The following is a 57,671-nucleotide window of genomic DNA, read 5'->3' on the forward strand; positions in this document are numbered from 1 at the left end:
TGACAAATATTTTTGCGTAAAAATCAATTCCCCCAGAATTTCAACTTGACCCGATATTATTTCTCTGTGAAACCCTTATCTCATTGCGAAATTACCACCTCTCATTATTCATCCTAAAGCTCTATTAAATAAGGACAGCAAAACCTAAGTGAGTGGATTACCCTAACAACATAATCTATAAACACATACTAACAATCTTTAGCCAAATAGACCTTAAACTATTCACAATAGTCTAAGTCATTAACCCTTAAACATCAAACCATAAGGCATCATTTCTCTATCACAATATTAAAATCGGTTAAGAACAAAAAAAGGGATGCGAATTGCATCCCTTTTTTCTATTGATATAAATCAATACTATTTTTTAATCACCTTAATTGTATGCTTAGCAAGATCAGTAGTTACTTCTAAGAAATAAACACCATTGTCTAACTGAGAAACATTAATTTGACCTTCAGTTCCTAAAGTTGTATAAACATCAACTACTTGACCTAAATAATTACTTACAATAACTTGCTCAATTTGAGCATCAGCTTTAACAAAAACAACATCATTAGTTGGGTTAGGATAAACCATAACAGCATCTGTTGCATTTAAATCATTAGTCGCAGTAATAATATCAAGAGTAACATCAATTTCTGTATAATTAGTAACAGGATCATTAGCAGCAACTACTAAAGAACCAGTATACTGTCCATTTGGCAAGCCATCAGGGCTCATAAATACACCAACAGTTTCGCTTCCGCCACCAGGAATCATACCAAAATCAACAGGAACATCCATCCAATTTGGGAAAGGATCACCAACTGTATTAGCTCTTACAGCCCAGTTATAATCTAAAGAGAATTCACTCCATCCAGGACCAGTAGAAGACCAGTTTACACCCGGAGTTTTTGGACCAGCATCACATCCCATTGCGTAAACAGCAGCAGGTTGGAAATATTCTACACCAATATAAATTGGGTTACCATCTAATACGATTTCATCAGTAATCATTGCTTCACTCCACTCACCAATAGCAGCATTGAAAGAAGCTGAATAAATAACTTCACCAGGACCTGGAACAGTAGTTTCACCAGCAGCCCAAACTTTCACAAACATATCTAAAGCTTGATCAGCCATAAAAACCTCAATAGATTCCAAAGTAGTACCAATATAATCCTCTTGTAAAGAAGGCTCTAATAAAACAGCAATTTTACGAGATACAGCTCCGTCAGAACCAATATTTTGAGTAACATCATCGGCACAATAACCAACATTATGCATTGCAGAACCTGCAGATGCTTCTACATCGTAAGTAGGATAAACATCATACTCTAAATTTTCTTGTCCAACATTTGCTATGCTAAAAGTTTCAGTTACAGCAGTTCCATCAGCGATTTCAACAATAATCTCATCAGTATCAACCTCTACAGTAGCAGGTGTTAATGCATTTGATAAAGAAATAAAAGTAAAGTTATCAAAATAATACATTGGAGTTTCACCATTCTCAGCACCGGCATACATATTAGCACAACCTAATTGGTTTTCACCAGCTGTACCATCAGTTGCAAGACTCCACTGCCACTCAATAATATCTGTATCATCCCAAGACATTACAGCAACATCTTCATTTAAGTCAATATAAAAGAATACATTGAACCAAGTATCTTGAGCATAAGTAACATTAGTTAATTCTTGACCACCAGCAGTAATTTTTGAAGAACCATCAGCATACAAGAAAACCTCAACAGCCCACTCAGAAGCAAATACATGCTGTAGGTTATAATAACCAGCCATACCAGCAGGTACATAAAAATCATAACTTACACCATAAACACCAGATGTTTTATCACCGAAAGGGAAAACAGCATCATTAGTTCCACTTACCATAACAGAGTTAGGAGCAGTTTCAAATTGAGCATCAGAAATAACAGCATCTTCCGCTGTACCAGGTGCATTAGTCCAAGTTGTCCATTCTTCATCAACAACAGCTAAATAATCACCAGAAGTATGCATGTCAAAACCTGATTCATAAACTACTTCAACAGCTTCATTAAACATGAAGTTATCAAAATAATACTCAGGATCTTCCGTATAACCTGTAAGAACACCAGCATACATATTAGCACAACCTAATTGGTTTTCACCAGCTGTACCATCAGTAGCTAAGCTCCACTGCCATGTAATAATTTCTTCATCATCCCAATACATAGTTGCCAAATCTTCATTTAAGTTAATATCAAATGAAACATTGAACCATGTATTAGCTTCGTAAGTCAAATTAGTTAATTCTTGACCACCTGCAGAAATCTGACTACTTAAATCTCCATTTAAGTATACCTCAACAGCCCACTCAGAAGCAAAAACATGCTGCAAATTATAATAACCAGCTTTTCCAGCAGGTACATACATATCAAAACTAACTTCATAAGCACCAGATGTTTTATCACCAAATGGATAAACAGCATCTGTAGTACCCATAACAACAACTGAATTAGGTGCAGTTACAGAAAAAGCATCAGATATCATAGCATCTTCTGCTGTACCTGGAGCATTTGTCCAAGTTGTCCAATCTGTATCCACCTCAGCTAAATAATCTCCAGAAGTGAATCCATCAAAGTCTTGTTCGTAGCCTTGAGCGAATAAGCCAAACCCTACAAACATTGATAAAATTAAAAGTAAATTTTTTCTCATAATTGATTGTTTTTAAAAAAATGATTAGGTAAACACAAATGTATAAATTCTATATGGAAAATCAAATATTTTACACTGCAATTCAAGCTTAGTCAAGCGCCATCCTAAAAGCCACATAACACACTGATAACATACAAGATATGACAGATACTTTCTTATACAAAAAGAATAATAACAAATTATTTAAGCTTTTCTTTAGCGTTTCCTAAGTAAATATACCCTAATCTACGTGAAACAACGTATTGATGGATTCAATATCTTTCAGAATTAAATCAGCACCTAGGCCAGATTCAGATGAGGTGAGAAACATGGGAGGCAAAACTTCCCAAGCTTCAGAAAGTTTAGATTTATATTTGGCAATATTATCTTCTAGCTTTCTTTTCTTTGACTTATCAGCCTTAGTAAATATGATAGAAAAAGCGAGCTGGTTTTCGGCCAATTGCTCCATAAACTCCATATCGATTGCCAATGGCTGATGGCGAGAATCAATTAAAACATAAATATTCATTAGATTCTTACGCCCAAGTAAATACTCGCTAATCATGGCTTCCATTTTCTTCCTAACGGCTATAGGCATTTTAGCAAATCCATAACCAGGCAAATCCACTAAATACCAATTCTCATTAACTAGAAAATGATTAATTAGCTGAGTCTTTCCAGGCGTGGAAGATGTTTTGGCTAGCTTTGACTTATTACAAAGCTTATTAATTAATGAGGATTTCCCCACATTTGATCTTCCAATAAAAGCATATTCTGGTTTTTGGTCAGGAGGGCAATGTGACACTCCTGTACTACTTTTTAAAAACTCAGCGCTATTAACGATCATATTCGATTTCTCCTCATTGCTTTTATATTATGTGAAATTTTTGCAATATAACTTTGCAAGTAACGCTTCTTCTTCTTTTCATACAAATCATCCACTGTTATCATCATCCCTGTTTCTTCAACATACCCGAACTCATCATTCACTGCAGTACCAAAAGTTCTCATGGTTGGAGATAAATTTAAATAGGCATTAAATAGTGGCGGAATATTTTCTTTTCTACTCCTAAGATTCTTAACTAATATTTTATAGTTTTCTTCAAAAGTATTACCAATAAATATAGCCTCCAATTCCTCTTCACTGGCCTCTAAAGCTAATGGCGCATGAGCCACTAAAAGTTTGTCTTTATCTGGAAAGAAATTATAGAAGAAATACAAAAGAATATCTCTGGCTTCCTTATCATAATCTGTATACATGGTCATTTTTCCGAACAGATACTTTACACCTGGAGTACCAACAACCATGGCTCCTATCCCATCCCAAAGATTATCCAAAGAGTATAATCCCTTTTTAAGATTAAATGTTGGTTGATAATTAGGCTGAACAAAAGAACGCCCGAGTTCTATACTATGAGGCAAAAAATCATCAATAAATTGCTGTGAGAACCTGTATAAATGAGAAGTTGCGCTTTTTACATCGGTGCCATTCACCTCGATATCTCTTCCATGGATAAAACGATATCCACCAACAATTTCTTTGTCTTCAGGATTCCAAACTATCAATTGCTGGAAAGGTTTTTCTAATGTATCATACTCGTCAACATCTAATTCACAACCCGTTCCCCCACCAGCATCTCTAAAAGTAATCTCTCTTAACCTACCTACCTCACGCATTAAGTGTGGAGAATCATGGGCAGTAAATACATAAATTTGATTCCCTCCATTATTCGTATCTGCTAGATATTTATCCGCAGTTAATTCAGCATCAATTAAGGCTCTATCAACCTTAGGTATTATGGTTTTCATTTTTATCTTTTTTTATTTTGCATGCTATAAACCACCTCTTTTACTTCTTTTGCCCATTCAATATCGGACTTAGATCTATCAAATTTTTGATAAGAAATTGCGGAGCCAAAATTAATATTTATTTCTTTCCCTCTCTGCTTGACCATTTCATCTACCAAATACAACATTTCGATATTGATTTTAATCCCTAACCTCGTTCTCCACTTGGCTAAGCCATAAAACCAGTTACTGTTTCTACCTGAAATAAATGTAGGAATAATATCTCTTTTATAGGATCTAGCTTTACGAATAAATGTCTTTTTCCATTCTAAATCCACAATACCTCCACTCTGCTTCCGGCTAACTAATCCAGCTGGAAAAAACAAAGTAATCACATCACTTTCGAAAGCATGGTCAATGATACGGGCATTCTCCATATTACTCCCATGTTTATTAATGGGAACAAATAGCTCCTTCAAATTTGGAAGATTCATTAAGATATCATTGACAGGAAACTGTATATCCTGACGTAATTGTCCAATCACATACATCAATGCAATACCATCCATCCCTCCCAAAGGATGATTCGATGCTATAATCACTCTATCTTCTTTGCCAATATTTTCTAGACCTTGCCAAGTTACCGTTATCCCAAAATCATCAAGAATAGCTTTTACAAAATCTAAACCATACAGCTCTTTATTTCTATGTAGAAAACTATTAATAAAGTCTTGATGAATAATCCTTTTCAAATAAGATATGACAAAAGAAGGTAACCATTTTAACAATTTCTCATTCTTACTGGCCATCACTTTCTCCACATCAATCACCTTATCTATTTTACTAGACTCTTCTATCATCCTATACGAATTTATGGATTTCTTATATACCTGAATTCTGCAAATTTACTCATTTCTTAGAATCTAATCTAATTTATATTATTCCAACAAAATTCCACTTTTCTCACCCTCCATATTTTCGATCACTCATCAGGACAAGTGGGAAGGATTTCATTTTCCAAAAAAAAAGTAATTTCACATCTAACCATTCATCCACCTCACCTTCCTATAAAGCTGAATACATATAACTTACACACAATAACAACCATATAAATACTTTCATAAATAAAAACACTACCAATAATTAACAATTCGAAAAAGTTATAAACACACCCACTTTTTACCACCACAGCTAAAACACCCTATCTTATTGATATTTAGGTTTTTATATCACTTTGAAAAATATATTAGAAATTTTACCGTAACATTTTATCAACAAGAACGTAAAATGTGGGATAATGTGGTAAAATAACTGTATTTTTACACTCAATTTTAGCAAGTAATAATGATAAATCTGATAGGGTCATACGAGGTTAAAGCAGACACAAAAGGTCGTGTGATGATTCCTGCAGGTTTAAAAAAACAAGTTCAACCTATTCTGAATGAAGGTTTTATTTTAAAAAGAAGCATATTTCAAAACTGCCTGGAGCTTTACCCCATGAGTGAATGGAATAAAGAAGCAGAAGGCCTATCAAAATTGAATCGCTTTGTAAAAGAAAATAATGATTTCATCAGGGCTTTTATGGCTGGCGTTCGTTCGGTAGAAGTAGATTCTACTGGGAGAATTCAAATCCCTAAGGATTTGGTTAAATATGCCAACATCAAAAAGAACCTGGTTATCTCTTCTTCTGTGAACAGAATGGAAATCTGGGACAAAGACACTTACGAAGGTGTTTTAAGCAGCCCAGACATGGACTTTGGTTCGCTTGCTGAAAAGGTGATGGGGAATATTCCTCATGACAATGAGTAAGTAAAAAATTATGTACCATTTGCCCGTTTTATTGAATGAATGTATTGAAGGACTAAACATTAACCCCAATGGGATTTATGTGGACGTAACTTTTGGTGGCGGTGGTCACAGTAAAAAGATTTTAGAACATTTAGAGGACGGCCACTTATATGCATTCGACCAAGATGAAGATGCAAAAAGAAACATCCCAAACGATTCTAGGTTCACCCTTATTCATGAAAACTTCCGCTTTTTAAAGAACTTCCTTCGCCTTCACCGAGTAAAAAAAATTGATGGATTATTAGCTGACCTAGGCGTTTCTAGCCATCAGTTCGATACTCCTGAGAGAGGTTTTAGCACTCGCTTCGATGGTCCTATCGACGGCCGAATGGACCAAAGGGGCAGCATTACTGGAAGTCATATCCTAAACACTTACGAATTACACGACCTCACCAATATGTTCCGCCTTTATGGGGAATTAAAGAATGCCTATAAAATCAGCCATCACATTATTGCCGTAAGAGAAACCAATCCTTTCGAAAGCATTCAGGGTTTAAAAGACAGTCTACTGCCTCTCGCACCGAAATTTCGTGAAAACAAATTCTATGCACAAGTATTCCAAGCCTTAAGAATAGAAGTCAACCAAGAATTGGAAGCTTTTAAAGACATGCTTAATCAATGCACTCAGATAATGAACCCAGACGGAAGACTAGTCATCCTCAGCTATCACTCTTTAGAGGATCGTATCGCGAAGAACTTCATTAAAACAGGAAATGTACAGGGCGATTTAGAAAAAGACTTCTATGGAAAAATTCTTAACGAATGGACCGCAGTAAACAGAAAACCCATCATGGCTGATGAAGAAGAAATTGAAATTAACTCCAGGGCTAGAAGCGCCAGACTGAGAGTTGCTAAAAAGATAGACAAGTAGAATAAATGAATAAGATAAAAGAAAACATAAAAGAGGTCAATCCTAAGGTGGAGAAAAAGAATAATTTCTTCTTCCGTTATGTACGTCCATTGCTTGATGGAAGCATTTTTTCCCGCGAAAAAGCAGAGAAGAATTTCCCATTCATCTTTTATGTCATCCTACTCATCATTCTATTTATCAGCAATACATTCAGAGCACAAGATACTCAGAGGCACATAAATCACACAAAAGAAGAAGTAAAAGCCATGCGTATAAAATCCATCTACATGAAATCACTATTGATGGAAAGCACCCGACCTACAAAAATGGCGGAACTAGTTAAGGGAATGGGCTTGGAAGAATCTGAAGTACCCCCACGCAAAATAATAATTGAAGATTAATAATGACAACAGAGAAGGCCATAAAATCAATTCACTTGAAGAGTATTATCACATACCTCTTTATGGTTTTATTTGCCCTTGCGATCATGGCTAAAATTCTTTACATCCAATTCAAAGAAGGTGATGAACTAAGGAAAATGGGAGTCAACAGAAGTATTGAAGAAAGAGAAATCAGTGCACTTAGAGGTAATATTTATAGCACCAATCAAAGCCTTCTAGCGGTTACCATACCAAAATACGAGATCAGGGTGGATTTAATTTCCAATAAGAGCGACCACTTTTTCAATGCCAATATAGATTCTCTAGCTTACGGATTTAGCAAAATCTTTAAGGACAGAACCAAAACCCAATACAAGAAACTTTTTACTCGAGCTCGAGCTCAGAAGAACTACTATCTGCGTGTTAAAAGAAACGTTACTTACAAACAATTACTCGAAATTCAAAAACTGCCCATCCTCCGATTAGGAAGAAACAAAGGTGGCTTAATCATTATCAAATCCAACAAACGCGAGCTGCCCTATAACGAGTTAGCCAAACGAACTATTGGTATTTATAATTATGAAGCAGGTAAATACGAGGTAGGATTAGAAGGTGCTTTTAATGAAACACTAGAAGGAACCCATGGCAAAAGATTAATGCAAAAAATTGCCGGTGGAACTTGGATGCCTATTGATCCTGCTAACGAAATCAAGCCCAAAAACGGAAACGATCTTTACACCACTATCGATATTGACATTCAAGATGTTACTGAAGACGCCTTAAGAAAGCAACTCATCCTTCACAAAGCAGAGCACGGTTGCGCCATAGTAATGGAAGTGGAAACTGGTGAAATCAGAGCCATTGCAAACTTAGGAAAAGATAAGAACGGGCATTATACTGAAGACTATAATTATGCTATTGGAGAAGCAGAAGAGCCAGGTTCTACATTCAAATTAGCATCTATTTTAGTGGCTTTGGAAGATGGCGTTATCAACCTCAACGACAGTGTAGAAACAGGAAACGGGAGCACTACTTTTTATGGCAAAACCATACGCGATGCTCATAAAATTGGCAACGGTACTATTTCGGTAAGAGATGTAATTGAACAGTCTTCTAATGTTGGAATCGCCAAAATTATTTGGGAACACTATTCTACAGATCCACAAAAATTTATCGACGGGCTTTACAAAACTGGAATCCACCAAAAATTAGGATTGCCAATCAAAGGGGAAGCAAGTCCTTATATAAAGAATACAGAGGATAAATCATGGTCCGGAATCTCATTACCTTGGATTGCCTACGGGTATGAGCTCAACATTACACCTCTTCAAACCCTAACCTTTTATAATGCCATAGCAAATGATGGAAAAATGGTTAAGCCCTTATTTATAAAGGAAATCAGAAACACTAACGAAGTCATTGAAACCTATGAACCTATTGTTCTGAATGAAAAAATTGCTTCTGAGGCTACCATAGAGAAATTACAGGACATGCTTGAAGGCGTGGTCTTAAGAGGAACAGCTAAAAACATCAAAAGCAAACACTATAGCATTGCCGGCAAAACAGGAACAGCTCAATTAGCTCAAAATAATAAGGGCTATAATAGAACAAACTATAAAGCTTCTTTCGCTGGCTATTTCCCCACAGAAAACCCCAAATACTCATGTATCATTGTCATCAATAATCCAAGTAATGGCTTTTATTATGGTAGCTCAGTAGCTGCACCTGTATTTAAAAATATTGCAGATAGAATCTATTCTAGTCATGTAGAAATAGCCTTTTCCGAAGAAGAGAAATCAAGTAAAATCAACCCAGCAAATTACTATAAAGCCGGTGCTACCGAAGACATTCAAATGATTCTGAAAGAAATGAATGCCGCAGCTAAAATTGATGAAGCCAGTAAAATAGTTATAGGATTACCTGCTGCTGATTCTGCATACTATGCCACTCGGACAATTTCTGACCACAAAATTCCAAAACTTATTGGAATGACAGCAAGAGACGCTGTTTACCTCTGCGAAGACTTGGGCTTAAAAGTAAAGATTGTAGGAAGCGGGTTTGTGAAAACACAATCGATTATAGCGGGAACACCAGCAACAAAAGGAAGAACCATCACTTTAAATCTCTCAAACAGCTAATGAAAAGAATAATAGACATATTAAAGAATGTAGACCTTATTGAATCTATTGGAGACTTGGAAACGAGAGTTTCTTCACTTGAGTTCGATTCTAGAAAAGTCATAACAGACAGTCTTTTTATTGCTACTAAAGGAACTCAGGTAGATGGCCACAACTATATTTTTAAAGCTATCGAACTAGGCGCCATTGCGATAGTATGTGAAGAAATTCCAGAAGAGAAATCTGAGGATGTTATTTATATAAAGGTTGAGAATAGCCAAAAAGCATTAGGATTACTGGCTTCTAAATGGTTCAACGAGCCATCGAGTCAGTTGAAGTTGATTGGAGTTACTGGTACAAACGGCAAAACAACCATCGCCACCCTCCTCCATAAATTATTTAGCCAATTGGGATATTACTGTGGCTTGCTATCCACTATTGAAAACAAAATTGGTGAACAAATCATTCCTTCCACCCACACCACTCCAGATGCCATTGCCTTAAATGCACTTTTAGCAGAAATGGTAGAAAAAGGATGTGGATACTGCTTCATGGAAGTCAGTAGTCATGCATTAGACCAAGGAAGAACAGCAGGTTTAGATTTTGATGGCGCTATCTTCACCAATTTGAGTCACGACCATTTAGATTACCACATTGACTTTGCTTCTTATATAAAAGCCAAGAAATCATTCTTCGACCATCTTAAAAAATCTGCTTTTGCCATTACGAATGAAGACGATAGAAACGGGATGGTGATACTTCAGAATTGTAAAGCAATAAAAAAAACATATAGCCTTAGAACCCTAGGTGATTTTAATGCCAGAATCATAGAAAATCAAATTAATGGTCTAAATCTAATCATAGACGGACAAGATGTTTGGTTTAGATTAACAGGTGAATTCAATGCTTATAACCTATTGGCCATTTATGGAACAGCCATAATGTTAGACCAAGATAAAGATGAAGTTCTAAGCCAAATGAGCACTATTTCTTCTGCCAATGGCCGCTTCGATTTGATGATTTCTCCAAGCGGGATTACTGCAATCGTTGATTACGCGCATACTCCCGATGCTTTAGAAAATGTTTTAAAAACCATCCAAGATATCAATACTGACAATGGAAAAGTATTCACAGTAGTTGGAGCAGGTGGAAACAGAGACAAGACAAAAAGACCAGAAATGGCCAAAATAGGTGCTCAATACAGCCAACAACTCATTCTCACTTCTGACAATCCAAGATTTGAAAATCCAGAGGACATCATCATGGATATGAAAGCCGGCTTAAATCCATCAGAATTAAGAAAAACCCTAGCCATCACCAATCGCGAAGAAGCCATTAAAACCGCTTTTGCCATGGCACAAACAAAAGACATCATCCTGATTGCTGGGAAAGGTCATGAGACCTATCAGGAAACCAATGGAAAACGCCAGCATTTTGACGATAAAGAAGTGATTAACAATCTATTTAAGCAAGCATAACATGTTATATTATTTATTTGAATACCTAAGAGAAGAGTTTAATATGCCGGGAGCAAATTTGTTCCAGTATATTTCTTTCCGTGCTGCTATGGCAGTGATTACTTCTCTTTTAATTTCTATGGTATTCGGGAAAAGTCTCATCGAATTACTCCGTAAAAAACAAGTAGGAGAAAGCATCCGTGATTTAGGTTTAGAAGGACAAAATGAGAAAAAAGGAACACCAACCATGGGAGGGTTAATCATCATTGGTTCTATTCTTATTCCAGTTTTGCTTTTTACAAAAATTAATAATATTTATATCATTCTATTAATCTTCACCACCGTATGGATGGGAATGATAGGATTCTTAGATGATTATATCAAAGTTTTCAGAAAGAACAAGAAGGGATTACGCGGAATCTTCAAGGTTATTGGTCAAGTTACTCTAGGAATCGTAGTTGGAGCTACCATGTATTTCCATCCTGGTATCACCATCAAGGAAAAAGCATTAGAACTACAAAATAACAGTGCAACTCAAACTGAATTAACCACTGACAAAACCAGCAATACACAAGTTACTTTCAATAACGAACCTGTTCGTTCTACACAAACTACCATTCCATTTTTTAAGAATAATACTTTCGATTACGCCTCTTTGGTTACTTGGATTAGCCCAAGCTTAGACAAATGGTCGTGGATAGTATATATCGCATTAGTAGTTCTCATTATTACTGCTGTTAGTAATGGAGCCAATTTAACAGATGGAATTGATGGTTTAGCCACTGGAACCTCAGCAATTATTGGCGCCACATTAGGAGCATTTGCGTGGCTGAGTGGTAATATCATTTTCGCCAATTACCTGAACATTATGTTTATTCCTGGTATTGGTGAACTCACCATTTTTATGAGTGCATTTGTAGGTGCTACCATTGGTTTCTTATGGTATAACTCCTATCCTGCACAAGTATTTATGGGCGATACCGGAAGCCTCACCTTAGGAGCTATTATCGCTGTATTCGCCATCCTTATTCGTAAAGAATTACTCATCCCCATTCTCTGTGGAATCTTCTTGATGGAAAGCCTATCAGTGATTATGCAGGTGACATGGTTTAAACATACTAAAAGAAAATATGGTGAAGGCCGACGCATCTTCAAGATGTCTCCTATTCACCACCATTACCAGGTTCTAGGATATTCAGAACCAAAAATCGTATTGCGCTTTTTCATCATTGGGATTATGCTGGCCATCATCACCATTATCACTCTAAAATTGAGATAAATGAAAAAGCTAGTTGTTCTAGGTGGAGGCGAAAGCGGAACTGGAGCGGCTATCCTCGGTTTGCAAAAAGGCTATCAAGTATGGCTGAGTGACAAAGGCAAAATTGAAGAGAAATACAAAAAAGTTCTTATAGATAATGAAATTGAGATTGAAGAGGGTCAACATTCAGAAAACATCATTCTACAAGCAGATGTAGTGGTAAAAAGTCCCGGAATTCCAGATTCGATAAAGCTTATTGAGAAAATTAAATCGAAAGGAATTCCAGTGATATCTGAAATTGAATTTGCAGCCCAATATACCGATGCCAAATTAATTTGCATCACTGGTAGTAATGGAAAAACTACCACGACAAGCCTTCTATACTTCATCCTGAAAAATGCAGGATTGAATGTAGGACTTGGAGGCAATATTGGGAAAAGCTTTGCCTGGTCAGTGGCTGAAGATGATTTCGATACTTATGTGTTAGAAATCAGCAGTTTTCAACTGGATGGCATGTTCGAATTCAAAGCCGACATCGCCATCATCACCAATATCACACCAGATCATTTGGACAGATATGACGATTGCTTTCAAAACTATGTGGATTCAAAAATGCGCATCATTCAAAACATGGACTCCTCAGACTATCTCATTTATAATGCTGATGACGCTGTAATTACAGCCGAATTAAACAAAAAGAAATCAAACATTCAGCTCCTTCCCTTTTCTCTTTACGAGAAATTTGAAAACGGTGCTTGGATGTCGGGAGATAACGTAATAATTAAAAATCAAAAGGACGAACTAATCATGACACTAAGAAGTTTAGCACTACAGGGTAAGCATAACACTTACAATTCAATGGCAGCCGGAATCGCTTCCAAATTAATGAACATTAGAAATAAAAATCTAAAAGAATCTTTAGAGGAGTTCCAAACTCTTCCACATCGCATGGAAAGCGTAGCAACTATAGGCGGAGTTCAGTATATCAACGATTCCAAATCGACCAATGTTAACTCTACCTATTTTGCCTTAGATAGCGTAAACAGACCTATCATTTGGATTGCAGGTGGAAAGGACAAAGGAAACGACTATGAATCTATCAAAAACCTAGTGAATTCAAAGGTTAAAGCTATTGTTTGCCTAGGCTTAGACAATATCAGTATTCATGAGAATTTCGGAAAATTCACTTCTACTATCATCGATACCTATTCTGCACAAGAGGCTGTTGAAACAGCACAAAGATTAGCAGAAGCAGGTGATGCTGTTTTATTATCTCCAGCTTGCGCAAGTTTCGATCTTTTCGAAAACTTCGAAGACAGAGGTGATAAATTTAAGAAAGCTGTTAACGAATTATAAAACTCAAATCCATTGAGAAAGTTTTTTACACATAAAGGAGACAAAACCATTTGGGTGATATACCTGATACTATCTTTAGCATCGATAGTACTCATCTATAGTGCCTCGAGCTATATTGCGGTAAAAATGCGGGATGGGAACTTCTTGTATTTCCTATTCAAGCAAATAGCAATAATTGGTGCCGGATATATCACCATGCTACTCTTCTCCAAAATCAGGTATCAAAACTTTCAGTGGCTGAGCAAACTTTTCATATTTGTTGTCATACCCATACTTTTATTTACTGCTATTTTGGGAACCAATATTAATAATGCGAGCCGATGGCTTACAATACCGATCATAGGTATCAGCTTCCAGAGCTCCGACTTTGCTAAAATCGTCCTTTTGGCTTTTCTAGCCCGAAATATCAGTAAACTCAATGGTCAACAAAATAACGGAACCAGTATTTACTATACCGCTGGAGCTATCTTCCTGCCAGCATTAGTCGTTACTGTGCTCATATTGAAGTCCAACCTAAGTACCGCTCTTTTGGTTTTTACTTCCGCCTTTTTCATGATGTGGTTAGGACAAGTAAAAACCAGATATCTGGTAGGCTTAGCTGGCATAGGAATACTATTTGTAATGCTGGCCTTTGTGGTAGCAAAAACAAATCCTAATCTACTTCCTCGTTTTGATACCTGGGTGAGTAGGATAGAGAATTTTGGCGGCGATGATAAAGATGCCAACTACCAAGTATTACAAGCAAAAATCGCCATCGCTTCTAATCCAATCATTGGCAAATTACCCGGTAAAAGTAGCCAAAGAGCATTTCTCCCATCCGCTCATGCCGATTTTATCTATGCCATAATCATAGAAGAATACGGAACCATTATTGGTTTTATTGGCATCTTAATATACCTAGCATTGCTTTGGCGCGCTATGGTTATCGCTAAAAATAGTGAAACGAAATTTGGAGCCCTCTTGGCCATGGGGCTCATGTTTAGTATCGTTTTTCAAGCCTTAATAAATATAGGTGTGGCCACCAACCTACTACCCGTTACAGGACAACCTCTTCCTCTGATTAGTTCAGGAGGAACCAGTTTTGTGTTTACGAGCATGGCTTTGGGAATTATTCAAAGCATAAGTGTTGGTTTAAAGAAAGAAAAAGAACCCATTGAAGTCGTACAATAATATGAGTAGCAACGAAAACATAAGAGTCATGATTAGTGGCGGTGGTACTGGAGGCCATATCTTCCCAGCTATTGCTATTGCGAAGGCTATTCAAAGAAAGATGCCCTTGGCCGAGTTTCTATTTGTAGGGGCACAAGGAAAGATGGAAATGGAAAAAATTCCAGAGGCGGGTTTTAAGATTGAAGGTCTTTGGATAAGTGGATTTCAGAGGAGTCTTAGTTTGAAGAATTTGAGTTTCCCTTTTAAACTTGTCAGCAGTTTAATGAAAGCCAAAACCATTATCAAGAATTTCAAACCACAAGTAGTTATTGGTGTGGGAGGGTTTGCCAGCGGGCCCACGTTAAGGGTAGCATCAAATATGGGAATTCCTTGCCTCATTCAAGAACAAAATTCCTACCCTGGTGTTACAAATAAACTACTGGCCAATAAAGTAAAAAGTATCTGTGTGGCTTATGAAGGAATGGATAAATTCTTCCCTAAGGAAAAGATTAAACTCACAGGAAACCCCATTAGAAAACAAGTAACAGAAGGCAATAAGAATGAAGCTTTAGAATTTTTCAAGCTTGACAAAGCAAAGAAAACCATTTTGGTAGTTGGAGGAAGTCTAGGTGCACAATCTGTAAATTTAGCCATAGCTGGTGAAATAGAAAACTGGGCAAAACTAGATGCACAAGTCATTTGGCAAACGGGCAAAACCACCTTTGAAGAATCAAAAACTGCTTTAGAGAATTCAGCTGCAAAGAATATACATATCTATGACTTCATTAGAAGAATGGATTTAGCTTATGCTGCAGCTGATTTAATTATCTCCAGAGCTGGAGCCATTGCAATATCAGAAATTTCCGCTGTTGGAAAACCTGTCATATTCGTGCCTTTTCCTTTTGCTGCCGAGAATCACCAAACGAAGAACGCACAAAAACTCGTCGACCATCAAGCTGCTAAACTGATAGCAGATAACAAAGTATCGGAGGAATTATTCCAAACTACAGCAGATTGCTTAGCAAACGAAGGCCTCCTCAAGAGCATGGAAAAAGAAATTAAAAAATTAGGCGTTTTAAATGCTGACGACATCATTGCTGATGAAGTCATTAAATTGATATCATGAATTTAGAAAAAGTAAATAAGGTATATTTTTTAGGCATTGGCGGCATAGGCATGAGCGCTATAGCCCGCTATTTCATGCAAAAGAATATTCCTGTTTATGGATATGATAAAACAGCCTCTCCACTCACCCAAAAACTTGTAGAGGAGGGTGCAGAAATTATATATCAAGATGATATTGAGTTACTGCCTATTGGATTAACCAAGGAGAATGACATTCTTTATATATTCACTCCAGCCATTCCCCAAAACAATGTCATCTTTCAATATTTCAAGAAAGAAAACATCAGACTGTATAAAAGGTCAGAAATTTTAGGTTTACTCAGTCAACAATACAAATGCATTGGCATTGCAGGGACACATGGAAAGACAACCGTATCCAGTATGACGGCACATCTGTTACATTCCAGTAGCATAGGTTGTCAAGCCTTCTTAGGTGGCATACTTAAAGACCATGAAAGTAATTTATTAACTCATGAGACAAGTCAATGGATGGTAGTTGAAGCCGACGAATACGATCGTTCTTTCCTGCAACTACATCCACATATTGGCCTGATTACCGCTATGGATGCCGACCATTTAGATATTTATAGTAACCATAGCCAATTACAGAATACATTCAAAGAATACGCAAAGCAGGTAGATAACGACGGACAAGTCATTATTCACTATCAGCTTAAAGAACATTTTTCAGATTTTACAAATACAAAAACCTACTCTTTGGATAATCCATCCTCAGATATTTACGCATCCAACATTCAATTAAAACAAGGCTTATATCATTTTGATCTCGTCCATCCTGAAGGAAGAATAGAGGATTTAAGATTAAATATGCCTGGAATGATTAATCTAGAAAATGCTATAGCCGCCTCTGCCTTAGCCATTGAGTCTGGAGTTAAAGGAGAAGAAATCAGAAAAGCATTAGCCAATTTCGGAGGAGTCAAACGTAGAATGGAATTGGTGATTAAAAACGAAAAGCTGAGCTATTATGATGATTATGCCCATCATCCAGAAGAAATAAAAGCTGCTCTTAGTTCTTTGAAAAAATTATATCCTGAAAAGAAAATGACTGTGGTCTTTCAACCTCACCTTTTCTCACGTACACAAGATTTCCAAGATGGATTTGCCCAAAGCCTATCCATAGCCGATGAAATTATTCTTTTAGATATTTATCCAGCAAGAGAAGAGCCCATTCCTGGAGTTACTAGCCAAATCATTCTAGATAAAATATCGAAGCAGCATAAACAGCTTTTAAGGAAAGAGAAATTAATCTCTACTCTAAAAAACATGGACCTAGAATTATTAGTCACATTGGGAGCTGGTGATATTGACAGATTTGTTGAACCTATAAAAAACGAACTGTCATGATTATAAAAATAATCAATAAAACATTGTGGATAGCGTCGTTTTTGGCCGCAATAGTGATATTGGTATGGGCCAATATAGAGCGAGCCAATTCTTTTAGCAGCGATATTCAAGTAAAAATGCTAAAAACCGATTATCCGAGCTTAATTTCACAAGAGAGCATACAAACTCATATTTTGGAAACCATGCCTACCATGCTGGGACAATCGGTGAGAAATATTAATCTTTCTAAAATAGAGAATGAAATTTGCCAGAATGCACAATTAATTGATGTTAGAACCTTTGTTGGAATTGATGGATTAATACATATTAAAGTAAAACCAAGGAAAGCCTCTTTAAGAATTTTTGATATTAAAGGTAAAAACCTATACCTCGCCGATGGTTTAGTATTAATGGATAATAGCTTGGACTATACTCAGAGAATTATGGTAGCCAGTGGAGACATTCCGCATCTGAACAAGGAAGAAAAGTTACAAGTCCTCAAAGGAGAAAGAGAATTACCCCAAATATATAAATCACTTTACGAACTTGCTGAAGCCATTCATAAAGATGCCTTTTTAGAAGCTTTAATAGATCAGATTTACGTGAATAAAAATGGACAAGTGGAACTGACTCCAAAATTAGGAGTTAAAAACATTGAGTTTGGGGACATCAATGATATAGATAAAAAGCTAAAAAATCTGAAGGCTTTTTATGTTAATGGAAAAGACAGAATTGATTGGCAAAAGTATAAGTCCATCAATATTAAATATGATAATCAAATAGTGTGTAGTAAAAAATAATAGTCATGGAATCAAAAGATGTAATCATTGTAGGATTAGACATTGGTACCACCAAAATTGCGGCCATAGTCGGGAGAAGAAACGAGCATGGAAAGATTGAAATTCTAAGCTCAGGAAAATCCGAATCAATTGGCGTAAAAAGAGGAGTGGTTTCCAATATTGAAAACACCGTTCAAAGCATTCAAAAAGCAGTGGTAGAAGCCGAAGCAAAATCGAATGTACAAATTGAATATGTAAATGTAGGTATAGCAGGACAGCATATCAAGAGTCTTCAGCACCGTGGAAATATCATCAGAAAGAATATTGACGATGAAATTAGCCAAGAAGATGTAGATCAACTAATGGATAATATGCGTAATCTGAACATGAGTCCAGGTGAAGAAATTATCGATGTCATTCCTCAGGAATATATTATCGATAACGAAGCAGGCATTAAAGAACCTGTGGGCATGTTGGGAAACTCATTAGAAGCCAATTTCCATATCATCATTGGACAAACCACCGCTGCTAAGAACATATACAAATGTGTAAAGAAAAGCAATTTAGACATTGTAGATCTAATATTAGAGCCTATCGCCAGTGCCAGAGCAGTATTGAGTGATGAGGAAACAGAAGCCGGAGTTGCCTTAGTAGATATTGGAGGTGGAACGACCGACATTGCCATTTTCCACGATGGAATCATTCGTCATACAGCCGTTATCCCTTTTGGAGGCGATGTAATTACGGAGGATGTTAAAGAAGGATGTTCTATCATTAAGAAACATGCTGAGGAATTAAAAGTAAAATTTGGTTCTGCTTTGTCGGACGAGAACAAAGAGAATGAAATCGTAGCCATCCCAGGCCTCAGAGGAAGACCTCCTAAAGAGATTACCTTAAAAAACCTAGCCAATATTATTCAGGCTCGTGTGGAAGAAATCATAGAACATGTGTATTGGGAAATCAAAAACTCAGGATACGAGAATAAGCTGATCGCTGGTATCGTATTAACCGGTGGAGGATCCCAACTCAAACATCTGGTCCAACTCACCGAGTTTATAACCGGCATGGACACCAGAATTGGTTATCCAAACGAGCATTTGGCCGATGGTTCTCCAGAGGAATTATCAAGTCCAACCTATGCTACTGGTATTGGATTAGTTATTGAAGGATTTCAACGCTACGATGTAGAAAGTAGAAAAGAAAATTTCAAGATGAAAAACGATAAAGGAAAAGAAGAAGTTCCTGTGTCTTCCCCAAAAAGAAGATTTTTAGACAAAATCACCGACTTCTTCGATCAGGATAATAACGAAATCGTGTAAATCTTTTTAGACTATCGAAATACTACACACGCATTGATAGTCGAGGATTATCAACATAGATTTTGTTAATAAAAGTTATTAATTTCCACTAATGAAGGAATTAGCGTTTATACATTAGTAAAATAAAATGAGAGGATTATGTTAGCATTTGATTCACCAAAAGATCAGTCATCCATAATAAAAGTATTAGGGGTAGGCGGAGGCGGCGGAAACGCTGTAAACCATATGTTTAGTCAAGGAATTCAAGGTGTAGATTTCATCTTGTGCAATACCGATGCACAAGCTTTGGAATGCAGCCCAATTCCAACAAAAATACAGCTGGGTACCAGCTTAACAGAAGGTCGAGGCGCCGGCTCAAAACCAGAAGTTGGTCGCAATGCTGCCATCGAAGATATCGAAAAGATTAAAGAGGTACTGGAGGTTAACACCAAAATGTTGTTTATAACAGCTGGAATGGGTGGTGGCACGGGTACTGGAGCAGCTCCCGTTATTGCACAGGCCGCCGCAGAATTAGACATACTCACCGTGGGTATTGTTACTATTCCTTTTGGTTTCGAAGGCAGAAAGCGTAAGCAACTGGCAGAAGCAGGTATCACTGAAATGAAAAAATACGTGGATACCATTCTTATTATCAGCAACGATAAATTAAGAGAGCTCCATGGCAATTTAAAACTATCTGAAGCATTCAGCCGTGCTGACAACATTCTTGCAACTGCCGCAAAAGGTATTGCAGAAATTATCACTGTCACTGGATACATCAACGTGGATTTTGAAGATGTGAAAACAGTAATGAAAGACAGCGGTGTTGCTATCATGGGTGCTGGAGTAGCCGAAGGCGAGAACAGAGCTATGGAAGCAGCTGAAATGGCATTGAATTCACCATTATTGAATGATAATGATATTCATGGCGCCAACAATATGCTTCTTTACATTGCTACTGGTACAGATAGCGAAATTTCAATGGATGAAGTATCTGAAATCACAGATTATATCATAGATCAAACTGGTGAGCAATGTGAGGTGATTTGGGGTAGTGGTACAGACAAAAATTTAGGTAATTCTATTTCTATCACATTAATTGCAACAGGTTTTGATAGAGAAGGAATGGCGACTAAGGAAGAGTCAACAGCAAAAACTGTTACACCTTTAAACGCAGAAGTTCCGGTAACAAAGCCACAAGAAGTCCAAGCCACAGCAACTTCTCAAACTATTGATGCACCAACATTAATGTTAAAGAAAGAAGAAGAGCCCAAGATCGAACATCAGCTTTTTCAAGACTCTCAACCAAAAATGAGCACTCCTGAAACCAAGCAAAAAGAAGAAAAACAAGAAGAACCAAATATCATCATCAAAACACTAGGCGAAGATGCTCCAGAAGTTTCAGAAGTAAGCAATGAAAATGATATCAAAAATCCTGAGCCATCTAAAATTTCAGAAGAAAGTGAAAGAAAACTATCTGAAAGAGCTAAAAAACTCAGACAGCTATCCTATATCAATAAAAGCGGTAAAAATATTGATGAAATGGAGAACGTTCCTGCTTATAAAAGAAAAAATATACACATCTCACATACTGTTAGTTCACAAGAATCAGAAGTGGCTCGTTACTCCCTCTCAGATAACGAAGGCAACACTGAAATCAAAACTAATAACAGTTTTTTACATGATAATGTAGATTAATATTATAACATATAATCCTACCAACGACCCCTTATCAAAATATGATAAGGGGTTTTGTTTTGGCTTTTCTTTTGATCAAAACGTCTTTAAAAATATCATATTTGCTAAAATCAGACTAAGCCTATTCCTTAGATCATTAATCGCCGGTTGCATTTCTTTTTTATTCCTGAGACCTAGGGACGGCTATTTTGACATCTCTACTCATTTACCTTGGGCGCAGCCCAAGGTTGAAATAATTGACCCTTTCAGGGTCTTATGATTCTGAACAACTTTACAATCATGCTTTCACTAAAAGGCAGCTTTTATTTAATTGTAAAAAAAAGGCTGAAAGTCTTTGTTAAAAATAGCCATGGGCAGCGCCCATGGTTAAGAACAATAGTTATATTTAGGTCGTCCAGAAATTCAATTTAAAAAATTAATAACTCTGCCGACCACCTTCATGATTCAAGAAAGAACAATAATTAGATCATTTTTAAGTATTAAATAGATGTCATTTATTGATTACAAACATCGTTTTACGAAAACACACAAACAACATACCAATAAACGCCTCTTTTATTATCTTTGCAAAAAATAATAATATGAGCTTAGAAATTTTAATCAATAACGATATTAAAGCTGCCATGATCAGCAAGGACAAGAAGAAATTAGGTGCATTAAGAGCTATAAAAGCCGCTCTTCTTCTTGAGAAAACCGGAAAAGACACCAATAGTGGCGAAATCCCTGAAACAGTGGAGCTTAAAATTTTACAAAAGTTGGTTAAGCAAAGAAGAGAATCTGCTGATATTTTTACCAAACAAAACAGACCTGAACTAGCAGAAGATGAAGTTTACGAAGCCGATATCATTCAAGCTTACCTTCCTCAACAAATGGATGAAGCTTCACTCAGAAAAGAGATAGCAGAAATCATTGAAATCACAGGTGCTTCTAGCATGAAAGACATGGGGAAATTGATGGGAATGGCCAGTAAAAAGTTTGCAGGAAAAGCCGATAGCAAAACCATAAGTAGCTTAGTAAAAGAGCTTTTATTGGGCTAATATTTTTTGGCTAAAAAAGCTTAGTCCATTTAATAATTCCATATATTTGCAGCCGCAATTCGAGGTTTATCTTACTATTTGGCTTTTGCATATTTTTCAAGAGTAGAAACCAAGATAAATCCCCCCTAAAATTGCAGCACAGAAATCGGGATGTGGCGCAGTTGGTAGCGCACTTGACTGGGGGTCAAGGGGTCGCAAGTTCAAGTCTTGTCATTCCGACATAAATTCAAAAAGAGTTATAGATTTATTCTATAGCTCTTTTTCTTTTTCACTCTATTTTGATAAAAAACTATTAGGGCGGAATAAGTGAGATTTATTTTGTTTTCCCAGTAACAACAACTTATAAACAAGGCGATTTTTTCTAAACCTATCTATCAAACAATCAGACCTTCATACCCAATAATTTCTTATATTTACAAGGAAGTATCTATTACCAATTACAAAGCAAGCCTGCTTGTATTTTGAATGAATGAAATATTCTATAAGTATTCGTACTTATTCACCATATTCATTTTCAAAATCCATGGTAGATACTAAAAACATTTTAATTCTAGTTATATGCAAAACACAATAGAACAAATAAAATCCTTATCAGAGAAATATCGAGATTATACCGCAGAGAATCTTTCTAAGCTGGTTAAAATAAAGTCTTTAAGCACGCAGGAAAAAGAAGTTCAGCTCGAACTCAAACGACAAATGGAGGAGGCTGGGTTTGATGAAGTGAGGATAGATGGCCTAGGCAATGTGATAGGAAGAATTGGTAATGGAAGCACAATATTAGCTATCGATGGTCACATGGACACAGTGGATAATGGAAATCTGAGTAACTGGGATTTCGATCCTCTCGGCGGGGAGATAAAAGATGGATATGTTCATGGCCGAGGCACCGTTGATCAAGAAGGAGGCCCTGCGGCTTTTGTTACTTCTGGAAGGATTTTAAAAGAACTTGGCTTCGATAAAGATTTGACTATATACTTTGTAGGAAGCGTAATGGAGGAAGATTGCGATGGACTATGCTGGAAATATTTGGTAGAAGAGGAAAAAATAAAACCCGACTTCGCCATCAGCACTGAACCTACCAATCTAAATATTTATCGTGGACATAGAGGAAGAATGGAAATGCATGTGAGTTTCTATGGAGTTTCTTCCCACGGCTCGGCTCCCGAAAGAGGCAAAAACGCCATTTATTTGGCTTCAAAAGTGGCTCTTGAAATTGAAAAGCTCAATGAACGATTGGCCTACGATGAGTTTTTAGGGAAAGGAAGCGTGACCATCTCTGAATTTGTTTCTGAAAGTCCATCACTATGCGCAGTTTCTGATTTTGCCAGATTACATTTAGATCGCCGCCTCACTTGGGGAGAAACTAAAGAATCTGCTGTAAAAGAAATTGAAGACCTTCTAGAAGGATTAAATGCCAAAGTTGAAGTATTAGACTATTCGGAGGAGGCCTATACTGGATTAACCTACGGCATGGAGAAATATTATCCAACCTGGAAAATCCCAGAAGACCATCAAGTGGTTCAAACGGGTGTACAAGCTTATGAGGCACTTTATGCCAAAAAACCAAAAGTCGACAAGTGGACCTTCTCAACCAATGGAGTAGTTATCAATGGCATATACAAAATTCCAATGATAGGTTTTGGTCCTGGAAACGAAGTTCTGGCTCATGCACCAAATGAAAAAGTGGCCATCAACGATTTAGTGATAGCCTCTGCATTTTACGCCGCATTTGCTTATAAGCTTTAAATCTTGAACAAAAACAGATTCCACTCAAAGAAATCGCAAAGAACTTTCGCAAAGAACGCATAAGAAAAAAAAGAGAAATGATTAGTCAGAATTGAATTTTTAAAAATTAAACATCAAACCTCTTAACCTTTATCAACTGATATCTATTCACTGTTAACTATTAACTTTTAAAATATGAACATACAAGACAAAATTAAAACCCTAGCTCAATTAGACACCGATCTATTCGGAAAAGACTTCTTATTAACCTGGGAAAAAAGCGACGATGAATTAAAAGCTATATTAGAAATTGCTGCCATTTTAAAACAAATGCGTGATGAGAATATCTCTCCAAAAGTATTCGACTCTGGTTTAGCCGTTTCCATATTTAGAGACAATTCCACCCGAACTCGTTTTTCTTTTGCCTCCGCTGCTAACCTCCTCGGAATGGCCGTGCAAGATATGGATGAAACCAAATCACAAATCGCCCACGGAGAGACCGTGAGAGAAACCGCGAACATGATCTCATTTCTTACAGATGCCATTGGAATCCGTGATGATATGTACCTTGGGGAAGGCCATAAATACATGCGTGAAGTAGCCGAAGCTTTAGATGAAGGTTATGAAAAGAAAGTACTTCCAAACCGCCCAGGAATTGTAAACTTACAATGTGATATGGATCACCCTACTCAATCCATGGCCGATTTATTACATCTTAAAAATGAGTTTGGTTCCTTAGAGAATTTAAAAGGAAAGAAAATAGTCATGAGCTGGGCTTACTCTCCTAGCTATGGAAAACCCATGTCGGTGCCACAAGGAATTATTGCATTGATGACTCGCTATGGAATGGATGTGGAATTGACCTATCCTGAAGGCTATGATTTAATTCCTGAAATCGTGGATATTGCGAAGGACAATGCGGAGAAAAGTGGTGGTTCTTTTAAAGTAAGTCATGATATGTCCAAAGCCATGAAAGATGCAGATATTGTATATCCTAAAAGTTGGGCACCTTTCCATATTATGCAAGAGCGTACAGAGTTATTGAAAAACAAAGACGTTGAAGGCTTAGAGAAATTGGAGCAGAAAGCTCTAGAAAATAATGCCAAGTTCAAAGACTGGGAGTACTCTGAGGAAATGCGCAAAACCACAAAAGATGGGGATGCTTTATATATGCATTGTCTGCCAGCAGATATTTCTGATGTTTCTTGTAAAGATGGAGAAGTAGAAGCAGAAGTATTTGAGAAATATAGAATCAAAACCTATCACGAAGCGGGTTTTAAACCTTATATTATTGCTGCTATGATGTTTGCCAATAAATTTAAAAATCCTGTCGCTGTATTGCAAGGAATTTTAGATTCTGGTGCCAAGCGGGTTCGCTTTTAGAGTTAGGGTCGTCGACCCGCTTTGCGGGTTGACGACCCTAATATCAGCATCGGAGCCAATAGCTATTTGGCCTTTTTGAGGAAATAGGCCAAAGGTTTTGGCTGCATTGGTGGATGTGATAGCTACGTATTCTTGTAGTGTGATTCTATTTTCTAAGACTCCATGTTTATAGATAAGGTTTAATCTTTGCTCCACTCCTCTTGTGCCATTGGGAATTTTTCTGAAATCGTCTTTTCCCAATGCTTTTTGTTCTTTGGTAAATGGACAGTGATCTGTTCCTATGGTGGAGACCACTCCAGATTTTATGGCTGCCCATAAGGCTTCTTGATCTTCTTTTTTTCTTGGAGGAGGGCTCATGATAAAATTAGCTGCTGTTTCAAAATCTTCTTCATAAATAGAGTCATCATAGAGCAAATATTGTGGACAAGTTTCAGCTATCACTTGCTGACCTTTATCCTGTGCTGCAGCTATATAAACCAGTGATTCTTTGGCCGAAACGTGAACTATGTAAATAGGACAATCGGCTTGTGTTGCTAATTCTATAGCTCTTTTTACGGCTTGTGCTTCCCATTTTGCTGGACGAGAAATGGCATGATACTTCGGACTTCTTTTATTTTCTGCATAAAGTCGATTTCTAGCCTCCTCTATTTTATCTCCCATTTCGCAATGTAGCGTTACCATTCCGCCATGTTTTGCTACTGCTTTCATTACTTTTAATAGCACATCATCGTCTAAGCCAATACTGTCTTTATAGGCCATATAGACTTTGAAACTTTTGTATCCATCTTTAATGCATTGCGCTATTTCTTGCTCCATGGAATCGCGCCATTCTATGGGACTCACATGAAAATAACAATCAATAAGGCTATTTCTTGCTTCCTCTTGACGTTCTTTTATGGCATCTTGAAGGCTTTGTCCTTTTTGGGGTGTTACAAAATCTATGATAGTGGTGGTTCCACCTTTGAATGCTGCTTTGCTTCCTGATTCAAAATCGTCGGCAGAGAAACCTGCTGGTGTTGGAAGATGCATGTGTACGTGAGGGTCTATTCCTCCTGGAAATACATATTTGCCTTCTGCGTCTATGATTTTAGCTTTTTTAGATTGGACCTTTAGTTCTTTTCCTATTTCTAAGATTTTTCCATTCTTGCAGAGGATGTCGGCGGAGTTTGTGGAATCTGCGTTTATGATATTTGCGTTTTTTATTAGTATTTCCATTTTAAATTTGCTTTGACAAAGCCTTTTTTAAATTATTCTTTCATTTTAATTTCATACATCGCAGATGAGGAGATGACTCTTTCCTGAATACTTTGGGCTGCTTTGAAAACCTTTTTTTACTTATCACCCAGCACTTTGTGCTGAGCTATAAATATTGCGCTGCTCTGCAGCTTTGATATTTCACAATGAAAAAAGCACTATAGCTTTTTCCAAAGTCTGTTGGCTTGTTCTTTTGTGAATTTCCAAACTTCTTCTTCATTTATGGTTTGGAGGATTCTATCTTTTATGATTAGTTTTCCATTTGAGATAACATCGGTAACCATGTTTGAGGACCAACCAAATATAAAATGCCCCAAGAAATTATTTTGATTAAAGTCTGTTGGGCTTGGATAATCAAGAATGACCAAGTTGTTTTCTCCATCTCCTTTGAAACCATTGATAGCTAAATAATGATGAACTTTTCTAAAACGCTCATAAGCAGAAACGAAATCGATATTGTCTTTTGCTTGCCCTGAGAAGAAAGCTGTTTGTGCAGAACGAATCATATCACTATGCATTCCATCAGTTCCCAGCATAATTCTATCTCCCAAGTTTTTTCCATTGAAAAGCCCCACATTATTATTCAAATTGCTTTCCATGTTCTGCACTACAAATGCTTTTCCGTCTCTAATCAAGTCCCGTTCCTTATTATCAATATGCAGACAATGACCTAAAATAGATTTTGAGGATTCTAAAACACCAAACTCGTTTAGTCTTTCCACCACTCGTTTGCCATGTTTCTGCAAACACTGCTCTTGGTCATAGAAATCTTCAGCTGTGTGGATATGAATGCCGGAATCTTTCTTCCTCATTAAATCTACAGCTCGTTTCATGGTTTCATCACCTACCGTAAAAGAAGCATGCAAGCCCACCAAAGCCTGATGATGATTCAGATATTCTTCACTTTCTTCTAAGCCCTCCTCAGCAATAGCAATGCCATCTCTGTCGGATATTTCATAACAAAGCAAATGGTCAACTCCTACTTTGTCAAAAGCTTTAGCCATGATTTCCAAGGAACCCTTCACATGATTTGGTGAGGCATGATGATCAATAACAAAAGTAGAACCAGATTTAGCACAGGCAATGGCCGTAGCCAAAGCACTGGCTTCAATCATCTCTTTATCCAATGATTTATCTAAATTCCACCAGATATACTGTAAAATCTCTAAAAAGTTATGCGGTGAATTCTTTGGAGCTGGCATTCCTCGACTTAAGGCAGAATAAGCATGGTGGTGGCCAACAGCGAAGGATTTGGTCACAAATCTCCCTTGACAATCGATAATCTGATCATCTTCAGAGATTGATATTTTATCAAAACCATCGAAAAACGCTAAGCTTTCATCGATTCCTTCATTTACTTTTATATTGGTGTCTGAGAATTCTAATGTTTCCCAGTTGATGTATTTTGTGTTTTTTAGGATTAGTGACATATTCTTAATCTTCAAATCGTTTAAAAGCCACAACTCGGGAGAGTTGTGCTACTTGTATTCTTATTTACTTAGTGGTAGTTTATATCTTCGTACTCCATCAAAGCTATAAAAAGCATTGGCCACAGCGGCAGCGGTTGGAACCAGTCCGATTTCTCCAATTCCCTTGGCTCCGTATGGACCCACAGGGTCTTTTACCTCTACTCCTTTCACTATGATTTCTGGAGTTTCATGAGCTCGTAGCACTCCCAATTGCCGCATTTTATCTGATACCAGAAATCCATCTTTCATGGGCAAATCTTCCGTTAAGGCATATCCCAAACCCATGTGAACTCCGCCTTCTATCTGACCTTCGAATAACATGGGATTCATGATTTTTCCGGCATCATGTGCCGCAACCATTTTTTCAATATTACCCTCCTCATTCAATACACAAAGTTGGGCAGCATATCCATAGGAATAGTGAATGATAGGATTTTCGACATCAGCTCCGGGCTTAGTGGTCCAGTCGCAAACAAAAGCACCTCTATAGGTTTTTCCTACCAATTGGAGGAGGGTATTTGTAGTTAAATCCTTCTTCAAATTTTGAGCCGCATTTATAACTGCCAATCCCACCAAAGCGGTGGCACGAGAAGAGGTAGTCATACCAGTTTTAATCTGAGCTTCGGTATCTACTTTTACTTCTATAATTGAAGGCGAAATCCCAGTTTCTTCACATAAGGTTTGGAGTGCCATATTATGAACACCCTGTCCCATCTCTGTCCAACCATGTTGTAATAAAACTTTATCTTCTGAGATGATTTCAATAATCACTTTAGATTCATCTTGCATTCCATTTCCAACACCTGAGTTTTTAATGGCACATGCTAAGCCCACAAATTTGTTTTCATAAAAATCCTCTTTCAGTGCATCTAGACATTGTCTTAATCCAACACCCTGTAATTGTTGCCCGGTGGAAGTTGTTAAACCATCCATCAATGCATTATCATAACGAAATTTCCATCGGTCAAAATTCCCTTGCTCACAAATATCATCTATACAACTTTCTAAAGCAAAAGCCACCTGATTGGCACCAAAACCACGCATGGCACCACAGGGAATATTATTGGTATAGACGGTCTTGGCTTCAATATCTATTTGCGGAATAAAATAACCACCAGAAGCATGACCAGCTACTCTTTCCATCACCTTCATTCCTACAGAAGCATAGGCTCCAGTATCTCCAACTGCTTTTAACTTTAAGGCGGTGAGCTTTCCTTCTTTATTAGCAGCCACAGAAATATCCATAAAAACAGGATGTCGTTTGGGGTGCAATATGATGGATTCTTCTCTCCTTAAGGTAATCTTTACCGGACGATTCATTAGAAACGAAAACAATGCAGTATGACCTTGGATGCTCAAATCTTCCTTACCACCAAAACCTCCACCATTTGGAACCAGAACCACTCTTACTTGTTCTTCTTGTAATCCTAAAATCATGGCCACTTGTCTACGGTCCTCATAAACACCTTGACTTTGACTAAACAATTCCATCCCTCCTTTTCCATCGGGACGAGCCACGGCAGCTTCTTTTTCTAGAAATGCATGCTCTATTCTTTGGGTTTCATAATTCCCAGAACTTACAAAGGCAGATTCCTCAATGGCTTTGTCAGCATCACCAATGGTAAACTGACAAGTATCGAAATGATTGGGTCTTTCTTGATGTACAGCTGCTCCATCAATGGCTTTAAAAACATCGGTTTCTGGTTCAAGCACCTCATAATCTACTTCAATAAGTGCAATAGCTTCTCTGGCAATTTGATCGGAATCGGCAATCACACCAACAATAACATCCCCAATGAAATGCGTAGTCTTGCCCTCCTCTATCATCACCGACCAATCCTGTAAAATCAACCCCACAACCTTCTCACCTGGTATGTCTTTAGCTAATACCACACGATGGACACCGGGATATCTTTCTGCCTCAGCAGTGTTTATTTTCAGCACCTTAGCCTTGGGATAATCGGAAAATTTTAATGCGGCAAATAACATATCATCAAAGAAGATATCATCCACAAAATCTCGTTGACCGATAGCTGTTTCATAAGCTTGATATTTAGGCTCAGCTACACCAATCTTACCTGAAGTCTGAGTTACTTCTAAGGACTTATTTTCACAAATATGCGCACCTGCATATTGAATGGCCTCCTCAATTTTTTTATATCCCGTACAACGGCAAAGATGAGGCTTTATAGCTTTTTGAATTTCTTCGATACTAGGATTGGGATTATTCTGTAATAAGACTTTGGTTCTACTTATAAATCCTGGAGAACAAAAACCACATTGCACTGCACCTTTATTTACAAATGCCTTAGCGATGGTATCTAAAACATATTTCGGAAATCCTTCAGGAGTGAATATCTCAGCCCCATCGAGTCTTTGCATTTTGGTCACGCAAGATAAAACTGCTTTACCATTGACTTCCACTGTACAAGCCCCACAGGCCGCTTGCCCTGAACAGCCATCTTTAACCGCTGTTAGATGTTGGTCTAGACGTAAATACGACAATAAGGATTGATTCAAATCTCCATCGTAATGATGTTTTTCTCCGTTTAATGTGAAATTAATCATGACATTAAGTTTTTAAGTTCATCTAAGGATGGTTTTATAGATTTTGGCATATTGATGATTTGGCTGATGGCTTTTAAATCTTTAAGTCCGCTACCCGTCAGCAAGACTATGACTGAGGAGTCTTTTGGAATTAGATTTTGAGATTTCCATTTTTCAAATCCAGCAAAAGCAGCAGAAGCAGCAGGCTCAGCAAACAAGCCTGTTTCTTTAGACAAAATAGAGGATGCTTTTAAAATTTCTTGATCGCTAACAGTCAACCATTTTCCAATATAATTTTGAATAAATTGTTGAGCCATATTAAAGTTTCGAGGAATATCCACAGAAATGGAATCCGCCACGGTATGGCTTTCCTCTACATGAAAAGTTTTACAACCAATATTTCGGACTAGATTATCACTATTCTCAGCTTGAACTGCTATTATGGTGGGTAATTTATTGATGATTCCCAATTTCAACAAATCTTCGAAGCCTTTATATACTCCACTGATAATAACCCCATCACCCACAGGAACGAAGATGAAATCAGGAATCTCCTCTCCCATTTGTTCAAATAACTCATAGGAAACGGTTTTCTTTCCTTCAATAGTCAAGGGATTAAAGGCAGTATTTCGATTATACCACCCAAACTCTTCTGTGGCTTTTATACTGAAATCGAATGCATCATCATAAGTTCCTTTTACTGGAACTATCTGCGCACCATACATTAAAATCTGACTCAATTTTGCTATTGGAGCTGCTTCTGGAACCATAATAATGGCCTTTTGATTTTGGGCAGCGCAAATTCCGGCTAAGGAAGAACCCGCATTTCCTGTTGAAGCAGCAACAATAGTTTCAAAACCCTGTTCCTTTGCATAAGCAGAAACTACTGCCGAAGCTCTATCTTTAAAGGAATAAGTAGGATTCTGGGAATCGTCTTTTAGGAAAAGTCTGAAATTGAGTATTTCATTCTCAAACTTCTTGATACAGTATAATGGAGTTTGTCCTACTCTAAGATTGGGTAGGCTTTCTAGGTTTTGAATGGGTAATAAATCTAGGAATTGATTTTGTTTAAGGGTTTTAAAATCCACTCCTTTGTCCTGCATCTTCTTGTAATTATAAATTGCTTTAAGAACTCCCTTTGGAGGTTGATCTGTTGGGGCATCTTTACTACATATTGGACAGAGATATTTTGTTTCGGATTCCTTGTGTGTTTTTCCGCAGTCGGTACATTGGTAGTGGAACTTTGAGTTAACCATTTAATTTCGTTTTTTATTACTTCTATTCTCATACAAAGCCGCAGAGACGCAAAGAGTAATCTAATATACTAACAAATCTGCAATTTATTTACAAAACATAAGCTCTAGCGGATTTTCAATTTGCTACTAACAAAACACATCGGATTACAAATCCGATGGAGCGCAATGCCCGAGTTAATAGTTTAAACAAGAAAGCTTGAATTACTCACAAATAGTACAGCTTGTTTTGTGTTCGTGAGCTCCTTTCAGTCGGTTCGAGACTTGTACAGCCTTCTATATGTGAGTTTACTTTCCTTAAACGACCATTTAGAAGGCGAGCCTAATGATTAAGTCAAGCTTTATTGGAAAACTAATTATACTCTTTTGCTACTCCTGTCCTCTCGTTAAACGCTTCTATCTTTTCATCCCATTCGTCTACTTTGGCGTATCGTGATTTCCAATAATTCTCATCATACCATTGGGCATTGAGTTCTTCTACTGTTTTTCCTTGCTGTTCTATCCATGTGAAATATTTAAGATTGTGCATTCGCTTCTTCTCGTAATAATTCATTTCAATCATGTGATCGATATTTAAGCCTAACATATCTGCTTCAAAACTAACGGCTGCATCTCTATTGGTAAACTCACCATGAAGTTCTTTCTCTTCAGTTAAGCGTGATTGATACATTTCCATGGAATCTGTAGCAACAGAGAATACCACATCGTTCTCTGTCATCTCATAATACTTAGCCAACTTAATAGAACCCATCAAATTAGCAATGGAAGAAATTCCTAAATGATGAAGATGATCAACTACTGTTGGATCTATTTTCAATTCATTCTTTAAATAATCGTGGCCTGCTTTCTCATTAAACAAGCGCATCAATCGGATGTTAGGATTATCATCGATTCCAGCTACCATATCCATATTTCTGATATTATGTATCCATGGAACATGCTTATCACCTATACCTTCGATACGGTGCTCTCCATATCCATTTTCCAATAAAGTAGGACATTGCAAAGCTTCTCCAGCACAGACTTTAAGGTTTGGATATACCTCTCTTAAATAATCGGCACTACCCAAAGTACCAGCAGAACCTTGAGTGAGGAACATTCCAGCAAAGCGATCTCCATCATTTTTTACTTGATTAAAAACCTCCTCCATGGCATGACCAGTTACCGCATAATGCCATAATGGATTTCCTATTTCTTCAAACTGATTGAGATTAACAATACTATCTCCTCTTTCGGCTTGTAATTCTTTTACTTTATCGTAAATCTCCTTCACATTACTTTCGGTTCCAGGAGTCGCAAAAACCTCAGCTCCTACTTTGTGTAACCAATCGAAACGCTCTTTGGACATTCCTTCTGGTAAAACAGCAATGGATTCACAACCTAAAAGGTAGGAATCGTATGCTCCTCCTCTACAGTAATTTCCGGTAGATGGCCAAAGTGCTTTTTGTCGAGTGGGATCGAAACGCCCATCGATTAGCTTCTCTACCAAAGGTCCAAATGTAGCACCTACTTTATGTGCTCCAGTTGGAAAATATTTTCCAATTAATAAGATAACCCTTGCTTTTGTTCCTGTGAGTTCAGAAGGCAGTTCCAAAAAATTCACATCTCCAAAACCTCCACCCGATTTCACCGGTTCATTCTTCCAGTTGATACGAAATAAATTCAGAGAGTTTAAATCCCACAATCCTATATTTTTTAGTTTATCCTTGATCTTTTCTGGTATCAGATCCGGATTTCTCATTTGTTTATAAGTTGGTAATATAATATGTCTTTCACGACATCTCTGAATAGTGTTTTTTAATACAGATTCGTTAGTGCTCATCATTTTCGTATTTATATGTTCTCTATTTATTTTCTTAAAAAATCTTTGGCTCCTTGCAGTAGCAAACTCATTTGAGCGGCTATGGATAAGTCAATTTCGAAGTTTGTTTTTTCTTTTATTTTTATTTCAATAGGCTGAATGTTTTTATCTAGTGTTAAACGATAGTTTTGTGTTTCAAATTCTAAGGACCCCTCCTTATATCTTAAGTTATATTTATTTTGTTCTTTATAAAACAGGAGTTCTGTTATTCCTCCTTCTGTATTCAAATAACAACCCTCTTTTTCTTTCTCAAATTCCTCGATTGTTAAGTATAAATGTGGTTTTTCTTGATATGGAGCTCCTGAAGAAGGACAGAAAGTATTACAGTTTCCGCATTGATTACACCAATCGGCTATATGAAGAATTTGCTGTGATTGACTTATATTAAAAGGATACGCTTCTTCTTTCTCCATTTCCCCTTGTCTAACTTTAATATTTTGAAGCTGGAGATTTTGAGGAGTCACTGCATAGGCATGGAAAGCTAAATTTGGACAAACCGTGGTGCAAATATTACAAACTTCATCGCATAATAGGCAACGAGAAGCCTCTTCCATGGCTTGTTCCTTAGTCAAGGTAGTTGAAACGAGTTTAAAATTCTTCCTGTCATTGAGATTTGTTTCAATGGGTGTTTGAGCCGCTATTCTCTTGGATTTCTTTAGCATCAATTCCTTGACAGACTTGGCTTCTCTTTTCTCTTGATGTACAGAAACATATTCCAAACCTAGATTTTCTAGAATTTCCTGAGCTGCTTTTCTTCCATCTCCAATGGCATTGATGGCTGTTGAGGCGCCACGCAAAGCATCACCTCCAATATACACTTGAGGAAGCTTGGTTTGATATTTTCCTTTTTGAATTTTTAATTCATCAGCTGTAGCAAAATCTATATCTAAATCTTGGCCAATAGCAGGAATGATGGTATCAGCTAAGATTTCAAAATCAGAACCTGTTATCTCTGTGATAGAAGCTCTTCCCGACTCGTCTTTCTTCCCCAAACTCATTTTACAACAAAGTAAGGATTGTACCTTGCCATTCTCAGTCTTGATTTCTAATGGAGCAGCGAGTTGAACGATTTCAACACCCTCCTCTAAAACGGCTTTTATTTCGCCCAAATCAGCTGGCATTTGCTTGATGGTTCTTCTGTAAACGATAGTTACTTTTCCATTCTTGCCAACCATTCTATAAGCTGTTCTGGCAGCATCCATAGCTGTATTCCCCCCACCGATGATGATGACGTTCTTTGCTATTCCACTAGGTTTATTATCTTTTACTTTGAAGAGAAAATCTAAGGGATCTAAAACACCCTCCGCTTTTATTCCATCAATATTTAAAGCTTTTGAGACCTGAGCTCCAGCACCAATAAAGATGGCCTGATTCTCCTTTTGAAGCTTTTGAAATTCTTGCTTCTTAATTAGATGATTATAATGAACCTTTACACCTGCATCTATAATTTTTTGCATATCGAAACCGATGGCCTCATCGGTCAATCGGAAGGAAGGGATAGCACCAGATGCCATTCCACCACCTTGCTCTTTTGACTCGTAAACATTTACTTCTACACCAGCAATGGCTAAATAATAAGCACAAGATAAGCCTGCGGGTCCAGCTCCAATAATGGCTGCTTTTTTATCTCCAATTTTTTCTTGATGCCCTCCTCCGTTCTTCTTAGCCTCTTCTGCTATAAATCTTTTTATTTCTCTTATGAGTAAAGGGCTGTCATAATTGATTCTGGTACATTTCGTTTGACAAAGGTGATCACAAACCATTCCTGTTGTTAATGGAAAAGGATTGGTTTCCTTAATGACTTGTGCTGCTTTTTCAAAATCGCCTTTTGCAGTATAATGCATATAATCAGGGATGCCTTGATTGGTTGGACAAGTATCCACACATGGCGCATGAGCACAATCGAAATATCCGAGTTCTCTATCGGTTTTGATACTTGGATCGTTAAATCCATTCTTCTTATAGGCCTTATTATTCTTTAATTCTTCTATATATTTTTCCAAATAATCGAAAGAGGATTCTGCTTTCTCAATTTTTTCTAGAGCTTGAATATACTGTTGCAATCTGGTATATCCACCAGGTTTCAAGAGGTCACTACAAACGGTAACTGGTGACAATCCGCAATTTATTATATCTTGAATATTAAAAGCATCAGCACCACCAGAAAAGGAAATATCCAATTCATTATTGAATTCTTTTTGGAGTTTATAGGCCACATTCATGGATATCACATGCAAAGCCTTTCCACTCATATACATCATTTCCTCATTTGAAGGAAATACTTCTTTATGATTGGCACTCTCCAAAGTATTGGTGAGCTTTAAACTGAAACAAACATCTTGTTCTTTTGCCTTAGTACTAAGGTTTTTGATGATTCCGAGCGCATCTTTATATTTTAAATCGTGCTCAAAAGCAATATCTGGAACCTGAGTTTCAAATCCCGATGCTTTCATTATTTCATGCAGCTTTTCCTTTCCTAAAAGTGTAGGATTTAGTTTAATGGCAGTGTGAATCTTCTTTTCCGTGATCAGATACGCTCCAATTTTTTCAATTTCATCAGAAGGACAACCATGCATAGTGGATAGCGTGATATTATTAGAAAGTTGAGGATTAATTGACAAATTCAAAACATTGGGATAAATATGTTTAATGCTTTCTATCTTTTCAACTAATTCGTCAGAAGCATCATCCATCTTCTCGAAAAACCACTGCACATTATCTTTGAGGATGCCTTCGTAATTATAACCTATACTCATATTGAAAATAAGTCCAGGTTCTATGGAATCCATCCAGCCGAATTTGTCTCTTAAGATATGAATGATAATCCAAGCATTTAAATACTGCTTAAAGGATTGATGTATTTTCAATTCCTGAGACCACTCGCAATTATAACCTTCGTCTTGCATGTCGATACAAGGTTTAGAAACCTCAAGTTCATCGAGTGTTTGAATGGTTTTGAGCTCAATAAAACGAGCGCCAGTTAACCAAGCTGCAATAATATTTTGTGCCATTTGAGAGTGAGGCCCTGCAGCTACGCCAATTGGCGTTTCTAATAAATCACCAAACCTTTCACCATGAATTTCTTTATGGTTTAAAGGATTAAAAAACTGTTCCTCTTGGATTCCGAAAATAGATTTGTTGCTGTCATATTGCTTCAAAATGATTTCTAATAATGAAGCCAATGATATAGTGGAAAAATAATCTGTCATATGCTATAAATATTGACCTGTAAATTTAATAAAAAGTCTTGAATATGCTTTATTTACACTATTTTTGAAATCTTATTTAGATTTTGTCTAGAAAGAATTATGGATTATAATATGCAAATCGACTGTTCAGTCATTATTTTAGCTGCAGGATATTCATCGAGGATGGGTAGTCCTAAATTTGCGCTGGCGATTAACTCGCAAAGCAACTTTCTCGAAAACATCATTCATCAGTATTTAAATATTGGAATTCGAAACATTATTGTGGTTCTAAACTCCGAAGGGGAAAAATATATTGAGCAACATCCTCTAAGAATTTCTAATCCTATTCAGTTAATCATCAATGAACATCCTGAATATGAAAAGTTTTATTCTTTGAAACTTGGGCTTTCTGCTCTTGAAAATAATGGTTATTCTTTCATTCATCCTAGTGATTTGCCTGTAGTTGAGGAAAGTACATTGAAAGAGATTTATGGTAAAAGAGAAGAGGCCGATTTTGTAAAACCTGTCTTCAATAAAAAAGGTGGCCATCCTATTTTATTGTCTCCTAGGCTAATAAAAGAATTGGTGAATGAGAAGAAGGGGGATTGGAAGCTGAACGAGTTTCTTGGGGAATATTCAAGCTGTTCGGTTGAGGTGGATGATGTGGGGATTCTTGATAATATTAATAGTCGGGAGGAATATTTGGTGTTTTTGGAGAAGATAAAAAAGGAGAACACAGATGACACTGATTTTGCGGATTAGCACAGAAAAACTCAGATAATATTTATTGACATACCCCCCTCATGTTTTCATACAAGGTAGCTTAACCAAAATAAATCATTGGTTTATATCTGAATATTTTATTTCACGCAAAGAAAACGCAAAGGAATTCGCAAAGTTCGCTAAAGGATTAATCCTTCGGAATACAGCTTAAACTCAGTTATCATTTAAATGATCTAAAATCAAGGACTGGTTAAGCTTCAATAAATCTAAAATCATCTCCTTCATCACTTCTGGATATTGTTCTTCTCTGGTTTCTGTATTACAAAAACAGGAATAGACAGCGGATTCTTCTACATAATTATTAAGAGATAAATCTATATCATTGATTTGAATCTCTAAATACTCTTCAAACAAACCTAAATCTTCTGAGATTATCACTCCTGCTGCCAGAATTTTGAAGGTTTTGATTTGGATTCCCAGCTTTTGAGCCAAAGGAATGAAAAGAGCATTATTGAGCTGCTGTTCAAATTCTTTATTTATAGAAATGCCTTTAAGCTTAGTTGTGATTTTAGTTTTCATGGGGAAATATTGGGTCACAAATTTAATGATAAAAGATTTACATTTGCGCCCATGATATATCTACTGCTTAGCATACTTTCATCAACTACTATTGCCATTATTTTTAAATTAATGGACAATAAAAACGTGGCTTTATTACCTGTGATTGTATTGAATTATTTTTCGGCTCTCACTGCTGGCTTATTGCTATTCGATGGCGAATTGAGTTTATCATACATCCTCAATAGCCCATGGATTTATATTTCTTTTGTCATTGGTAGTTTATTGATCATTGGCTTTTATTTGATTGGATATACCACCCAAAAAGCAGGAATTGCTGTTGCGACTATTGCCAATAAGATGTCGGTGATTATTCCCATACTATTTTCTATTTTATACTTTTCGGAGGAGTCTAGTATTTTAAAAACTCTTGGGATTATTCTAGCAGTAGTATCTGTGGTATTGGCGGTGTTAAAGAAGAACGAGTCTGGCGAGCAAAAGAAGTTTTCACTTCTCCCCTTATTGATGTTTTTGGTGATTGGAGTGATTGATTCTGCCGTGAAGCTAGCACAACATAGTTATGTGAGTGATGGAGATGTGAGCCTTTTTACTTCTTTTAGTTTTGGATTGGCGGGAATTATTGGCATCATCATTTTGAGTTTTAATCCTAAAGAATGGAAGAGTTTTGGGAACCCACTGGTTTGGATTTTTGGGGTTTTAATTGGTCTTGCTAATTTTGGAAGTATGTACTTTTTAATTTTAGCACTCAATCATAGTGGTTTTGATAGTTCTATTGTTTATGGCTTGAATAATATGGGAATTATTATGGCTTCTATTGCCATTGCTATGATGTTCTTTAGAGAGAAGCTGAGCCGTGTGAATATTATTGGAGTGGTATTGGCTTTGGTTTCTGTGGCTATACTTACTTTGTTGGTTTAGATTATAGTCCGCTAATTTTCGCTGATTTGGCTAATTTTCACGAATTATCAAAATTGGAAGGGTGTTATGATTACATGAATTTAAGATTTCACGCAAAGAAAACGCAAAGGGAAAAATACGCAAAATATCGCAAAGAGGAAATAGAGTGATTAATGTATTTGTGAAATTCAAATATCATTCCTAATCCAATAATATTCGTGCATTCGTGGCCAAAATTATTCCCCAAGCCTCCCAGCAATAAAACCAGTGGTCCAAGCACCTTGGAAATTATAGCCTCCGGTGATGGCGTCTATATCTAGAACTTCGCCGGCAAAGTAGAGGTTTTTCACTACTTTACTTTGCATGGTTTTGAAATCGACATCTTCTAGACTGACTCCTCCACAGGTCACAAACTCGTCGCGGAAGGTAGTTTTTCCTTGAACAGAATAGATATCGTTAGTGAGGATGTTTATCAACTTATTGACTCCTTTTTTGGAAAGGTCACCCCACTTTTTCTTCTCGTCCAACTCACATTTTTCTACTAAATACAACCACAGTCTTTCTGGCAAGAGATAGGGTCGATAATTAGCTAAAATCTTCTTGGGATGCTCCTCTACTATCTTATCTAATTCTTGTTTTACTCTATCATTATTTATTTCGTGCACCCAATTAATCTGAACTTTAAAGTCATAATTCTGCTCGCTTAAATATCGAGCTCCAAAGGAAGACAGTACTAATATTGCGGGCCCACTCATTCCCCAATGCGTGATGAGAAGCGGCCCTTCAGCTTTCATCTTGGTTCCTTGAATATTAGTCATGGCATTTTCCACCACAATTCCCATCAACTTAGTAATGGATTCTTTGGGCATATTAAAAGTAAATAATGACGGAATCGGACTTTCTATTTTATGACCTAAATTGGCAAGCCAATCTAGTCCTTTACGTTGGGGTGAACCACCAGTAGTCGCAATTACTTTATCAAAAACTTGTGAAGAATGTCTATCATCAGCAAAATAGATTTTTATTTTCTCGTCAACTTGCTTAATGGACTCAACAGCTGCACCAAACTTTATGGTCACTCCTAATCTTTTGGCTTCATTGAGGAAACAATCAATAATGACTTGAGAATCTTGTGCCACAGGGAAAACACACCTATCTTCTTGGATAAGCGTTTCTACTCCTCTGTCTAACAACCATTTTTGCATGGTTTTATTATTAAATATAGGAAAGAGTTTTTTTAGTTTTTTCCCTCCTCTAGGATAAGCCTTTACCAATTCGGCAATGGAATCTACGCCATTGGTGACATTACAACGCCCTCCTCCAGAAATCTTTAATTTGGATAAGACCTTTTGCGATTTCTCAAAAACAATAACCTCTGCATTGGGATGATTTACTTTGACCTGAATGGCCGAAAACATTCCCGCTGCTCCTCCTCCAATAATGGCAACTTTCATATTCTTCCTGCTATTTTTCTATGCAAAGATCGTTAAATTACCTTTTAGACCAAATGCGCATGTTTAAATCTAAATCCTTCACAATATCGGTAAACAATAGCACTGGCGCTATTGATTTTGAAACAAAAGATAAATCAATGGGTTTAAAGATAGAAGGTTCGAACAAATCTTTTATCATGGGAATGGTGCAGTATAAACGATTCTTCACAAAAGAAATAGACAAATTCTTACCCACCTTTTCCCCATAATCAATAATACGTTCCATCATAACAGGGGTCAAAATATACCTTGCCTCAGTTTGGTTATTGGACAAGGTCTGGAATTTATCATCAAATTCCAAGTTCTCAAGCTTAACTTCAGATAAATCATCTGTCATTAGTTTGCGAATTCGCTTGAGTAAAGTAGAAGATTTTCTTTCAATCACAAAGGTTTCAGATTTAAAGTATTTATTAAACGAGGATGTGATAAATACTCCATTAAAAACAAGACTGTCTCGATTTTTATAGACAGAAGTTTCGCAAAACATCATCTTCACTTTACCTAGAGTAAAGCGCATAAAATCTTCCCCATAAATATTATCTATATGATTCGGGAACAGCTTACTTTCCATCAAAACAGGCTTTGCTATTTTCTGCTTGGCAATGTATTCAAAATCTTCAAAATAGAAAGCTATTGCCTTTTTTAGAAGGTGTTTTTTATATCGAAATTTCAAATACCTATGAGTCGCTAAATACTTTTGAAAAGCAGACCCTAAAAACAATACACTTGGCAAGGCCGCAAAAAATATAATAGGACCATATTTAGTAATTGTTGATAAAAAGAATAATGGAAGTAAAGCCAAAGACAATAACAACCTTCGTCTAATTATTTTTCTGCCTTTAAGCCTATAATCCTCCAGAAAAGTAGCTGCTTTGTTTAGTTCTGAATGATAAAATTTATGAAAGTCTTCTTTTGATTCCATTATAAAAGATTATTTGAGGTGTTTTGATAAGTACTTATTCTAAACTAGAAAACAAATACCTAAGATCATGATATGTAATCTTTTTCCGTTTTCCCCAGCCCCAAGGGGAGCGAAAAAAGCATGCTTAAAAACAATTAGCTCAACAGTTTATTAGAAAACAAACTTATAGCGTAATGAACTAGATACCATTAAGCTAAATAAATAATTGAACACATCTAGAGATTATTTCTTTTTACATACATGAATCTGGTAGGTATGCAAACCAGTAAAAACCTTTCTCAAAAGATTAAACGGACGCCAAAAACCATGCAATGGTGTATAGGATTTCCTCAAGACCTCGATACTTTGGTAATCTGTATTATCAAGAAACTCTAATACTTGCTTCACAGAATATTCTCGGACATGGCCCATGTGCCCAAGAGTTTCAAGTTTTAGAAATTGCTCATAGGGATTATCAAATCCTTCTCCTCTTAGGAAATTTACAATATTTCTAACTGAGTAGAGATTTGGTGTGGTTAATAAAAGAATACCATCTTTATGCAAAACCCTATTGATTTCACGAAGTGTTCTGATTGGATTGATTCGTAAATGCTCAAATATTTCGTTGAAGATAATAAACTGAAATTCTCCATCCTTAAATGGAAGCTTTTCATCTTCTACATTACATTTTACAATATCTAAATTTTGATCAGATATAAATTTAGCTTGACGACTTGGATCAATATCAGCACCTATTATGGAATATCCTTTTTGCTTTAAGACATGTGTTAAATGATAAGGAGAGGATCCTAGTTCAAGAATTTGTCCAGACTTATAATATTTTGATATTAACTGAATATCAAATAGATATCTTTTCCTATTTGACTTCAAATAATTCTTACTCCACTTATCTAAAGCTCCATCATAATGCTCTAGCTTTTCTTCTAAGTCTTTTAATAATTCTTGATCTGTCATTGAAAGCATTCTTTCTTATTGTTGAAAAACATTTTAGATTTCAAATATCCTACTGATTAACAATACCGTATGCATTTTTAAAAAGTTTTGGGAATTCATCAATAAACAATCTTAATAAATCCGATCAAAATTAGCAAAATTATCAATGGTTCCTAGATAGCTTTCAACCTATGAATTGAATTAAAAATTCAAAGAGACAAATAGAATTTTCATCACAAAAAAAATCTTCATTTGTATTAATTCAAATTCACTTCCAAATTTATAATTTTAATATTTTTATCACACAATAAATTTTCAGGAATAGCGCCATTATTATTGATCAGGATTCGAAACCCTTGCTTAGTTAAACCTTCAATAGTTTCCTGATTTGGAATATGAGGATACACTATTAAATCCGTATAAAACATGGCCTCAATTGGCTTGTTATAGTTAAAAAGGACTCCATCGCTAATATTCTTTTCATTCAACGATTTAAGATCTAAAACCCATTGAGGATTTCTATCTCTGTTTTCAAAAGGCTTAATACGCTCTAAACTGTATCTAATAGGAATCAGTATAAAAAGAGATAAAACAATATTAAACAACCATTTTAATCGATGATTATTCTTGTATTCTTTCAACATGAAATAGAACTCAGCTGTTATAAAAAACAAAACTGGAGAAGTGAATAGCAGATAGGCCTGCATTTTAGTTTTCGCAATAGAAAAGAACAAAAATGGTATGATGAACCAAATAGCAGCAGCCCATCTTTTTTTGTTTTCGGCATCTTTTACCATCATCCAGAAAAACCAAAGCAAAGGCAAATAGATATACTCACCATAATTTATTCGAATCTGATTTAGAAAGTAAAACACTGAACCAGATTGTCCCTCAACAGCTTCGAATAGGTGTTTGAAATTATAATTAGATTCCCATAAAGCCTCTTTTGGAAAAGCTGTAGAAATATAAACCTGCCAAGGAAGGAAAACAGCAACGGCAATTGCAATAATAATACTCAAGTGTAAAGCCATCCCTTTTAGGCTTAAAGTCTTAGAATCCCATAATAACAGGATCCAAACCGGCAATACAATAAGTCCTGGTAACCACTTAGTGAGCACCGCAGAACCTATACTAAGTCCAACTAATACGGTATAAATAAATTTCTCTGTTTTTATAAATCGAATAGTTAAATAGATAGCTAACAAAATAAAAAAGGTGAAAAATACATCAACATGATCAGTTGAAACTCTACCTCCCATCAGTTCCACCATCAAGCCATTTATGGAAAATAAAAATGCAGAGAAATATGCAATTTTCTGATTGAAAAAATACTTTCCAATGGAGAACACCAAATAAATACCTATTACACAGACAATAATAGAAGGCAGTCTCAATGCGATTTCATTTACTCCAAAAACCCAAAAACTAGCCGCTATAGTCCATAGAGCCAAGGGTTGTTTATGAACCCATATGTGATTTACGGTCCAATTGGTATAATCATATGGAAGAATAGGATTCTCGTAAAGAGTGGGAATAAGCGGATGTTTCATCATGTTTTTAGCTACCAAAGCATGATATCGCTCATCCCAATGGTGCAAAAAGAAATCGGTAGCTACAAAAAAATATAAAACTAAAGCAGCACTCATCATGATAAACAAGGCCATTTTAAAATTCTCTTGTTTAAAATTCTTCCACGAATAAAAATAAGCAATAACAACTAATAGTATAATAGAAATCGAAAATATGATATTATCCATTTTATAAAATCAACATTAAATTATTGTAACAAAACCGCTTTTAATAAACCAGTTACATTATGTGCATTTTTATGGAATACATCGAGAACAGATTGTGCATCCACAGGAGCTTCATCGGTTTTCCAGCAATCGTAATCGGTGCTCATGGCAATGGCTGTATAAGGAATTTGTAACTCGTTGGCTAAAATCACTTCTGGGGCTGTACTCATATTGATTAAATCGGCTCCCCATGCTCTGAACATGTGACTCTCCGCACGACTTGAAAACCTTGGTCCCTCGATAGTGATAATGGTTTTATTGAGATGATATTTTAACTGAGCCGCCTCCGCTAATTTGACCAATTGCTGATTCAATTCATCATTGAAAGGATCGGCAAATGGGGTATGATGAAACCCACCATCATTAAAATCATCGAAGAAAGTATTGGCTCTAAATCTGGTAAAATCGATAACTTGATTAGGAAAAACCAAATCACCAGGCTCTATTTCTTGTCTTAAGCTACCACATGCTGTAGCTGCAATAATAGCTTCACAACCAAAATCCTTTATGGCTTTTATATGTGCTCTGTTGTTCACATGTGTTGGGGTTATTTGATGTTTAAAACCATGACGTGAGAATATAAAAACTTCTTTTTCACCCATTTGTCCATGAATAACTGGTGCAGAACATTCCCCATAAGGAGTTTTAGGATGCAGCATTTCAGAATGATCAAAAAGATCAAGTTTTTCCAATCCGGAACCACCTATAATAGCTATTTTATTAAGATTCATATTTTTTCAATTTTGGCTCTCAAAAGTACTAGATTTCTTGCTAAATGCCAACGGCTAAAAGCTAAAAGCAGTCTATGATAATTCTTAATAAATAATTGAAAAGGATTTTTAAAAATCAATTACTTTTGTCTGATGTCAGAAATAAAAAAAATAGCATTTATTGGAAGCGGAAATGTGGCTTCTCATATGGCAAAATCATTCACAGACAAAGGCTTTACTATCACTGGCATTTATGGTAGAAATTTAATTACAGCGCAAGCTTTGGCAGCATTTACAAACTCAAAATGGGGAGCCATCTCAGATATCAATTTTGAGGAACACGATCTTGTTATTATTTCAGTTCCTGATAATGCCATAGCCGAAATCATTAATATTTTACCTCACTCAAATACGCTAATAGCTCACACTTCGGGGAGTATGGAGATGGAGGTTTTAAACAAATTTGGAAAACGTATTGGAGTCTTCTACCCATTACAAACCTTTAGCAAGGAAAAAGAAGTGGATTTCTCTAAAATTCCAATGATGGTGGAAGCAAAGACTGATGAAGACCTGGTAATATTAGAAAAACTGGCCCAAAACCTCAGCCTAAAAGTTTTTCGTATCACCTCGGCTCAAAGAAAAAAAATTCACATTGCAGCGGTATTTTCCTCGAATTTCACTAATTATTTGTACCATATTGCTGAGGATTTATTGACACAAGACAATATTCCTTTCGAAGTGATTCAGCCATTGATAGAAGAAACCACTGATAAAATACAGCATCTAAAACCCTATCATGCACAAACAGGACCTGCTGTTCGTAACGATTTAGAAACTATTTCTTCTCATCTACAGGATTTAGAATCTATTCCTGAATATCATGAAATATATAAATTATTAAGTCACCATATCATCAAATCAAGAAAACAATAATTATGGCAACAAATTATAAAGACAAACTACACACAATCACTACCTTTATATTCGACTACGATGGCGTTCTAACAGATGGCACCGTTTATCCTTCTGCCGATGGCGAAATGATGCGTGCTGCCAATGTAAAAGATGGCTATGCCCTTCAACATGCAGTAAAAAAAGGATATCGTATTGCTATCATCTCCGGTGGACAGTCAAAAACCATGGAGCAAAGAATGGCAGCTTTAAAAATAGAGGATGTTTTTCTAGGAGTGAGTAATAAGAAAGTTGTTTTTGAGGAATATGTAAAAAAGCATTCCTTAGAGATGAATGAGATTTTATATATGGGCGACGATATCCCTGATTATCAACTGCTAAAAACCGTCGGCGTGGCCACCTGCCCTAGCGATGCAGCCGAAGAAATTCTAGAGATTGCAGATTATATCAGCCATAAACCTGGTGGAAAAGGAGCCGTACGAGATATTCTTCGTCAAGTGATGAAACTACAGGGTAAATGGTTTGATGAGGAGGCTTTTCATTGGTAATTGAAAAATGTTCAATGTTCAATGTTTAAAGTTTTCTTTCAAATCAATTTCATTTCAATATGCATAAAATAAAAGCATTTTTCAAACTCATCCGCTGGCCAAATCTCTTAATGATTATGGTGGCACAATCCCTATTAAATTATATGGTGATTGGCCGGGTATTGAATTTGATTCATGTGGATTTACCTCTCTATCATTTTCAATTCATGCTATTGATGATGAGTACCGTATTTATGGCGGCATGGGGCTATGCTTATAATGATGTGGAGGATGAAAAAGTAGATGCCATTAATAAAGAAGAAAAACGAATCATTGGAAAAACCTTCTCCAAAAAAACAGGATTAAGTATTGCCTATTCTTTTTTGGCATTATCATTAATCCCGGCTTTTTATCTTTCTATCCAATTAGAAATGATTCAATTGGTATTTCTACATATCTTAATAGGAGTCGGCCTCTGGTATTATTCTAAGCAATTAAAAAAGACGGTTTTATTAGGTAATATCGCCATTAGCTTATTCACCGCTTTCAGTATTTTTATCGTTTGGCTTTATCATCTGGTGGTTCTTAAAATGGATTCAACAATGATGGTGAATAGCCAAAAACTGATTCCGTTTATCAACCAATTGGTTTTGTATTATTCAGCTTTTGCCTTTGTAATAAGCCTGATTAGGGAAATCACCAAAGATATTGAAGATAAAACTGGAGATGCCCAATATCAAATGAAAACTTTTGTGGTGGAATTTGGATTATCTAAAACCAAAATCTTACTCTATTCACTCGGAATACTCATGCTACTCATGCTGGGCTCAGCCATCTATTTTTCTTATTATTATCAATGGACTCAATTATCCATATATTTGGGCGTTGCTATAGGCATTCCCCTCCTCTATTTTCTTAAAACCCTAAAAAACAGCCAAAGTACTGAAGACTTTTCAAACTTAAGTATTTTAGCCAAAGTGATCATGCTAGCAGGAATTCTCAGCATGCAACTATTTTATATAAGCTACGGACTATGACCCAACTCAACAAAAGATTCGATCATTTAGATATTATCATGGCCTCTCGTTCTTCGCGTCGTCATGCTTTATTACGTCAATTGGATATCAAATTCAGAATCACCCCTTTAGATTTTGACGAAAGCTTTTCGGATAATTTAAAAGTTGAGGATGTAGCTCAATATATCAGTCATAATAAAGCCACCTCTTTTCCGCTGGACAGAATGAAAAAGAATACCTTGGTCATTACTGCCGATACCATTGTTGCTGTGGATTCCATTATTCTCGGAAAACCATGTAATGAGGCTGAAGCCAAGGATATGCTCAGGCTTTTATCTAACAGAACTCATCAGGTAATCACAGGGGTGAGTCTTAGATCTTTAGAAGCCACCAATTCATTTTCCGCCATTACCAAAGTAAAATTCAAGGAATTAAGCGAAGATGAAATTGAATATTATGTGGAAGAATACCAACCTTACGATAAAGCAGGAGGTTATGGAATACAGGAATGGATAGGAAAAATAGGGGTGGAATGGATAGAAGGTTCCTTTTACAATGTGATGGGATTACCCATTCAAAAGCTTTATCAAGAAATGTGTAATTTTACACCTAAATATTAAAGAATGAAATTCTGGAAAGCATTAATCAAATACTTTATGCAGGGACTGCTTTACTTAGTTCCTATCAGCGTGACCCTCTGGGTAATTATCTATGCTTTCAATTATTTAGACAGCTTAGTCAAACCCTATGAGCTCCAATATCTAGGATTTCAAATTCCTGGTCTTGGATTAGTAATATTGGCTCTACTTATTGTTTTCATTGGTTTTTTAGGTTCTTCCATCATATTTAAACCTTTGATTTCCCTTTTAGAAAACATCATCAATAGAGCGCCCTTAATTAAAGATATTTACTCTGCGATTAAAGATTTGCTAGGTGCTTTCGTGGGTAGTAAAAAGAAGTTTAACGCCCCTGTTTTGGTCACTATGAATGAAACGGGATTAAAAAGAATTGGTTTTGTGACTAGAGAAAAGATGGATAATATGAACATTCCCGAAGGTTATATGGTAGTTTATCTTCCCTATAGCTATGGAGTAATGGGAACCGTTATTGTAGTAAAAAACGAAATGGTAGAAACCATCAATCAATCCTCAACCGATATCATGAAATTTATAGTGAGTGGAGGAGTTACCGAAGTGGATCAAGAGAAAAAGCAAGTCAAGTAAAATTACAATCTGAACATAGCAGAAATGAAAAAATATAAAATATTAGTCACCAACGACGATGGCATAAATGCCCCTGGTATTCGTTTTCTTATTGATATTGCAAAAGAATTTGGCGAAGTTAATGTGATGGCTCCTGACAAAGGACAATCAGCTACAAGTCACAGCATTACCTTCGCCGATCCTTTGAGAATCAAGACTATTGAAGAAACTGATTCGTACAAAGAATACTCTTGTAATGGAACTCCAGTTGATTGTATTAAACTAGCCGAAAATGTGAAGTTGACTGAGCTTCCTGATTTGGTAGTTTCTGGAATCAATCATGGTAGCAATGCTTCTATTAATGTAATTTATAGCGGAACCATGGCAGCTGTTATTGAAGCTTGTATTGATGAAATTCCAGCCATCGGATTTTCCTACGATTCTTATTCTAGCCAATTAGATTTTGAACCAGCTAGGCCTTTCATGAAAACTATTATTAAAGGAATCCTTGAAAATGGAATGCCCAAAGATGTTTGCTTAAATGTAAATATTCCAAATACCAAAGAGTTGAAAGGAATAAAGATATGTAGACAAGCCAAAGCGAGTTGGAAAGAAGGCTTCGATACCAGAACCGATCCTAGAGGAGGAGACTACCATTGGCTTACTGGTCATTTTGAAGTAGAAGACAATAGCGAAGGCACAGATTTACACGCCATAGAAAACGGATATCTTTCAGTAGTTCCCGTGCAAGTAGACCTCACCGCTCACAAAGCCATTAATGATTTAAAATTTCTGGAAACTGAACTTTAAGTACTTTAAGTGCTCTAAGTATTCTAAGTACTTATTTTATGAAATACTATATTATAGCAGGAGAAGCCTCAGGGGATTTACATGCCAGCAATCTCATTAAGCATTTAAAAAATAGGGATAAGCAAGCCAATATTCGTGCTTGGGGCGGTGAATTAATGGAAGCACAGGGTGCTAAAATTGTAAAACACTATCGCGATTTAGCCTTTATGGGTTTTGTGGAAGTCTTGTTCAACCTCAGAACCATACTTACTAATATTAGCTTTTGTAAAAAAGACATCCTAAAGTTTAAACCAAATGCTATTATTCTTGTGGATTATCCGGGCTTCAACCTTCGTATTGCAGAATGGGCTCATGAAGAAGGAATCAAGGTGATTTATTATATCTCTCCTCAAATTTGGGCTTGGAAGAAAAGCCGAGTATTCAAAATCAAGAAATATGTAGATGAGATGATGGTGATTTTGCCTTTTGAGGAAGATTTTTATGCCAAATATGATTATCCTGTTTCCTATGTGGGCCACCCCCTACTCGATGCACTACCAAAGCCTGTTAGTATTGAAGATCACTTTCATAAAGAAAACCAATTAGATAAGAAACCAATTATAGCCTTACTTCCTGGAAGTCGTCAACAAGAAATTAAAAAGATGCTCAATATCATGTTGAGTCAAGTGCCTCATTTCCCCGATTATCAATTTGTAATTGCTGGTGCTCCCTCTTTAGAATTAAAATTCTATCAAGATATCATCGGAAACAATCCGGTTAAGATTATACAGAACAAAACCCATCAGCTCTTGCAACATTCTCATGCGGCCTTGGTTACTTCTGGTACCGCTACTTTAGAAACCGCTCTTATCGGTATTCCTGAAGTAGTTTGTTATAAAGGAAGTAGAATTAGCTATGAGATAGCCAAACGAATAGTCGATATTAAGTATATCAGTCTGGTCAACCTTATCATGGATCAAGAAATAGTGAAGGAATTAATACAGCAAGAATTAACGGAGAAACACCTGAAAGTAGAATTAGAAAAGATTTTAGAGGGTAAAGGACGAAAGAAAATGCTACAATCTTTTGAGAAACTGAAAGAGAAGCTAGGTTCAGGAGGCGCTTCGGAACGTGCTGCTGAAATAATTTCACAAAGCTTTTAGAAATAATTACTTTTGTAGATTCAGAAAACAAATCAAACAATTACAATAATGAGAAAAATAACACTCTTTGCTTTAATGTTGAGCTTTCTCAGCATTTCAGTGATGGCACAAAAGCCGTTAAAAAAGGAAGATCTAATTGGTAGACATGATATCAAATTAGAATCAGAAATTATGACTCCTGAAGTATTATGGTCTTTTGGCCGATTGGGCGATATTCAAGTTTCTCCTGATGGCAAACAGATCCTTTATGGGGTAAGCTATTATTCTAAGGATATGAATAGAAGCAACCGCGAGCTTTTTGTGATGGACATAGATGGAAAAAACCAAAAGCAAATCACTCATACAGGCTTTGGTGAGTATAATGCAGTTTGGCGTCCTGATGGAAAAAAGATTGGATTTATATGTGCTGCTGATGGCGAAATGCAAATTTGGGAAATGGATGCTGATGGTAAAAATCGTGAGCAAGTTTCTTATGTTAAAGGTGGTTTAGGTGGTTTTAAATACAGTCCCGATCAGAATCAAATTCTTTTCATTAAAGAAGTAAAACTAGACGAAACAGTTGCTGATGTGTATCCAGACCTTCAAAAATCAAGCGGAAGAGTAAATAATGACTTAATGTATCGCCATTGGGATCATTGGGTAGATTCTTACACACACATTTTTGTAGCTCCTTTTGTATTGAATAAAATGGGACTAGCAACAGACATTATGCCAGGCGAAAAATGGGAAACTCCAATGAAGCCTTTCGGTGGGATGGAACAAATCAACTGGACTCCAGATAGCAAAACCATCGCCTATACTTGTAGAAAAAAACAAGGTATGGAATGCAGTATAAGCACCAATTCTGATATCTATTTCTACGATCTAGATACTAAGAAAACTACCAATATGACAGAAGGAATGATGGGCTACGATATGGCTCCTGTATTTTCTCCTGATGGTAAAATGATGGCTTGGGAAAGTATGGAAAGAGACGGCTATGAAGCGGACAAACAAAGACTATTTACCTTAAACCTAGAAACTGGTGAAAAGATATATCATACAGAAGATTTCGACCAAATGGCTCATGGCCTAAGCTTTTCTGAGGATGGTAAATCTATATATTTCATCTCCGATTGGCATGCCACTGATGAAATTTATCAGTTGACTTTGAAAGATAATAAAATCAGAAAAATTACTGAAGGTGTTCATAATTACCAAGCGGTTACACACGCTGGAAATCAGTTGATAGCTCAACGAGTAAGTATGAGTAAACCTGCAGAAATATATGCGGTTGATCCTAAAACAGGAAAAGATACTGAATTAAGTTTCGAGAACAAACACCTATTGAGCCAGCTTAAATTTGGTGAAGTCACCAAGCGTTGGGTAGAAACTACAGATAACAAGCAAATGTTGGTTTGGGTAATTCTTCCTCCAAACTTCGATAAGAGCAAACAATACCCTGGTTTGCTATATTGCCAAGGTGGACCACAAGGAACAGTAAGTCAGTTTTGGTCTTACCGTTGGAATTTCCAAATGATGGCTGCCAATGATTATGTGATCGTTGCACCAAACCGTAGAGGATTACCTGGTTTTGGCCAAGAATGGTTAGAGCAAATTAGTGGTGATTATGGTGGGCAAAATATGAAAGATTATTTAAGTGCTATTGATGCTGTTAAAGAAGAACCTTGGCTTGATGCAGACAGACTTGGTGCTGTTGGAGCTAGTTACGGTGGATTCTCTGTTTATTGGTTGGCTGGACATCACAATAAAAGATTTAAAGCTTTTATTGCTCATGATGGTATGTTTAACCTAGAGCAGCAATATTTAGAAACTGAAGAGATGTGGTTCGTGAACTGGGATTTAGGTGGTCCTTTCTGGGATAAACATAATCATACCGCTCAAAAATCATATGCCAACTCTCCTCATCATTTTGTTCAATATTGGGATACACCATTAATGGTGATTCATGGCGAATTGGATTATAGAATTGTAGCTTCTCAGGGTATGGCCGCTTATAATGCAGCTGTATTAAGAGGTATTCCAGCAGAATATTTATATTTCCCAGACGAAAACCATTGGGTATTACAACCTCAGAATGGGATTTTATGGCAACGAAGATTTTATAATTGGTTGGATAAATGGCTAAAGGAGTAAGTTAGCAGTTAATAACTAACAGATAATAGTTTTGCTACGACAAGATGGATTGGCTTAACTTAGTTTATACCAATATCAAAAAATCCGCTTCAAAGATTTGAAGCGGATTTTTTATTCTTTGTTTTAAAGCTATTTCTTTGGTATTTTGAAAACAACACTAGTTCCTTCTCCCAATTTAGAGTCCATATTTATTTCTCCTCCCATTAACTCAACACAAGCTTTACTTATAGCCAAACCCAATCCAGTTCCTGAATGTTTTACATTTTTTTCATCATCTTGACTCCTCGAAAAGCGATTAAAAAGCTGAGGAAGATCTTCTTGTGAAATTCCAATTCCAGTATCAATAACGGAGAATTGTATTCCATCGGCAAAAGAACTCACGGTCAAGGTCACATTTCCCTCTTTAGTATACTTCATACCATTGGTTACCAAATTAATAATTGTCTGTTTCAATCTAGTGGCATCAGTATATATGTATTCCATTCCATTTTCCAACTCGTTCTTCAAACGGAAAACTACCTTAGGCTGCTTAGGGTGAATATATTGAGCATATATGGTTTCTATAGCCTCCTCTATCACTAAATTTAGATTCTGATATTTTTTATGAATCTGCATCTGCCCTGCTTCAATCTTCGATAAATCAATCATATCGTTAATCAAAGCTAGTAGATAATTACTGCTATTCTGTACTTCTACTGTATATTCTTTTACATCCTCATCCAAATCTGGAGTAGCCATCAATAGACTACTAAATCCCATAATGGCATTCATTGGTGTTCTTATTTCGTGGCTCATATTAGCTAAAAAGGCTGATTTTAACCGATCAGATTCCTCCGCTCTCGCTATCAGTTCATCTCGTCGATCTAAAATACTTTTGAGGTCTTGCTGCACTAGATGAATAGCATTATGCAAATCGGCAAATGGATTTTCCGACTCATCAATATGAGCCCCACTAAACTCATATTCAGCATCCCAAGAAAGCCTACCCAACTTTCTGTATAAACTATCTATTTCATGCTGTTGTCGTTCTTGTACAAATTCTAAGCGATTTCTCAACTGCTTTTTTGACAAGCCTTTAATTCTATCTTTGCCAATAAACTGGCTTTTCTGAACTTTAAGTTGCGACTCAATTTTATCGAACATATCACTTGCTGAATTCAATAAGTCTACCTTGAGACTTAAGTCGAAAATAGGTAAAATAGTTCTTGCTAATTTTGTAGTCATTTTTAAACCAGACGACATATGAAAAAAACCACCACTCAGTATATTTTTTTCATTTTTAGTATACCATTTTATAGCTTCTTTTCTGAATTTAGGGCTTAATCTTTTGGTATTTGAAAAATCGACATAAAGATGATATTTTCCATCTTTCAATTCCAACTCCTCCACAACACTTTCAAATGCCGCTTTACTTTCAGGTTGTATATCTACTGAAAATGTACCAGAGAAAATACGTAATAATATATTATCACCAATAAGTATAGTCTTGGATTCGGCAGCACCGGACTTAAAATCCCAGATCTTATTAACACTGTATTCCTGGCCCGAATTACTCAATATCGTTAATCCTTCCTTCCATTGATGACTGAAAACATCCCCTTCTTTACGTAAGTTAAATACATCATTAGTAATCTTACACTTAAGAAAATTCTTTGAAGAGGCAATATCTTTTATAGCCTCATAATAATCAGAAAATATTTTAGTATTTTGAAACCTATTGGATACTAATTTCCCTGCATTAATCATCACTTTAAGCAAAGAGGAAGTATTATAAAAATAAATATTATGAATGTTTTCTATGTTGTCTTTCAACCATTGGATATAATCGTATCGTGTTCGAGCATTTACACCATTCAACTCAGCATAATTATGAACCAAAAAATACTTTCTTCCTTCAAACTTTTGCTTGATGATACCACTTATTTTTGGCCAAATATCTTTACGGCTATTTATGGTTGGAGTACCTTGAGCCTCGAGGTGAACAATGTTTCCATCGATGATAGAAAGTTTGAGAGCATAATTATGATTAGGAGAGAAAAAAGACCATTCTGGTTTTTCTTCAATATGAAATCCTGTTAATCGACATTTTCTCATTTCAAATTGGTTTGGTTGCGCTTATAAACTCTGACTCAATATATATAAACACCTCATTATATCCAGAGTACTGTATAAATAATAGTGCAAATATGTGCACTTCTACGCAAATAAACTGAAATAGTTCTGAAAACTCTTAATTTTATATGGAAGGGAAAGAAAAGGAAAATCTATTCTAATGTTTTGGTTTGCAATGGTTCATCTATGGGTATTTCAAATGCAAATACAGAACCCTTTGATAATTCAGACTCAACAGAGAATGTACCTCCTAGCAAATCGATACAAGCTTTTGAAATAGCCAATCCTAAACCCGTTCCATTATAGGAAATGTTTTTCTGAGAATCTTGACTACGGCCAAACCTATTAAACAAATATGGGATATCCTCCTCCGAAATTCCAATACCTGTATCTTTAACCTGAAATAAGACATGGCCTCCAAGTCTAGATACCTTTAATTCTACGCCTCCTTGTTTAGTGAACTTGAAAGCATTAGATAATAAGTTATTCAAGACCTGAGTGACTCTCGTTGAATCAGCATATATAGATATATTTTCTTTCTCCAACTGATTTATTACATTAAACCTCACTTTAGAATCATCAGTATTATTTACCTTATGACTAAAGTTTTCACAAACTTCTCTAATCACATTATTTAAAAGTACATCCTCATTATAAATGACTAATTGACCTGCTTCAATCTTTGAAATATCTATAATATCATTAATGAGTGTAAGGAGAAACTTACCATTTCGACCAATCACATCAACAAAAACTCGGGACTCCTCTTTTATTTCTGGCATATCGAGCAAGAGATTAGCAAAGCCAATGATAGAGTTCATGGGAGTTCTTATTTCATGACTCATATTGGCCAAGAAAGCCGATTTCAACTTATCAGACTCCTCAGCTTGAGCTATTAAAACATCTCGTCTATCTAATATACCTTTTAAATCATCTTGGATCAAGCGGACTGCGTTATGTAAATCAGCAAAAGGATGATTAGATTCATCAATATCATATTTCTCAAATTTATATTCTTCATCCCAAGATAAGCGACCCAATTTATAAAACAACTGGTTTATATTATTATCTCGATCTACTCGTTCGTCTTTGATTAATTTAATCAATTGCTCTTTGCTTAGATTGCTTAAATCATCATGGCTCTTTGTTTTATTAACTTCATTGGTTTTATAATCTTCAATCGCATTAAAAATATCAGATACATTTTTGATGATAAATAGCTTCTTTCTTAATTGACTTGAAGCAGTAAAAGAGATAGCCACGTTAATCGCGTTCTGTAAAATTGGTGATAAATGAAAAAAACCACTCGTTAATATCTTATCTGCATGCTTTAAATACCATTTTACAGAATCTTTTCTATACTTTAACGAAATATTTGTTGTTTCTGAGAAATCAATATAAAAGTGAAAAGTTTGATTGCTTAGATTTAATTCATCTAAAATATCATCTAAGGTTTTCTCTGTATACATTAATGTATCATCACTAAAGCTACCAAAGTAGAGCCTAACTAATATATTCCGTTGCACTTGATAGGTAATTGTATATCCTCCTTCAAAGTCATTCCGCCACTCTTTCAATACTGGATAATAAATCCCAGAAATGGATTTAAAAACAATACCCTTTTTCCAATCCTTCACCGAAATATCATTTCGTTTAGCTAAATCGATTATTCCAGTTGGCTCCAAGAACTGAGGCTCATCTCTTTGTTTTATATTTAGAATTGTACTCTGATAATCCTCAAATATTTTTACCTTATTTGGTGATTTAGAAACCAAAGAGCCCGCTTTAATCATCACTTGGGATACTGAAGTAGTATTAAAGAAATAAACGCCATGAAAGCTATCCATATTTTTATTAATCCAGCTAATAAGACTGTATCGAGACCTTGGACTTCCTCCATTAGTTTCAGATAAATCCATAACCAAAAAGTATTTATTATCGTCAAACCTTTCTTCTATTAGGGAGATAAGTTTAGGCCTGATATACTTCTTATCAAGATAGTGAGAATACCCCATAGGTTTAACCAGTAGAATACATTTATTGATTATTGAAACCTCAATACGATAGGAATGGTCTAAGTTTTTAAATACCCAATAAGGATGTGATTCTATTTCATAGCCAGAGTATGGACAAATACTTATCATATTTTAGTATTGAGGAAATAGATGGTTGGCACTGTGTTTAATGCTCAAAATTAAGCATTATATTTTCATATTACAACAAAAGCCACCCTAAAGGATGACTTTTTATACCATTTATAGAAGTTTATTATTTCAAAACACCCAATTCTTTTCCAACCTTAGTAAAAGCAGCGATGGCTTTATCTAAATGTGCTATTTCGTGAGCAGCAGAAAGTTGAACACGAATACGAGCTTGCCCTTTAGGAACTACTGGATAGTAGAATCCAATTACATAAATACCTTCATCTAATAACTTAGCAGCAAAATCTTGTGAAAGCTTAGCATCGTAAAGCATCACGGCACAAATAGCTGATTTTGTTGGTTTAATATCGAAACCAGCAGCAGTCATTCTTGCCATGAAATAATCAGTATTAGAATGAAGTTTATCTTGAAGCTCATTAGTTTCATCCATCATCTCAAACATCTTGATACCAGCATTTACTACCACTGGAGGCAATGAGTTAGAGAATAAATATGGGCGAGAACGTTGACGTAACATCTCAATGATTTCTTTTTTACCTGTAGTAAAACCACCAATAGCGCCACCAAAGGCCTTTCCTAATGTTCCTGTAATGATTTCCACTTCGCCACGAATATCGAATAACTCGGTTACTCCTCTACCAGTTTTACCAACAACACCAGCAGAGTGGCATTCGTCAATCATCACCATAGCATCGTATTTATTTGCAAGCTCAACAATTTTATCCATCGGAGCTACATTTCCGTCCATAGAGAAAACACCATCTGTAACGATGATTCTAT

45 protein-coding genes and 1 tRNA gene (1 of these 46 running past the window's edge) are annotated in these 57,671 nt (G+C 36.2%); 27 read left to right on the forward strand and 19 right to left on the reverse strand.

Annotated elements, in window-relative coordinates; translation table 11 throughout:
• Positions 1-357: 357 nt before the first annotated feature.
• From HNS38_RS07340 to HNS38_RS07355, 4 genes are all read right to left on the reverse strand, one after another.
• On the reverse strand, positions 358-2,676 hold the full coding sequence (locus tag HNS38_RS07340) for a T9SS type A sorting domain-containing protein (RefSeq protein WP_172276878.1): 2,319 nt from the start codon (positions 2,674-2,676) through the stop codon (positions 358-360).
• Positions 2,677-2,896: 220 nt separating this feature from the next.
• Positions 2,897-3,502: a ribosome biogenesis GTP-binding protein YihA/YsxC gene (yihA, locus tag HNS38_RS07345; protein ID WP_172276875.1), complete on the reverse strand. Its 606-nt coding sequence runs from the start codon at positions 3,500-3,502 to the stop codon at positions 2,897-2,899.
• Positions 3,499-4,464 carry a GNAT family N-acetyltransferase gene (locus HNS38_RS07350; protein ID WP_172346212.1) on the reverse strand — a complete coding sequence of 322 codons (966 nt, stop codon included), beginning with the start codon at positions 4,462-4,464 and terminating at the stop codon, positions 3,499-3,501. Before HNS38_RS07350 ends, yihA begins: the two co-directional genes overlap by 4 nt.
• Before the next feature lie 2 nt (positions 4,465-4,466).
• Complete coding sequence (locus tag HNS38_RS07355) at positions 4,467-5,303, reverse strand: 1-acyl-sn-glycerol-3-phosphate acyltransferase (protein WP_172276869.1); 837 nt, start codon at positions 5,301-5,303, stop codon at positions 4,467-4,469.
• A gap of 484 nt (positions 5,304-5,787) precedes the next feature.
• Here HNS38_RS07355 and mraZ point away from each other — a divergent pair, with 484 nt between their 5' ends.
• The 17 genes from mraZ to ygeW all read left to right on the forward strand — a co-directional run bounded on the left by mraZ (position 5,788) and on the right by ygeW (position 25,247).
• The gene (gene mraZ / locus HNS38_RS07360) at positions 5,788-6,252 is read left to right on the forward strand and encodes a division/cell wall cluster transcriptional repressor MraZ (RefSeq protein WP_172276866.1); all 465 of its coding nucleotides are present in this window, start codon (positions 5,788-5,790) and stop codon (positions 6,250-6,252) included.
• A gap of 10 nt (positions 6,253-6,262) precedes the next feature.
• On the forward strand, positions 6,263-7,162 hold the full coding sequence (gene rsmH, locus HNS38_RS07365; protein ID WP_172276863.1) for a 16S rRNA (cytosine(1402)-N(4))-methyltransferase RsmH: 900 nt from the start codon (positions 6,263-6,265) through the stop codon (positions 7,160-7,162).
• A 5-nt stretch (positions 7,163-7,167) separates the two neighbouring features.
• The gene (locus HNS38_RS07370) at positions 7,168-7,542 is read left to right on the forward strand and encodes an FtsL-like putative cell division protein (RefSeq protein ID WP_172276860.1); all 375 of its coding nucleotides are present in this window, start codon (positions 7,168-7,170) and stop codon (positions 7,540-7,542) included.
• Between the two features lie 35 nt (positions 7,543-7,577).
• A complete protein-coding gene (locus HNS38_RS07375; protein WP_172276857.1) occupies positions 7,578-9,659 on the forward strand; it encodes a penicillin-binding protein in 2,082 nt (693 codons plus the stop codon).
• On the forward strand, positions 9,659-11,116 hold the full coding sequence (locus tag HNS38_RS07380; RefSeq protein ID WP_172346213.1) for a UDP-N-acetylmuramoyl-L-alanyl-D-glutamate--2,6-diaminopimelate ligase: 1,458 nt from the start codon (positions 9,659-9,661) through the stop codon (positions 11,114-11,116). The genes HNS38_RS07375 and HNS38_RS07380 overlap by 1 nt, the downstream gene beginning before the upstream one ends.
• A 1-nt stretch (position 11,117) precedes the next feature.
• Positions 11,118-12,374: a phospho-N-acetylmuramoyl-pentapeptide-transferase gene (gene mraY / locus HNS38_RS07385; protein WP_172276851.1), complete on the forward strand. Its 1,257-nt coding sequence runs from the start codon at positions 11,118-11,120 to the stop codon at positions 12,372-12,374.
• The gene (gene murD / locus HNS38_RS07390; protein ID WP_172346214.1) at positions 12,375-13,709 is read left to right on the forward strand and encodes a UDP-N-acetylmuramoyl-L-alanine--D-glutamate ligase; all 1,335 of its coding nucleotides are present in this window, start codon (positions 12,375-12,377) and stop codon (positions 13,707-13,709) included. It begins immediately after the preceding gene.
• Between the two features lie 12 nt (positions 13,710-13,721).
• Complete coding sequence (locus HNS38_RS07395; protein WP_172276845.1) at positions 13,722-14,879, forward strand: FtsW/RodA/SpoVE family cell cycle protein; 1,158 nt, start codon at positions 13,722-13,724, stop codon at positions 14,877-14,879.
• Between the two features lies 1 nt (position 14,880).
• Positions 14,881-15,984 (forward strand): undecaprenyldiphospho-muramoylpentapeptide beta-N-acetylglucosaminyltransferase, encoded by a 1,104-nt coding sequence (murG, locus tag HNS38_RS07400; protein ID WP_172276842.1) that lies wholly within the window; start codon positions 14,881-14,883, stop codon positions 15,982-15,984.
• Positions 15,981-17,348 (forward strand): UDP-N-acetylmuramate--L-alanine ligase, encoded by a 1,368-nt coding sequence (gene murC, locus HNS38_RS07405; protein WP_172346215.1) that lies wholly within the window; start codon positions 15,981-15,983, stop codon positions 17,346-17,348. Before murG ends, murC begins: the two co-directional genes overlap by 4 nt.
• Positions 17,345-18,127, forward strand: a complete 783-nt coding sequence (locus HNS38_RS07410; protein WP_172346216.1) for a cell division protein FtsQ/DivIB — start codon at positions 17,345-17,347, stop codon at positions 18,125-18,127. The genes murC and HNS38_RS07410 overlap by 4 nt, the downstream gene beginning before the upstream one ends.
• 5 nt (positions 18,128-18,132) lie before the next feature.
• On the forward strand, positions 18,133-19,425 hold the full coding sequence (ftsA, locus tag HNS38_RS07415; RefSeq protein ID WP_172276833.1) for a cell division protein FtsA: 1,293 nt from the start codon (positions 18,133-18,135) through the stop codon (positions 19,423-19,425).
• A 138-nt stretch (positions 19,426-19,563) separates the two neighbouring features.
• Complete coding sequence (gene ftsZ / locus HNS38_RS07420) at positions 19,564-21,102, forward strand: cell division protein FtsZ (protein ID WP_172276830.1); 1,539 nt, start codon at positions 19,564-19,566, stop codon at positions 21,100-21,102.
• A 581-nt stretch (positions 21,103-21,683) separates the two neighbouring features.
• The gene (locus HNS38_RS07425; protein ID WP_172276827.1) at positions 21,684-22,139 is read left to right on the forward strand and encodes a GatB/YqeY domain-containing protein; all 456 of its coding nucleotides are present in this window, start codon (positions 21,684-21,686) and stop codon (positions 22,137-22,139) included.
• Positions 22,140-22,285: 146 nt separating this feature from the next.
• Positions 22,286-22,358: transfer RNA gene (locus HNS38_RS07430), tRNA-Pro, on the forward strand.
• Between the two features lie 339 nt (positions 22,359-22,697).
• Positions 22,698-23,885, forward strand: coding sequence for a YgeY family selenium metabolism-linked hydrolase (locus tag HNS38_RS07435; RefSeq protein ID WP_172346217.1), 1,188 nt, complete (start codon positions 22,698-22,700; stop codon positions 23,883-23,885).
• Positions 23,886-24,059: 174 nt separating this feature from the next.
• Positions 24,060-25,247 carry a knotted carbamoyltransferase YgeW gene (ygeW, locus tag HNS38_RS07440; protein ID WP_172346218.1) on the forward strand — a complete coding sequence of 396 codons (1,188 nt, stop codon included), beginning with the start codon at positions 24,060-24,062 and terminating at the stop codon, positions 25,245-25,247.
• On the opposite strand, the gene hydA is transcribed toward ygeW, so the two are convergent.
• The 6 genes from hydA to ygfK form a co-directional block, all read right to left on the reverse strand.
• Positions 25,215-26,462, reverse strand: coding sequence for a dihydropyrimidinase (gene hydA / locus HNS38_RS07445; protein WP_172346219.1), 1,248 nt, complete (start codon positions 26,460-26,462; stop codon positions 25,215-25,217). The two genes, ygeW and hydA, sit on opposite strands and share 33 nt — an antisense overlap.
• A 197-nt stretch (positions 26,463-26,659) precedes the next feature.
• The gene (locus HNS38_RS07450; RefSeq protein ID WP_172346220.1) at positions 26,660-27,931 is read right to left on the reverse strand and encodes an amidohydrolase family protein; all 1,272 of its coding nucleotides are present in this window, start codon (positions 27,929-27,931) and stop codon (positions 26,660-26,662) included.
• Between the two features lie 60 nt (positions 27,932-27,991).
• Complete coding sequence (gene xdh / locus HNS38_RS07455; protein WP_172346221.1) at positions 27,992-30,538, reverse strand: selenium-dependent xanthine dehydrogenase; 2,547 nt, start codon at positions 30,536-30,538, stop codon at positions 27,992-27,994.
• A complete protein-coding gene (thrC, locus tag HNS38_RS07460) occupies positions 30,535-31,773 on the reverse strand; it encodes a threonine synthase (protein WP_172346222.1) in 1,239 nt (412 codons plus the stop codon). Before thrC ends, xdh begins: the two co-directional genes overlap by 4 nt.
• Before the next feature lie 349 nt (positions 31,774-32,122).
• The gene (locus HNS38_RS07465) at positions 32,123-33,592 is read right to left on the reverse strand and encodes a pyridoxal-phosphate dependent enzyme (protein ID WP_216663661.1); all 1,470 of its coding nucleotides are present in this window, start codon (positions 33,590-33,592) and stop codon (positions 32,123-32,125) included.
• A gap of 26 nt (positions 33,593-33,618) precedes the next feature.
• Entirely contained in the window at positions 33,619-36,840 is a 3,222-nt protein-coding gene (gene ygfK / locus HNS38_RS07470) for a putative selenate reductase subunit YgfK (RefSeq protein ID WP_172276803.1), read from the reverse strand.
• A 99-nt stretch (positions 36,841-36,939) separates the two neighbouring features.
• Between ygfK and HNS38_RS07475 the strand changes: the two genes are divergently transcribed.
• The gene (locus HNS38_RS07475; RefSeq protein WP_172346223.1) at positions 36,940-37,581 is read left to right on the forward strand and encodes an NTP transferase domain-containing protein; all 642 of its coding nucleotides are present in this window, start codon (positions 36,940-36,942) and stop codon (positions 37,579-37,581) included.
• A gap of 174 nt (positions 37,582-37,755) precedes the next feature.
• On the opposite strand, the gene HNS38_RS07480 is transcribed toward HNS38_RS07475, so the two are convergent.
• Positions 37,756-38,121, reverse strand: coding sequence for a hypothetical protein (locus tag HNS38_RS07480; RefSeq protein WP_172346224.1), 366 nt, complete (start codon positions 38,119-38,121; stop codon positions 37,756-37,758).
• A 51-nt stretch (positions 38,122-38,172) separates the two neighbouring features.
• Between HNS38_RS07480 and HNS38_RS07485 the strand changes: the two genes are divergently transcribed.
• Positions 38,173-39,039, forward strand: coding sequence for a DMT family transporter (locus HNS38_RS07485; RefSeq protein WP_172346225.1), 867 nt, complete (start codon positions 38,173-38,175; stop codon positions 39,037-39,039).
• 215 nt (positions 39,040-39,254) lie between these two features.
• Here the strand turns inward: HNS38_RS07485 and HNS38_RS07490 are convergent, their stop codons facing one another.
• The 5 genes from HNS38_RS07490 to HNS38_RS07510 form a co-directional block, all read right to left on the reverse strand.
• Positions 39,255-40,472, reverse strand: a complete 1,218-nt coding sequence (locus HNS38_RS07490) for an NAD(P)/FAD-dependent oxidoreductase (protein WP_172346226.1) — start codon at positions 40,470-40,472, stop codon at positions 39,255-39,257.
• A 37-nt stretch (positions 40,473-40,509) separates the two neighbouring features.
• On the reverse strand, positions 40,510-41,433 hold the full coding sequence (locus HNS38_RS07495) for a DUF3137 domain-containing protein (protein ID WP_172276788.1): 924 nt from the start codon (positions 41,431-41,433) through the stop codon (positions 40,510-40,512).
• Positions 41,434-41,655: 222 nt separating this feature from the next.
• Positions 41,656-42,387 (reverse strand): bifunctional 2-polyprenyl-6-hydroxyphenol methylase/3-demethylubiquinol 3-O-methyltransferase UbiG, encoded by a 732-nt coding sequence (locus tag HNS38_RS07500; RefSeq protein WP_172276785.1) that lies wholly within the window; start codon positions 42,385-42,387, stop codon positions 41,656-41,658.
• Between the two features lie 236 nt (positions 42,388-42,623).
• On the reverse strand, positions 42,624-44,123 hold the full coding sequence (locus HNS38_RS07505) for a glycosyltransferase family 39 protein (protein ID WP_172276782.1): 1,500 nt from the start codon (positions 44,121-44,123) through the stop codon (positions 42,624-42,626).
• A gap of 20 nt (positions 44,124-44,143) precedes the next feature.
• Positions 44,144-44,893, reverse strand: coding sequence for an MTAP family purine nucleoside phosphorylase (locus HNS38_RS07510; RefSeq protein ID WP_172346227.1), 750 nt, complete (start codon positions 44,891-44,893; stop codon positions 44,144-44,146).
• A gap of 132 nt (positions 44,894-45,025) precedes the next feature.
• Here HNS38_RS07510 and HNS38_RS07515 point away from each other — a divergent pair, with 132 nt between their 5' ends.
• Genes HNS38_RS07515 through HNS38_RS07550 form a run of 8 tightly spaced genes read left to right on the forward strand, consistent with a single transcriptional unit; the run spans position 45,026 to position 52,617 of the window.
• A complete protein-coding gene (locus HNS38_RS07515) occupies positions 45,026-45,805 on the forward strand; it encodes a Rossmann-like and DUF2520 domain-containing protein (RefSeq protein ID WP_172276776.1) in 780 nt (259 codons plus the stop codon).
• 2 nt (positions 45,806-45,807) lie between these two features.
• Positions 45,808-46,332 (forward strand): HAD family hydrolase, encoded by a 525-nt coding sequence (locus tag HNS38_RS07520; protein ID WP_172276773.1) that lies wholly within the window; start codon positions 45,808-45,810, stop codon positions 46,330-46,332.
• A 59-nt stretch (positions 46,333-46,391) separates the two neighbouring features.
• Positions 46,392-47,348, forward strand: coding sequence for a geranylgeranylglycerol-phosphate geranylgeranyltransferase (locus tag HNS38_RS07525; RefSeq protein ID WP_172276770.1), 957 nt, complete (start codon positions 46,392-46,394; stop codon positions 47,346-47,348).
• The gene (locus tag HNS38_RS07530) at positions 47,345-47,947 is read left to right on the forward strand and encodes a Maf family nucleotide pyrophosphatase (protein ID WP_172276767.1); all 603 of its coding nucleotides are present in this window, start codon (positions 47,345-47,347) and stop codon (positions 47,945-47,947) included. Before HNS38_RS07525 ends, HNS38_RS07530 begins: the two co-directional genes overlap by 4 nt.
• A gap of 3 nt (positions 47,948-47,950) precedes the next feature.
• Positions 47,951-48,550, forward strand: coding sequence for a DUF502 domain-containing protein (locus HNS38_RS07535; RefSeq protein ID WP_172276764.1), 600 nt, complete (start codon positions 47,951-47,953; stop codon positions 48,548-48,550).
• A 24-nt stretch (positions 48,551-48,574) separates the two neighbouring features.
• Entirely contained in the window at positions 48,575-49,339 is a 765-nt protein-coding gene (gene surE / locus HNS38_RS07540) for a 5'/3'-nucleotidase SurE (RefSeq protein ID WP_172346228.1), read from the forward strand.
• Positions 49,340-49,377: 38 nt separating this feature from the next.
• Entirely contained in the window at positions 49,378-50,481 is a 1,104-nt protein-coding gene (lpxB, locus tag HNS38_RS07545) for a lipid-A-disaccharide synthase (RefSeq protein ID WP_172346229.1), read from the forward strand.
• A gap of 48 nt (positions 50,482-50,529) precedes the next feature.
• Entirely contained in the window at positions 50,530-52,617 is a 2,088-nt protein-coding gene (locus HNS38_RS07550) for a S9 family peptidase (RefSeq protein WP_172276755.1), read from the forward strand.
• Between the two features lie 129 nt (positions 52,618-52,746).
• On the opposite strand, the gene HNS38_RS07555 is transcribed toward HNS38_RS07550, so the two are convergent.
• The 3 genes from HNS38_RS07555 to kbl form a co-directional block, all read right to left on the reverse strand.
• Positions 52,747-54,711 (reverse strand): HAMP domain-containing sensor histidine kinase, encoded by a 1,965-nt coding sequence (locus tag HNS38_RS07555; RefSeq protein WP_172346230.1) that lies wholly within the window; start codon positions 54,709-54,711, stop codon positions 52,747-52,749.
• Between the two features lie 170 nt (positions 54,712-54,881).
• Entirely contained in the window at positions 54,882-56,873 is a 1,992-nt protein-coding gene (locus tag HNS38_RS07560; protein ID WP_172276749.1) for a sensor histidine kinase KdpD, read from the reverse strand.
• 124 nt (positions 56,874-56,997) lie between these two features.
• Positions 56,998-57,671, reverse strand: the 3' portion of a protein-coding gene (gene kbl, locus HNS38_RS07565) for a glycine C-acetyltransferase (protein ID WP_172276746.1). Its footprint extends 517 nt past the window's final position; the window shows 674 of its 1,191 coding nt (coding positions 518-1,191); the start codon falls outside the window, past its right edge — the gene reads right to left on this strand; its stop codon occupies positions 56,998-57,000.

The organism is Lentimicrobium sp. L6, assembly GCF_013166655.1.
GTDB lineage: Bacteria > Bacteroidota > Bacteroidia > Bacteroidales > UBA12170 > UBA12170.

Excerpts from the sequence above, each read along its gene's own strand:
- HNS38_RS07340 (WP_172276878.1), bottom strand. The coding sequence starts at position 2,676 with ATGAGAAAAAATTTACTTTTAATTTTATCAATGTTTGTAGGGTTTGGC.
- yihA (WP_172276875.1), bottom strand. The coding sequence starts at position 3,502 with ATGATCGTTAATAGCGCTGAGTTTTTAAAAAGTAGTACAGGAGTGTCA.
- HNS38_RS07350 (WP_172346212.1), bottom strand. The coding sequence starts at position 4,464 with ATGAAAACCATAATACCTAAGGTTGATAGAGCCTTAATTGATGCTGAA.
- HNS38_RS07355 (WP_172276869.1), bottom strand. The coding sequence starts at position 5,303 with ATGATAGAAGAGTCTAGTAAAATAGATAAGGTGATTGATGTGGAGAAA.
- mraZ (WP_172276866.1), top strand. The coding sequence starts at position 5,788 with ATGATAAATCTGATAGGGTCATACGAGGTTAAAGCAGACACAAAAGGT.
- rsmH (WP_172276863.1), top strand. The coding sequence starts at position 6,263 with ATGTACCATTTGCCCGTTTTATTGAATGAATGTATTGAAGGACTAAAC.
- HNS38_RS07370 (WP_172276860.1), top strand. The coding sequence starts at position 7,168 with ATGAATAAGATAAAAGAAAACATAAAAGAGGTCAATCCTAAGGTGGAG.
- HNS38_RS07380 (WP_172346213.1), top strand. The coding sequence starts at position 9,659 with ATGAAAAGAATAATAGACATATTAAAGAATGTAGACCTTATTGAATCT.
- mraY (WP_172276851.1), top strand. The coding sequence starts at position 11,118 with ATGTTATATTATTTATTTGAATACCTAAGAGAAGAGTTTAATATGCCG.
- murD (WP_172346214.1), top strand. The coding sequence starts at position 12,375 with ATGAAAAAGCTAGTTGTTCTAGGTGGAGGCGAAAGCGGAACTGGAGCG.
- murG (WP_172276842.1), top strand. The coding sequence starts at position 14,881 with ATGAGTAGCAACGAAAACATAAGAGTCATGATTAGTGGCGGTGGTACT.
- murC (WP_172346215.1), top strand. The coding sequence starts at position 15,981 with ATGAATTTAGAAAAAGTAAATAAGGTATATTTTTTAGGCATTGGCGGC.
- HNS38_RS07410 (WP_172346216.1), top strand. The coding sequence starts at position 17,345 with ATGATTATAAAAATAATCAATAAAACATTGTGGATAGCGTCGTTTTTG.
- ftsA (WP_172276833.1), top strand. The coding sequence starts at position 18,133 with ATGGAATCAAAAGATGTAATCATTGTAGGATTAGACATTGGTACCACC.
- ftsZ (WP_172276830.1), top strand. The coding sequence starts at position 19,564 with ATGTTAGCATTTGATTCACCAAAAGATCAGTCATCCATAATAAAAGTA.
- HNS38_RS07425 (WP_172276827.1), top strand. The coding sequence starts at position 21,684 with ATGAGCTTAGAAATTTTAATCAATAACGATATTAAAGCTGCCATGATC.
- HNS38_RS07435 (WP_172346217.1), top strand. The coding sequence starts at position 22,698 with ATGCAAAACACAATAGAACAAATAAAATCCTTATCAGAGAAATATCGA.
- ygeW (WP_172346218.1), top strand. The coding sequence starts at position 24,060 with ATGAACATACAAGACAAAATTAAAACCCTAGCTCAATTAGACACCGAT.
- hydA (WP_172346219.1), bottom strand. The coding sequence starts at position 26,462 with ATGGAAATACTAATAAAAAACGCAAATATCATAAACGCAGATTCCACA.
- HNS38_RS07450 (WP_172346220.1), bottom strand. The coding sequence starts at position 27,931 with ATGTCACTAATCCTAAAAAACACAAAATACATCAACTGGGAAACATTA.
- xdh (WP_172346221.1), bottom strand. The coding sequence starts at position 30,538 with ATGATTAATTTCACATTAAACGGAGAAAAACATCATTACGATGGAGAT.
- thrC (WP_172346222.1), bottom strand. The coding sequence starts at position 31,773 with ATGGTTAACTCAAAGTTCCACTACCAATGTACCGACTGCGGAAAAACA.
- HNS38_RS07465 (WP_216663661.1), bottom strand. The coding sequence starts at position 33,592 with ATGAGCACTAACGAATCTGTATTAAAAAACACTATTCAGAGATGTCGT.
- ygfK (WP_172276803.1), bottom strand. The coding sequence starts at position 36,840 with ATGACAGATTATTTTTCCACTATATCATTGGCTTCATTATTAGAAATC.
- HNS38_RS07475 (WP_172346223.1), top strand. The coding sequence starts at position 36,940 with ATGGATTATAATATGCAAATCGACTGTTCAGTCATTATTTTAGCTGCA.
- HNS38_RS07480 (WP_172346224.1), bottom strand. The coding sequence starts at position 38,121 with ATGAAAACTAAAATCACAACTAAGCTTAAAGGCATTTCTATAAATAAA.
- HNS38_RS07485 (WP_172346225.1), top strand. The coding sequence starts at position 38,173 with ATGATATATCTACTGCTTAGCATACTTTCATCAACTACTATTGCCATT.
- HNS38_RS07490 (WP_172346226.1), bottom strand. The coding sequence starts at position 40,472 with ATGAAAGTTGCCATTATTGGAGGAGGAGCAGCGGGAATGTTTTCGGCC.
- HNS38_RS07495 (WP_172276788.1), bottom strand. The coding sequence starts at position 41,433 with ATGGAATCAAAAGAAGACTTTCATAAATTTTATCATTCAGAACTAAAC.
- HNS38_RS07500 (WP_172276785.1), bottom strand. The coding sequence starts at position 42,387 with ATGACAGATCAAGAATTATTAAAAGACTTAGAAGAAAAGCTAGAGCAT.
- HNS38_RS07505 (WP_172276782.1), bottom strand. The coding sequence starts at position 44,123 with ATGGATAATATCATATTTTCGATTTCTATTATACTATTAGTTGTTATT.
- HNS38_RS07510 (WP_172346227.1), bottom strand. The coding sequence starts at position 44,893 with ATGAATCTTAATAAAATAGCTATTATAGGTGGTTCCGGATTGGAAAAA.
- HNS38_RS07515 (WP_172276776.1), top strand. The coding sequence starts at position 45,026 with ATGTCAGAAATAAAAAAAATAGCATTTATTGGAAGCGGAAATGTGGCT.
- HNS38_RS07520 (WP_172276773.1), top strand. The coding sequence starts at position 45,808 with ATGGCAACAAATTATAAAGACAAACTACACACAATCACTACCTTTATA.
- HNS38_RS07525 (WP_172276770.1), top strand. The coding sequence starts at position 46,392 with ATGCATAAAATAAAAGCATTTTTCAAACTCATCCGCTGGCCAAATCTC.
- HNS38_RS07530 (WP_172276767.1), top strand. The coding sequence starts at position 47,345 with ATGACCCAACTCAACAAAAGATTCGATCATTTAGATATTATCATGGCC.
- HNS38_RS07535 (WP_172276764.1), top strand. The coding sequence starts at position 47,951 with ATGAAATTCTGGAAAGCATTAATCAAATACTTTATGCAGGGACTGCTT.
- surE (WP_172346228.1), top strand. The coding sequence starts at position 48,575 with ATGAAAAAATATAAAATATTAGTCACCAACGACGATGGCATAAATGCC.
- lpxB (WP_172346229.1), top strand. The coding sequence starts at position 49,378 with ATGAAATACTATATTATAGCAGGAGAAGCCTCAGGGGATTTACATGCC.
- HNS38_RS07550 (WP_172276755.1), top strand. The coding sequence starts at position 50,530 with ATGAGAAAAATAACACTCTTTGCTTTAATGTTGAGCTTTCTCAGCATT.
- HNS38_RS07555 (WP_172346230.1), bottom strand. The coding sequence starts at position 54,711 with ATGAGAAAATGTCGATTAACAGGATTTCATATTGAAGAAAAACCAGAA.
- HNS38_RS07560 (WP_172276749.1), bottom strand. The coding sequence starts at position 56,873 with ATGATAAGTATTTGTCCATACTCTGGCTATGAAATAGAATCACATCCT.